Genomic DNA, 57,671 nt, shown 5'->3' with positions numbered 1-57,671 from the left:
GCGGTCCGCCACTACGATCCGGCGTTCTCCTACGAAATCGCCCACATTGTCCGCCACGGTTTGGATGTGATGTACGGCGACCACGACGGGGATCCGCTGGACCGTGATGTGCTCTTCTATCTGACCGTCTATAACGAGCCGATCGTGCACCCCGAAGAGCCCGAAGACCTCGACGTCGAGTCGTTGCTGAAGGGTATCTACCGTTACTCGGTGTCGGAGCACGGTGGCCCGAAGGTCAACCTCTTCGGCTCGGGTGTCTCCCTGCCCTGGGTCATTGAAGCCGCCGAGTTGCTGGCTGATGACTGGGGGGTCTCCGCAGATGTGTGGTCGGTGCCGTCCTGGACGGAGCTACGTCGCGAGGCCGTGGCCACCGAGCACTACAACTTTATGCATCCCGATGAGCAGGACCAGGTGCCATATATCAGCCAGGTGCTCCAGGACGTCGACGGTCCGATCGTGGCCACCACCGACTACGTCACCCTGTTGCCCGACCAGCTACGCCCCTACATCCCCAACCGGTTCGCCGTGTTGGGCGCTGACGGCTTCGGCTTTGCCGACACTCGGGCCGCGGCACGTCGGTACTTCACGAATGACGCTCATTCAACCGTGGTGCGCGCTCTGAAGGAACTCGAAGCCACTGGCGAGGTGCCCGAGGGCACGACCGCCCAGGCTTTCGCCCAGTACCGGATTGATGATGTCACTGCCGGCACCACCGGTACCGCCGGAGGAGACGCCTAACGACCCCCTGCCCTGCGCGAACTTCCCCGGCGTTGTGCCCCGGAACTGCCGTGGTGGCCACCGAGCTGTCGTGCGCAGACCGGGGCACGCCCGTCTGGGAAGACGCAGATCCGCCGTTGGCACCGATTTATTCGGTTCCGGCACCCGTCCCGATCAGCAACCGCACAGACATAGCAGAGACACCACATCACCTAACTCAAACTCATGCGTGAGAACACCAACGAGACCGACCACCAATCGTCTGCGAGACGACCACCGACGCTGTCGGAGGAAGCCCTCAAAGAGCTCTCCAGCCAGGTCGGCGTGTTGAAAACCAGCATCTTGCGGCAGCTGGAAACCGATTTGAGCTGGTATCGCGAGTTGGAAGCCGAACAACGTGCCTCGTTGGGAGCTATCGCCCAACAAGGCTTGCAGGCCTTCATCGACTGGTTCGCCACCGACCAGCCCCGCCCGGCTAATCAGATGAACCGGGTGCTCGCATCGGTGTTCGCCAATGCACCGGTGGAACTGTCTCGTACCGTGAATTTGCGACGAGCCTCCCAGCTCTTGCGATCCATCCTGGACACGGTAGAAACTCACCTGCCCACCGCGGTCGCCGAATCCGACCGGAGCACCATCCGAGAAGCGGTCTTGCGTTACTCCCGAGAGATCGCCTTCGCCTTGGCTGACGTCTACGCCAGGGCTGCCGAGAAGCGCGGAGCCTGGGACACCCGTCTGGAAGCACTACTACTCGACTCGGTGCTGCGCGGTGAGAACCCCGAAGAAATCCAATCACGAGCTGCCGCCCTGGGCTGGCGGGCCACCAGTGGCATCCTGGTAATCGCCGGTAATACCCCGTCGGAAAACCAACCGGCGGTCCTACCGCAGCTACGCCAAACCGCCACCCGGGCCCGCGTGGAGGCCTTGGTGGGTGTTTTCTCCGAACAAATGCTCCTCGTGCTGGGCTCGGCAGAAGGACGTCACGACCTCATCGAACGGTTCACGCCCTTCTTTGGAGACGGTCCCGTGATTTACTCCTCCCCGGTTGATTCACTCCGCGAGGTCCACCACGCCGCCCACGAAGCGATCGCCGGACTCCACGCGGCTCCGGCCTACCCGGGGGCCCAGCGCCCGATTGCGGCCTCTGAGCTGTTAGCAGAACGCGTGTTGAACCGTGACGCCAGAGCCCAACGACTGCTCGTGCGGTTCTACTACCAGCCGCTGAAGACTGCCGGCGAGGCCATAATCTCAACATTGGACAGCTATTTACGGCTGGGTCACTCCTTGGAAGCCACCGCCCGCGATATGTTCATTCACGTCAATACCGTTCGGTACCGCTTGCGTCGGATCGCGAGGTTAACTGGCAAAGATCCCCTGAACCCTCGAGATGCATATGTCCTACAAATTGCGCTGGCAACCGGTAGACTCATGGAGGCGAATACATCGCGTGAATACTGATCACCGCGCACTCGGCCGACATTGATACCTCGACCGTGGTTTGTAGGTTTCCTACAATAGTGTGGTGTGAGCTTCGTGCTGTGTCTCGCCTGTGAATCGTCGTCGAGTTTGGGAGAGTTGAATCTATGCTTGCAATTGTGTGCCCCGGACAAGGTTCTCAAACCCCAGGATTCCTGACAGACTGGCTGGAACTGGGGGATACCCGCGAACGTCTGGGCACCTACTCTGAGGCAACCGGCATTGATCTGCTCGCCCACGGAACGGTCTCAGATGAACAGACCATCAAAGACACCGCCGTGGCCCAACCCCTGATTGTTGCTGCCGGACTGATTACCGCACGCGCCCTGAACCTCAGCTGTCTGGATCCCTCCGGCTGGATCACCGCCGGACACTCCGTGGGTGAAGTGACCGCCAGTGCCCTGGCCGGGGTGCTGACCGAATCCGACGCCCTGAATTTCATCAAGGTCCGCGCCGCTGGTATGGCTACAGCTGCTGCGACGACCCCGACCGGCATGGCCGCGGTGATTGGCGGTGACCCGGAGGAGGTCAGCGCCCATATCCGCGCCCACGACCTCACCCCGGCCAATGTCAACGGTGGTGGCCAGATCGTGGCCGCCGGTGCCGAAGCAAATCTCCAGGCCCTGGCCGATGACCCGCTCGATAAAACCCGGGTCATCCCGCTGAAGGTCGCCGGAGCGTTCCACACCGATTACATGAAACCAGCCGTGGCCGGATTGCATGACTTCGCCGACACCTTGTCTCCCGCCGATCCCACCGTGCGCCTGTTGTCCAACCGCGATGGCCAAGAAGTCACGGATGGCACAGAGGTACTGGACCGACTGGTGTCCCAGCTGATCCGCCCGGTGCGGTGGGATCTGTGCCAGGAGAGCTTGCGAAATGCCGGCGTCACCGGACTGATCGAGCTGTTGCCCGCCGGTACCCTCACCGGCCTCGCCAAGCGCGGGCTGAAGGGCGTCAAGACCCTGGCTATTAAGACACCCGAGGACCTCGAACCCGCCCAAGAATTTATCGCCGAGCACCTCGGTGCTGCAGTTGAAGGATGATCAGATGAGTACAGTGACCCTGAAGCAATCGGCTCTTCGAGCAGGTAGCCGGATTCTCTCAGTCGGCGCCTACCGTCCCACTTTGGTGGTCCCCAACGACGATATCGTTGAGCCTATCGACTCCTCGGACGAATGGATTCGGCAACGCACCGGGATCATCACCCGCCACCGCGCTGATGCTGAGACCTCCGTGGTTGATATGGCCACCGCCGCAGCCGAAGACGCCTTGACATCGGCCGGAATGACCGGCGACCAAATCGATGTGGTCATCATCTCCACAGTGACTTTCCCCTTCGCGACCCCCTCAGCGGCAGCCAAGGTCGCCGACAACATCGGCGCCAACCCGGCTCCGGCCTACGACATTTCAGCCGCCTGTGCTGGCTACTGCTACGGTGTGGCCCAGGCAGATGCCCTGATCCGGTCCGGAGCAGCCGACCATGTGATGGTCATTGGTGCCGAAAAACTCTCTGACATTATCGATGAGACCGACCGGTCGATCTCCTTTATTCTCGGTGACGGCGCCGGCGCTGTGATCGTGGGCCCGAGCGAGGAACCGGGCATCGGTCGGTCTGTGTGGGGCGCTGATGGTTCCCGATGGGACACCATTCACATGACCCACTCGATGCTGGATGTTCGCGACGCCCTGGAAAAGGCTCAGAAGCACGCTGATGCCTCCGAGATCGTTGATCGAGACGATAAGCTCTGGCCGACACTGCGCCAGAACGGCCCCTCGGTCTTCCGGTGGGCTGTGTGGTCGATGTCCGATGCTGCTCACGATGCCTTGACCGCAGCTGGGGTGACCGTTGATGACTTGGCGGCGTTCATCCCCCATCAAGCCAATATGCGTATCATTGACGAGTTCGCGAAACAATTGGATCTGCCCGACACCGTGGCTATCGCCCGAGACATTGCCGATGCGGGCAACACCTCGGCAGCCTCGATCCCGCTGGCCATGCACCGGTTGCTAACAGAACAGCCCGAGCTGTCCGGAGGCTTGGCCCTACAGATAGGTTTTGGCGCCGGTTTGGTCTACGGCGCCCAGGTGGTTCGACTGCCCTAAGGCTTTGAGCCGTCGGGTTGTCTTCCCATCTGACGACAGACCACCGCTGACAAACACGCCAACGTTGTGAAAAGGAGTATTGCTCATGGCTAACAAGGAAGAAGTTCTGGCTGGACTGGCTGAGATCGTCAACGAAGAGACCGGCTTGGAGACTGAAGAGATCCAGCTGGACAAGTCCTTCACCGATGACCTGGACATCGACTCCATCTCGATGATGACCATCGTGGTCAACGCTGAAGAGAAGTTCGACGTGAAGATCCCAGACGAGGAAGTCAAGAACCTCAAGACCGTCCAGGATGCCGTCGACTACATCGTTCAAGCTCAGAGCTAAGACTCACCAGGACACACTCTCGCGGTCGCTGATCGCACCCATGAGCATTCTGGAGCGGTCCTAAGACATGCCCCTGTCACGTCTGTTTCACGACATGGCACGTCTTAGGGCCGCACCCGGAGGCTGTCGCAGAGGTGCCCCTTGTGGCCGCCCACACACCTACACCGACCGATTTAGTGGCCGAAGGCTGTGGTCTTCGGCCCTGCAGAAGATAAAAGGCTGAAAGCATGACTCGCAAAGCTGTGATCACCGGTCTCGGTGCCACCACGCCTATTGGTGGCGACGTTCCGACGTTCTGGGCCAACGCTCTGGCCGGAACCTCAGGCGCCCGCACCATCGAAGAAGATTGGGTCGAAGAATATAATCTCCCGGTGCACTTCGCCTGCACCCTGTCCGATGATCCCGCAGACAAGCTCTCCCGTGTCGAGCTCAAGCGCATGGATCCCACCACGCAGTACGCCATGGTTGCTACCCGCGAGGCCTGGGCTGACGCCGGGTTGACTGATGTTGAGCTAGATCCGCAACGACTGGCGGTTGCCTACGGTACCGGAATTGGCGGGGTCTGGACACTGCTGTCGAGCTGGGACGCCTTGCGGGAGCGTGGGCCACGTCGGGTGATGCCGATGACTGTGCCAATGTTGATGCCCAACGCCGCCGCGGCCATGATCTCGCTGGAGCTCAACGCAGAAGCTGGAGCTCGCACCACCGTGTCTGCGTGCGCTTCCGGCACCGAAGCGCTCGACCAGGCTCTACACCTGATCCGTTCTGGGGCCGCCGATGTGGTGGTCTGCGGCGGTTCTGAAGCCGCGATCCACCCGTTGCCGGTGGCCGGCTTCGCTGCCATGCAGGCGCTATCCAAGCGCAATGACAACCCCCAGATTGCTTCTCGCCCGTACGACGTTGACCGTGACGGCTTTGTCCTGGGTGAGGGAGCCGGCACTCTGGTGATCGAATCCGAAGACCACGCTACCTCTCGTGGGGCACGCGTCTATGCCGAGCTGGCCGGTACCGGTGTGACCTCCGATTCGCACCACATCACCGCACCCGAGCCCGAAGGTCTGGGAGCCTCCCGCGCGGTCTGGGAGGCTCTGGAGTCCGCTCAGGCTTCACCGCATGACGTTGTCCACATCAACGCCCACGCCACCTCAACGCCTGTTGGCGACAAGCCCGAGTACTTGGCCTTAGCCTCGGTATTCGGTGACCGCATCTCCGAGATTCCCGTCTCGGCCACCAAGTCTCAGACCGGTCACCTGTTGGGTGCTTCGGGTGCCATCGAATCGGTACTGACGGTGAAAGCTTTGGCCGATCGTCAGGCACCGGTCACTATCAATTTGGAAAACCAGGACCCGGACATCCCGTTCCATGTGGTCACGGACGAAACGACCCTTCCTGAAGGCCAGCACTTGGCCATTTCGAACTCCTTCGGATTCGGTGGCCACAATGCTGTCGTGGCCTTCCGCAGTGTCTAAGGCCCCACGACAAAGACCGACGAACAGTTCAGCCCGGGTCCATCATGGACCCGGGCTGAACTGTATGGAGGAGGGTAGAAGGCTGGCTTAGCCGACTTCGTGCAACCAGCGGACATTGGCCCCGTCGGTTGCTTGACGGAACGGCTCGAGTTCTTCGTCCCACGCCTCCCCGAGAGCCAGGCTGAGCTCGTGATAGACCGCGGATGGTTCTCCTGCCGCCTGCTCGTAGGCAAAACGAATTCGGTCTTCGGACACCATGATGTTGCCCGTCACGTCGGTGGTGGCGTGGAAAATGCCCAGTTCGGGCGTGTGAGACCACCGGGAACCGTCAGAACCTTCTGAAGCCTCTTCAGTAATTTCATAGCGCAGATGAGCCCACCCGCGCAGTGATGAGGCAAGCTTTGCGCCACTACCCTGCTCCGCGCGCCAGTTGATTTCGGTGCGGTAGGTTCCCGGCGCGGCCGGTTGTGGCACCCAATCCATTTTTTCTTGGGCACCAAGAACGGCGCCGACTGCCCACTCGATATGCGGGCAGAGCGCTGCTGGTGCGGAATGGACGTACAACACGCCATGAGCCATTGGTAAAGACATAACCACCCTCCATATTTTCTGGTACGTCTTCCCCTACGACCGGAAAATATTTTCTGAGGTTGTTATGCCACGTTAAATGACATTCCTCTTCCATTATGCACTATTGGCTGAAAGGACTCCAGCTCGGCGTTCGCCACGATTATTTAGGCCCGAGGGTGAGCTTGACGATATCCATCGCGTAGCCGTTCGATGGAGATATGTGTGTAGAGCTGAGTCGTCTGTAATGATGAATGTCCCAGCAATTCTTGAACGGAACGAAGGTCAGCACCACCATCGAGCAGGTGTGTGGCCACGGAGTGTCGCAAAACGTGTGGCCCTGACGCCGAGGTCGATCCAAGGGCTCGTAAATGACGATCGACCATCTCTCGAACCTGGCGGACACCGATACGACCACCGCGAGCGCCCAGAAAAAGGGCCTCGACCGGTGTCGAGGCTTTCACGAGGTGGGGTCGGCCCTGTTCACGCCAGCGGGCAGTTGCGTCTAGCGCAGACTGGGTCAGTGGAACGACGCGTTGTTTGCGCCCTTTCCCCGTGACCCGTACGGTGTTCTGAGCGGTGTCGAGATCGGCAACGTTCAGGTCGGCGAGTTCGGCCACGCGCATGCCGGTCGCATACAGTAGTTCCATCATGGCGATATCTCGCAATTCAACAGCCTGTTGGGTGGGGGTGCAAGGGTGGGATGCTGCTAAGTGTTCTCCCGTTTCTTCTGTAGCGGGTGCTCCCATCTGGTCCAACAGTTGGCTGGTTTGAGTTTGGGTGAGAGCCGCAGGCAAATGTTGTTGCTTCTTGGGGGTCCGTAGACGTAACGCTGGGTCGTGCTCAATGAGGCCCTGCCGTTTGGCCCAACCGAAGAACCGGCGGACTGATGCTGTTTTGCGCGCGATACTCGCTCGAGAATGATGCTGGCGGTGCAGGTGAGCTAACCACCCTCGCAGGTCTGAGAGCTCCATATCCGGTAACACGGCGGACTGTGACGTCGTGGTCTGTGTTGCCCGCTGGGTCGAACAATACTCCGCTAGAGCGTATAAATCACTGCGGTAAGCCGTGACAGTATTTGGCGACCGATTGAGTTCAAAGTGTAGATAGTCACAGAACTCCTCGATCCACTGTTCATCAGTGATGTGGAGTGTGGACTGCCCGGAACCGCTCATGCCTCTACTCTGCCACGTTGGCGCGTTCACTGTGACGAGGACATGGCCACCCGTTGCGCTCGATATTGCCCGTGCCGTTCATGAACTAAACCGGCGCGAGACAGTTTCGGAAGGTTCCGGGCAACCTCGCGGGCACTGAGCCCGCTGGCTGCACAGATTTCGTCCATTGCGGCATAGCGTCGCAGTGGTAGCGCGTCATAAAGGATGAGTTGTTCGTAAGACAGCTGCTGATCTAAAACGTCACTGTACCGGCAATGAGATTTCTGATCTGCTGGTACGACTGGTGTGACCGGCCCGATATCGTCCAGCATCTCAGCGAGCGAGTCGTGATCAAAGACGATCATGGCTGGAGTTTCGGATAATAGCCGGTGGCAACCTGCCGAGGCTGCCGAATGAATAGATCCAGGAACGACGGCCACAGCAATACCCATCTCCAGCGCATGGTGAGCGGTGTTTTGGGCTCCGGATCTCCAGCGGGATTCCGGTATCAACACCAGGGAGCTCAGCGCAGCGATCAGTCGGTTTCGATTCAAGAATCGGTACCGGTTGGGTCTGGCACCAGGAGGGAGCTCGCTGATCAGCACTCCGGTGCGCGCGATATCGGCCAGCAACTCCTGGTTTCCAGATGGATAATACTGATCTAATCCTCCGGCCATGACGGCCATGGTCGAGATGGGAGCCTTCTGGCCACTGTCTGTTGCCAAGGCTGTTCGATGCGCTAGGGCGTCCACACCGTAGGCGCCTCCGGAGATAATAGTGCGCTGTTTGTGCCGCAGCAGGCTCACGAACTCCTCGGTCACCCTCCGTCCGTACGGGGAGATTTCTCTACTGCCGACAACGGCGACCGAGTGTGAGTGAGAAGGGATCTGCCCCGGTCCTCGTGTCCACAGCGCCACCGGGGTGGTGTGATCCAGACGGTTGAGCGCGACCGGCCAGCGGTGGTCCTCCGGAATGAGGAAACCACCCCCGTTGCGCCGAAAGTCTGGCAATATGGCTGCCGGACGATAATGATCCCGTTTGTCTTTCCAGCGAGACAGGATCTCGCGAAGCTTTCTCGTGCTCTTTCCTCTCAGCCCGAGGTCGTCGAAGCCTTCCACCAGATGCGCCCATTCCTGGTGAGTCGGGGCGGACCCTTGCACGAATTCCGCTGCACGCAGGGGACCGACCACAGTGATGATCTGTGTGGCGAGTGCATCTGCTGGTTCAATGATTTGGGTCAGTCCAGCCCGAGCGAAGGCGATCTGCTCGAACTCTTCCTCGCTGAAGGTCCCCTGGCTACCGGTCATGTTCGCTCCCCCACAGTTTAAGATGGAAGGCCATGTCGATTTCGTCGACTCCGGGATGGGTTTGTTCTGCTAGGTCGGCCAAGGTCCAGGCGACTTTGAGGATACGTGAATACCCACGTGCGGTGATCTCGCCGCGGTCCAGGCTCCTGTCGAGTATCGCCCGAGCCGAGGGGCTAACGCTCAGCGACGGGTGATGGAGTAAGCGTTGGTTCATCTCAGCATTGACGCGGACGCCCGTGCCTTTTAGTCGCTCGGCTTGGCGAGCGCGGGCTGCCAAAACTCGTTGGCGAATCGTGGCGGATGACTCCGGCTGCATCCCGCGACGGTTTAGGTCGCGGGATGTCACCGGGTGCAACCCGACGAGGATGTCAATGCGGTCCAAAAGAGGTCCCGACAGTCGCGCGTTGTACCGTCGTCTGACAGCGGATGTGCAGGAGCATCGGCGTGATCCGGCATATCCCCACCCACACGGACACGGGTTGGCTGCCAGAAGCAACTGGAATGAGGCGGGATAGGTGACGTTATGACGCAGCCGGGATAATTCGATGTGACGGTTTTCCAGTGGCTCACGCAAAGCTTCGAGGACGCGTCGGTCAAATTCAGGTGCTTCGTCGAGAAAAAGCACCCCGCCGTGAGCTAACGAGATAGCGCCTGGTTGGGCCTGCCGGGTTCCGCCCCCAATCACGGACGCTAGTGAAGCAGTGTGGTGAGGGGCCTGAAAAGGTGGTGTCGTGATGCTATCGATCACCTTGGCCTGTGAGGAGGCCAGCGAGTGAATCGCGGTTGTTTCCAGTGATACCTTTTCGTCCAGGTGTGGCAGGATCGTCGGTAATCGTTGGGCGAGCATGGTTTTGCCTGATCCCGGAGGCCCTTGGAACAGCAGATGGTGCCCGCCAGCAGCGGCGACTTCCAGTGCCCAGCGTGCGTGGTGTTGCCCGGCAACTTCTGCGAAGTCCAGTCCATCCTGCCGCTCAGGTTCCGGCATTGTTGCCTCCGGGGCCGATGCGGTGAACACATCGAAATTCTCACTTCGGACAGCTGCACCGAAATCCTCCAGGACCGCGCTGAGATGACGATACGACAACACGGTCACCCCGGACACTAGTTCGGCCTCTTTCTTCGAGGCCTCGGCCACGACAACTGTGTCAAACCCGGCCTTTTGTGCAGCGAGTACCGCTGCCAGCAGTCCAGGAACGTGCTGCAAGGTTCCATCGAGACCTAAAGCCGCCAGAAACACCGGCCCGGTTTCATCGTTGACCCGATACTCGGCGCCATAGGCTGCCATGACGATGGCCAAATCGAACAATGGTCCGCTCTTGTGTAGTCCAGCGGGAGTGAGATTCACCGTCAGATGCCGTCGGGTGATCGGCATTCCCGAATTTCGCGCTGCTGCACGAATACGATCTTTCGCTTCGTTCAGTGACTGATCGGGTAGGCCCACCAGAGTAAATCCGGGCAACGCTCCCCCGATATCTGCTTCAACAGTGACCGGTTCCCCGTGCAGGCCACTGAGCGCCATCGCGTAGGTACGCCCGATGCGTACTGGTTCAGTCACATTCAACACCATGGAGTCCAGGACCGCGTCCGCGGTAGCCGATGCAGGGTTGTTGTCGTATTCGGGGTTCATAGCATCACGTCCTGGAACAACCGCGCCTCGTGCTGACGTTGCGTGCCCACAGTGATGGCAAGCAGATCAACTCGTACCGGAGTGTGCCCAAGCTGGGGATGTTGGGCCCGGTAACTCAGCAAGCCTCGCTGAATGCGACGAAGTTGGTGTGGAGTGAGCGCCTGCTCGGCGGTACCGAAACCGATCCCACCACGGGTTTTGACTTCCACGGCCACCAGGTCGCCACCGGCCACGGCGATAATATCGATTTCGCCCTCACGTGACCGCCACTGTCTTTCCAGGATGGTGTAACCACGTTTTACCAGAAGCTGTGTTGCTAGTTCTTCACCGTGTGTACCAAAGCACCGGCGATCGCGGTGACGTCTTGGGTTGCGTTGTGTCTGCGATGTTTGAGAGTTTCTCACTGATTGCACCTCCACAACCAGTGTGAAATCCCCGCAGAATCAGCTCAGTACCTGGTGAATTTCTGTGGACAATCACAACACGACCCACCACCTGTGGACAACAACCACGCCCCCAGAAGACCACCAGGAACACACCACGAGATTAGGCATACGGTTCGGGGCCCAGTCCGGCCTGCGTACTCACGTCGAGATCCTGATGTGGCAACTCTTCGATATTGACGTCTTTGAACGAGACCACGCGGGCGTTATGAATAAACCTGTTAGGACGGAACACATCCCAGACCCACCCATCCTCGATGTAGACCTCGAAGTAAGTTTGCCCCTTGTCCTCCACTGTAGTGAGCTCCACGTGATTCGTTAGATAGAACCGCCGTTCGGTTTCAACGATGTGTGTAAACAGGTGCAGAACGTCTCGGTATTCTTTGTAGAGGTTGAGCTCCTGAGTGGCATGGTATTCTTCAAGATCGTCCTCGGAGTCGTGCATATCTCCATCATAGGTAATCCTGGCTACCCCGGGGCGAGGCGTAGCGGATACGACACCGGCGAGGCTCCGATTACGCTCGACGGCCGAATACTTTCTGCGCGACTCCTCCAATCTTACAGCAGTGTGTCTTGACGATGTGGTGCCGGAATCAGATGCCAGCTCCGCCGATGATATGGGGAGATGCCCTGATCGCGCAGTGCTTGGCGATGCTGTGCCGAGCCATATCCTTTGTTATGAGACCAGCCGTAGTCGGGGTAGAACGCGTCAGCCTCGGTCATCAGTCGGTCGCGACAGACTTTGGCCACTATGGAGGCGGCAGCCACACTCGCACAGTCCCGGTCGGCCTTGACCTGTAGATGTAGTCGAAGCTCATCCGGGAGATGCCGCTGGTCCTCAGCGACCTCGACCGGCAGGCTTAACAGCCAGTTGAATTTTCCGTCCAGGATTAGCACATCGGGCACTCGGTGATGTCGCCTCACCAGGTCATACCAGGCCCGGTGCCCGGCGACCGCCAGCGCGGCGTTGATTCCCCACCGGTCAATTTCTGCAGGCTCGGCGTGGCCGATGCCCACCATCCACGATGTGTGAATCGTGTCTGAGAGAGTTTCTCGACGTCGGGCAGACAGCATCTTGGAATCCCGCAGCCCCGGGATGAGGAGCGTGGTGAATGGCGAAACAGCACTGATCCCCACCGTTACTGGTCCAGCCAGCGCACCGCGTCCGACTTCGTCCATGCCGGCCACCAGGATGGTGTCTTTGGGATAGTGGTCGGGCCGGTGGGTACATTCGTCGGCGGCGAGCTGACGTTCTGTCGCGAAGCTAGCGTCGGCAACCATTAGGGTTCAGGCACGTCGTTGAAAGGTTCATCATTCGACCCGGCCGGGCCCCACCGGTCAATGGGCCAGGCAATGACCTCAGCACGTCCGACCACATCATCGACGTTAACGAATCCGTCGTTGGGCCCTTCCTGGTGGGCCCGGGAGTCTCCCGAGGCATTGCGGTGATCGCCCATCACCCAGAGCTTGCCTTCAGGCACCGTGACGTCGAAGTCTTGGTCGGATCCCGAGGCACCCGGATACACGTAGGGCTCGTCAATGATCTCCCCGTTGACTTGAATCTTGCGGGTCTGCTCATCGACGGTGACGTGATCGCCAGGCATGCCGATGATGCGTTTCACCAGGTGCTGTTCTGAGGAATTTGGGAGGAGGCCGACGCCTTCGAACACAGTCTCAAAGACGTTGCTGTCGCCGTCGACCGGCGGGAGCCAGCCCTGCGTATCTTCGAACACGACGATATCACCGCGTTTCAGGTCGGCCACCCCGGGAACCATGAGGTTGACGAAGATCCGGTCATTGACTTGCAGAGTGTTCTCCATTGATCCGGAGGGAATCACGAAGGCCCGGAAGAAGAAAGTTTTGATGATAAAAGACAGGACGAGAGCAGCGACGACAATAATGAGGATTTCTCGCACATTGACCCAGATACGACGTCCCAGGCTCGGTGCGCCTTGGCGGTCATCACCCTGGTATGCAACATCATCGGACTGCTCGTTCAGATCAACGTCCTTGTCTAATTTGCTCATCGTGGATTTACTCTACTCTCTGGAAGTTCGAACAGGTCCTAGCACGCGTTCATTGTGCACCATGCCGCCACCGGGGGCACCCAGCAAATCCCGAGAATCGAGGGAGGATTCCCGGTTGTCCCCCAGGAGAAAGACTCTGTCTTCGGGCACCGTGACGTCAAACGCTGTGCTTGAGGCAGGCCGGTCAGGCTCAGCAAGATAGTGCTCTTCGTGGAGCTGGCGGCCGTTGATTTCGATGCGACCGTTCGCGGTGCAGCAGGTGACCCGGTCTCCGCTGATGCCAATCACTCTTTTGACCACGTTGTCACGGCTCGGGGCGATGCCGATCCATGCTCCCACGCTTTCGAGCACGTCCTGGAACGGTTGTTCCGGTTGATAGGGGGTAAATGAGCCTTGAGCATCGATGACCACCACATCTCCGCGCTCTACCGGGTGGTGCTCGTAGTAATCCGGATCGATCCAAATACGCTCTCCGACGTGTAGCCCGGGTTCCATGGACTCAGAAGGAATCACGTACGAGTCGCTAAACCACCAGCGCAAGGTGAACACGATCGCCAGCACCACCACCAGCACGAAAATCAGCCCCCACATCAGGGCTTTGGCTTTCCCCGACACAGCAACGGACCGCGAGCCATCATCAGGGCTCACGGTCCGTTGCTGGTTCTGCTGTGTCACCGTCAGGACAGGCTACTGATCAGCGCTGACTAGGAGTCAACGCGCTTCTCGGGAATACGAGCAGCCTTACCGTGACGATCGCGCATGTAGTACAGCTTGGCACGACGCACGTCACCGCGCTTCTTGACCTCGATCTTGTCGATCACGGGAGAGTGCAACGGGAACTTACGTTCAATACCGACGCCGAAGGACGTCTTGCGCACGGTGAAGGTTTCGCGCAGGCCCGAGCCCTGACGGCCCAGAACGTAGCCTTCGAAAACCTGAACACGCTGCGTCTTACCCTCGATAATGTTCACGTGCACAGCGACGGTGTCGCCGGCCTGGAAATCAGGAATGTCGTTGCGCTTCGACTTTGCATCGAGCTGATCTAAGATGTTCATGGATCTCTCCTGGTGGGACGCCGCAGGTCACCCACGTCATACAGCAAGCTCTTGACGTCTTGCGATGGAAATATCGAGACACCCTTGTTGAGGGTTGTCCCGGTGCACACAGGCGGTACGCTATCCCCCGCGGCAGACAGCGGACCCAGCGGGCACGAGTATCTATTATGCCAGATCCTTGCGGATTTTCCATAAATCAGGTCTGCGGGTCTTGGTTCGTTCCTCAGCTTGTGCTAAACGCCACGCGTCGACTTTGCCATGATCTCCGGAAAGAAGTACCTCGGGGACCTCTCGTCCCCGCCACGTCGCGGGTTTGGTGTAGACCGGATATTCCAAGAGCCCATCTGAATGGGATTCTTCCACCAGCGACGCAGGGTTTCCTACCACTCCAGGAATCAATCGCCCGATAGCTTCGATCATGGCCAAGGTCGCAACTTCTCCCCCGTTGAGCACATAGTCGCCCAAGGACACAAGGTGCACCTCGAAGAGTTCTTCAGCCCATGCAAAGACGCGCTCATCGATGCCCTCGTAGCGTCCGCAGGCAAAAACCAGATGTTCGCAGTCCGCTAGGGTCGCGGCGGTGGGTTGAGCGAAAACCTCCCCGGACGGAGTCGGGATCACTAAATGCGGTGTGCCATAGCCCAGGTGTTTGCCGTGGGATGCCACTTCTTCCAGAGCACGTGCCCACGGCTCCGGTTTCATGACCATTCCAGCCCCACCACCGTAGGGTGTATCGTCCACGGTGCGATGCCGGTCGGTGGTCTGGTCCCTGAGATCATGGACATGAATCTCCAGCAGACCCTTGTGGCGGGCTTTACCGATCAGCGAGACGTCCAGAACATCGAAAAACTCGGGAAAGATGCTAATAATGTCGATGCGCATCGAGATTAGTCCTGTCCCAGTTCCAATAAGCCCGTAGGCGGGGTGAGGATCACCAGTTGTTGGTCCACGTCGATCTCCGGAACGATTTCGACCACGAAGGGTACGAGGCTTGTCGTGCCGTTGGTGCGTGTGACTTCGAGCAAGTCCTGGGCCTCCCCAGGGAGCAGAGCTGAGATCGTACCGATCGTCTCACCCTCGGCGGAGTCGAGCTTGACCGTAAAATCGACCAGGTCCTCGGCGTACCACGCCTCGTCATCGTCTTCCAGGTCTTCCGGTTCAGCATAGAGCTGGCAATTACGGTACTGCTCGGCCTGGTTCCGGTCGCTGAACTCTTCGAAGGACAGAAGCAAAATATGCTTATTCCAGCGGGCGTTGTTGACCGTCAGGCTACCAGCTAGTGGCGAGTCTTTTTTTCCATGGTCCACGGTGAGCACCGCGCCGGGAACAAAACGAGTTTCCGGGGTGTCTGTGAAGATCTGAACGGTGACGTCGCCTTTAATGCCGTGGGGTTTGCCGATCCGGGCCACTCTCACGAGCCCGTCTAGCTTTTCCTGGGCCATGCCGATTCTTGCTCCTTAGTACCTGCTGGTGCTGGGTGGTTGTCATGTTAAAACACCGAGGGTTCCTAGAACAATGTCATCGGTGTTCTAGGAACCCTCGAGGTCATCTCTGCTTTTAGTGACGACGGTCCGTGTCAACCACGTCTACTCGCACCGAGTATCCGGCCAGCCCGTCAATGACAGCGCGCAGGGCATTGGCGGTCCGACCTTTTCGGCCAATGACACGGCCGAGATCGTCGGGATTTACTCGCACTTCGAGAAGCTCGCCACGGCGGTTTTCACGGAGGTCAACCTGTACGTCCTCGGGATAATCAACGATCCCTCGGACCAGGTGTTCCAACGCTTCTTGCAACATGATTATTCAGACTTTTCTTTGCTGTCTGCGTTCTCTTCAGTCGCAGACTCAGCGGTGCTCTCTTCAGCCTGGTCTTCTTCCTTGTCATCACCCTTCGGGGTAATGGCCTCAGGAATAATCACCGACCCCTTCTGCGGAGCAACAAACTCCTCTTTAGCTTCCGGCTGCTTCAAGGTGGACTCGTCGTAGGACTCGCCCTTGAACTTCTGCCAGTCGCCGGTCAGCTTCAGCAAAGCCTGGACCTGTTCGGTCGGCTGAGCGCCGACCGACAACCAGTACTGAGCACGCTCAGAGTCAATCTTGATGAAAGAAGGGTTCTGCGTCGGGTGGTAGAGACCGATCTCTTCGATGGCACGACCATCACGCTTGGTGCGGGAATCCATCACCACAACACGGTAGTGCGGCGAACGAATTTTACCCAGACGCTTCAGACGAATTTTTACAGCCACTGTTGTGGTTACTCCTCTTTCTCACATTGAGTGCACGTCAACGTTTTCACTGGGGATCAAAGCTGAAACGTAGCGTGCGAACGGAAACGCAGAGGAAAGGATAGAGGGTCGTTTCCTCCGCGAATCAGTACCGGACCATTATGCCAGACAACGCACTCTTATTTCCACTCGACGCCCCGTGGTGGATAACCCCTATTTCAGGAACTTCTCGAAGCCTTTCGGCAAGTTGAGCTGACTGGGATCCATTCCCTGAGAGTTTTGAGCACCACCAAAAGAGCTGCCTTTCAAGGGATTTGGCTTGGGACGGTTAGCGGCTTTCTGCGCTTGCTCCCGCGCTGCAGCCTCCGCTTTAGCGGGATTGCCGTAGCGCTGTTTCTTGGCGTTCTTTTTGCCACCTTTACCTTTTTTCTTGCCCCCGTGGCCGCTCGCTGGCATACCGGGAATATTGGGCATGCCAGGAATACTCGGCATGCCTCCACCCGAGGCCATCTTCTTCATGACTTTCTGAAGCTGGCCAAACTGTTCGACCAAAGTATTGACGTCAGAGACTTTAACCCCAGAACCTTTTGCGATGCGAGCGCGTCGCGATCCGTTCAGGATCTTCGGCGCGTTCCGTTCATGCGGGGTCATCGACCGAATAATAGCTTCAATACGGTTAATGTGGGAATCGTCGAATTGGTCAAGTTGCTGGCGCATACTCTGGGCGCCGGGCATCCGCATCAACAGCTTCTTCATTGACCCCATGTTCTTGAGTTGCTGCATCTGCGACAAGAAGTCGTCAAAGGTGAAGTCTTCTTGCCCGGCGAACTTCTTCGCCATCTTTTCGGCTTCGGCCTTGTCCCAGTTACGTTCGGCCTGCTCGATCAGGCTCATCACGTCACCCATGTCGAGGATACGTGATGCCATGCGATCGGGGTGGAAGACTTCGAAGTCTTTGATGCTCTCCCCGGTGGAGGCGAACATGATGAGTTTGCCCGTGATGTGTTTGACCGACAGTGCGGCGCCACCGCGAGCGTCGCCGTCCATCTTCGACAGGACGACACCGGTAAAACCGACACCTTCGTTAAACGCCTGAGCGGTGGCCACCGCGTCCTGACCGATCATCGCGTCGAGGACGAACAGCACTTCCTGCGGGTTAGTCGCAGCTCGGATATCAGAGGCCTGCTGCATGAGCTCTTGGTCGACACCGAGGCGACCAGCGGTATCGATAATCACCACGTCGTGTTGCCGTTTCTTCGCTTCATTAACCCCGTCCAGGGCAACTTGGACCGGGTCACCAGTGGGATCTTCGAACTCCGAGGAGACGCCTGGGTGGGGGGCAAAAACAGGAACTCCGGCCCGTTCACCGTTGATCTCCAACTGACGAACAGCGTTCGGACGTTGCAAGTCAGCTGCGATCAACATCGGGGTATGCCCGTCTTCTTTAAGATGACGGGACAGCTTGCCGGCAAGGGTTGTTTTACCCGCGCCTTGCAGACCCACCAACATGATCACGGTGGGCGGGGTTTTCGCGAACTGGATGCGACGGGTCTCGCCTCCAAGGATCTCTTCCAGTTCAGCGTTGACGATTTTGACAACCTGCTGGCCTGGGTTGAGCGCCTGGGAGACTTCTTCACCCAAAGCACGTTCCTTCACGCGCTTGATGAACTCACGCACCGCGGGAACAGCAACGTCAGCATCGAGCAATGCACGGCGAATTTCCCGAGCAGTTGCATCAATATCCGCCTCGGTCAGGCGACCTTTACCCTTCAGATTCTTGAAGGTCGACGTCAGACGGTCTGTCAGAGATGTGAACACTGGAAAGAAACTTCCTTCGGAAACGGTTATTAGCTCCTACCCAGGGTAGCAAGACTTACGTCGGTCTTCAGAAATAGTCAAGTCTGCCTGAGGAATACCAGCGTGACCCCTCAGTCAGAGCGAAACTCACATCACTGTGAACCGTAGCTCGACTAGCCTTGATGCCGAGTAGGGGTTAGGGCTTGGGAGGTTTATCGCTCAGCACCCGGGAAGGAACCCAACCAGTACCCACCGTGGCAACCACCTGGGTCCACGAACCCTTCGTACCCAACACATGGACACGCTCACCAGCCGGAACCGTCCCAATCCGACGAGTCTTCGACGACGTACCAGCACGCATCGGACCAGACGAGGTCACATACTGATATGTCTTCACAGAGGATTCAAATTTGGAAACTTTGGAAGACGCATTCGACCGGATGCTGGGCAGTAGCGCATTCAGGCGAGCCCCGGGGCATGCAGTAGCGTTGGTACGGCGGTGGCCAAGAATGACGGGCGACGAAACGCGAGTGCCGCTCTTATAACGCGCGGTCGAGCCCGGAGAAGCGCGCGAGACAAGTGTTGTTTTACCTTGCGGGTTGAGATCGTACTGGTGCGCCTTCCACGCCAGAACCCGTGTCAGCGAGTTCACCATAGCTGTCGGCGGAGTAGCTGCCTCGAAGTTCCCGATGGCACTGACACCAATAGTGTCTGTGTTGAATCCTCCGGCCTGTGCTCCTATCGGCAAAGAATCCATCGACCCCTTGCGGCCTTCGTAGATCGTTCCATACCGATCGACGAGGAAGTGATATCCAATATCTCCCCAGTCCAGCGTCCGGGCATGGTAGCTATAGATACCGCGAACTTGCGCATAAGCTTGTGACCGCGAATAGTTGTTGGTCCCTGCTGTGTGGTGGACGTACATCGCTTTGAGCGTGCTGGATTGCTTGCTGGGAGACACCCAGGATTCGTTGGCACCCCACTGCGACCTTCGGACGATCGTTGGTCGACCTACGCTAGGGTTCTTCTTGCTGGTGGAAACATGGCTGGCGGTGTTGGCAACCACAGCGCCATCATTATCCGAAACACCGGGGTCGATCAGCGTAATCTCCAGGCCCGACGGAACCTCACCTGATTCGGTGTTGACGCGAACCTGCACGGCGTCTGCTTCCGTGGTCGCAAGCGGCTCTGTACCGATAACATCGCCCTCGGCCATTGCGTCATCAATGATCTCCAGTGATTCCCACTGAGACCAACCATCTTGCTCACGAACGCGGATCGAAACATTAGTGACGATTTCAGAAGTGGATCGATGCCAGGTCACACCGGCAATCACGAAATCAATGGATTCCAGAGGAACAGTCAGCGCAGACAGCTCGCCTTCGTCGCTCTCCCCATCCAGAGCAGACTTGCTCAGATGGTCTTCTTCACGATCAGTCGCCGGTTCCGACCCTTCCGCTGCATCGGTAACCGTTTGCCTGTTTTCTTGGTCTGCTACAGTCTCATCGTCCTCAACAGCGTTCTCGCTCGGGTCAGCATCGACCGGTTCGGGTTCCGCCAGTTCAGACTCGGTGGATTCCGAGTCGGTGGGTGCAGACTCACTCAGGGCAGACTCAGTTGGATCCTCCGAAACCTCGTTCGTCGCCGGGCTGTCCCCCTCTTCATGGGCTTCTGCGTTCAGGGGCTCGGGCGAGGTCTCGGCTTCGATCTCTTCGCCCTCGGGAAGGGCTTCCCGAGAGACACCATCGATAGAAAATACCTGGCTATCTTCACTGCGCACCTCCGCCTCAGGAAGGTCAGCCTCTGCAGGTCCTTCGGCGGTTTCGGCAGGCTCGTCGACTGTAGCATTTTGGCTGTGAACCGCAACAGAAACGGTGTCGGCTACTGCTGGACTGACGGTGGAGACACCGAGAGCAAGAAGAACGAATGAAACGGTGAGCTTTTGTCGCAAAGTGAAGCCAGGCATAAGGGGCCTATCCAAGGGGTGTGAGAGAAATGTGAAGACAGTGAGACAGAAGTGTCTAATTAGACAACCGTCATGCTACCGCAGTGAGACAATCTCAAAGCCGATCGCCTTGCATTAAGAGCGATGCGACCCCCGGACAACTGAAGCCCTCCACCGAGACAGAAGCGAGCCGGTTCACCAATCGCTCCTGGCCGGGAAGAGGGCTTCAATCGTTGCCATGTCACTGAATCAACTCACAGGACTGGGGCACGTCGATAAGACGCCACCTGTCCGGATGGTCTGAGTCAGTGCCACGGAGGTTACTCTGCTATCAGCGCGTCAACGAAACCGTGTGTGTCGAACGGGGCCAAGTCGTCGGCACCCTCGCCCAGGCCAATCAGCTTGACGGGAACACCCAGCTGACGCTGGATTGCGACCACGATGCCTCCCTTAGCAGATCCGTCGAGCTTGGTCAGCACAATACCTGTAACGTTGACAGCTTCGGTAAAGACCTTTGCCTGGGTCAGGCCATTCTGTCCGGTTGTGGCGTCGATGACGAGAAGTACTTCTCGTACTGGCGCTTGTTTCTCAGAAACACGCTTAATCTTGCCGAGCTCGTCCATGAGGTTACCCTTGTTCTGCAGACGTCCGGCGGTATCGACGATCACGGTATCGACTTCAGATTCGATGCCCTTCTGCACGGCGTCGAAAGCGACTGAGGCTGGGTCGGTTCCTTCTGCCTCGGAACGTACCGTCTCAACCCCAACGCGGGACCCCCACGTCGCCAGCTGTTCGGCGGCAGCTGCACGGAATGTATCAGCTGCACCAAAGAGCACCGAATGATCTTCAGCCACGAGAACGCGACCAATTTTACCGACAGTGGTGGTCTTGCCCACTCCGTTAACGCCCACCACCATCACAACGGAGGGAAGGCCTTCTTGACGCGATACGGCCAGACGACGATCCATCGTCGGGTCTACCAAGTTAATGAGTTCTTCGCGGAGCATCTCACGGACTTGCTCGGTGTCTTTCGTGCCCTCAACGGTGACTCGTTCACGGAGCTTATCGACAAGTTCCAGTGCGGGACCGGAACCAAGGTCTGCGGTCAACAGAGTCTCTTCGATTTCATCCCACACATCGTCATCAATGTCGTCCTGGGACAGAAGGGCTAGCAACCCTTTGGAAAAGATGTTGTTGGATTTCACGAGACGCGCACGCAGGCGCCCCAAACGGGTCTTGGCTGCTTCTGGTTTCTCCAGCTCGGGAGCAATCGGCTCCTCGATGACAGTCTCAAGCTCGTCGACTTCGGTCTCAGCCTGAGCTTCCTCCGATGGAGGCAGAACCGGTGTCTCATCTGGGACGGCAGTTTCTGCAACATCCTCCGGAGATGGAGCAACTTCCTCCGGAGTTGCGGTGGTTGTGTACACCACCTTCGTTTCATCAGGTCGATCCGAGACAAACGTCGACACCAGACCGACTAAGACGGGCAGAACAACGGCGCTGATAATAAGGATTTCCACCTCTTCAGTCTTTCATATTCTCCGGGTTCTTGCCGAGCCAGTTTCAGCCCGTTGCTAAGACCACACTGAGGACAACCGAATCAATCCGGGCTTCGTGATTGAATCGACTATATGCCCCAAGATCGCGATGTCCCGAAAATTCCAGCAGAGCTAAAAGTCCTCATTACGGCGACCTTCCTCATCGCGATCGGGTTCGGTATCGTTGCCCCGATTCTTCCTTTGTATGCAGAGTCGTTTGGTGTCGGGGCATTTGCGGTCTCAGCCGTGGTGTCTTCCTTTGGTTTGGCACGCCTCCTCTTCGCTCCGGTCTCCGGAAAAGTAACCAGTAGATTTGGTGAACCCTATGTCTACACCACCGGCGTCACCATTGTGGCGCTGTCGATGTTTTTGGTGGCCCTTGCTCAGACCTACCCACAACTTCTCATCTTCCGTGGTTTGGGAGGCATTGGCTCCACCCTCTTTACCGTTTCCGCGATGTCGTATCTGGCCCGTAAGTCTCCCCCAACAATCCGCGGGCGGATCTCTGGCGCATATGCTTCTTCTTTCTTGCTAGGCAATATTTTTGGTCCCATCGTCGGCGGTGCTCTTGCAGGGTTGGGGCCTCGCGCTCCTTTTATCATTTATGGTTGCTCCCTTGTAGTCGCCGCATCGGTCGTCTTCTTCACCCTCACCGGGGTCGGTCGCAGTAAAACGCATCGACCGGCACCAGACGACCGACCGGCGATGAAGCTCAGGCAGGCACTGAACAACAGTTCTTATCGGGCAACGCTGACATCATTTTTTGCTAATGGCTGGTCTGCGTTCGGAGTGCGAAACTCCGTGACTCCCCTCTTTGCCGCCTCGGCCTTCGCGGGAATGACCTTCTTCCTCGACGGTCCGCAAACCGCGGCGGTCGGGTTGTCCTTATTCGCCGTGGGCAACGTGATTGCTGTGACCTTCTCGTCGAGACTCTCCGATCGGATTGGGCGTAAGCCGCTCATTGTCTGCGGATTATTCATCGCTGGCGTGACAACTGGCGTGCTCGGCGTGTTCGTTAACCCTTGGTTATTCTTAGCCCTCAATACCATCGCCGGTGCCGGAACGGGTTTGCTCAACGCTCCACAACAAGCTGCGATTATTGACATTGTGGGTCAAGACAAGAAGGCAGGAACTGTGATGGCGACAGCCCAAATGGCATCCGATGTCGGCGGCATTGCCGGACCGTTATTGGTCGGATTCATTGTCGATGTCGCTGGCTACGCCTGGGGATTTGGCCTCACCGGGGTGATCTTGGTCACCGCGGCACTGGTCTGGACGTTTTCCCCTGAGACAAACGTCCCGATCACTCCGGGAGGCCCCCGGACCGGGTCCTTACCGAAGGTTGATCCGACTCAGTCAGAAGCCACTGTTACGTTTCGTCATGACTCAGACGCTGGCTGATGACCTGGGATACCCCATCTCCACGCATTGACACACCGTAAAGAGCATCGGCGATGTTCATCGTGCGCTGTTGGTGGGTGATAATAATCAGCTGCGAGTCCCGTTGGAGTTCTTTAAAGATCGTCAGCAACCGGGAAAGATTAGCGTCATCCAGCGCAGCTTCTACCTCATCCATCACATAAAAGGGTGAAGGCCGGGCTTTAAAAATCGACACCAGTAGCGCAACGGCGGCTAGCGACCGCTCGCCTCCAGAGAGTAACGATAGCCTCGTGACTTTTTTACCGGCCGGACGGGCATGGACTTCAATGCCCGTTTCCAACATGTTCTCCGGATCGGTCAGGACGAGCGCTCCTTCACCTCCGGGAAAAAGCGTGGAGAAAACATGCTCAAACTGAGCGGAGGTATCCTCGAAGGCTTCTCGAAAGACCCTGAGCACCGTCGCATCGACATCCTCAATAATCTGCAACAGGTCCCTGCGAGAATTCTCTAGGTCCTCCAACTGTTCACTGAGGTATTGGTGTCGTTCCTGCACCGCCGAGTACTCTTCCAAAGCCAGCGGATTGACTTTGCCGAGCGCGCGCAATTCACGCTCGGCCTTCTTCAAGCGTTTCTCCTGTTCGTCTCGACGGTAAGCAGTCGACGATACAGCCTCGTCCTGATCTTGCTGGCCCTCGTTAAATTCGGGGATTGGTTGGTCGGTCCCAAAATTCGCGACCAGATAGTCGTGGGTGTACCCCAAAGTGTCCAGACTTTTTTGTTTGAGTTGCTCGAGCTTAATTTCTTGCTCCTGGCGGGCAAGCTGACGAGCGTGGGTACGTTCTTTGAGTTTCTCGAGATCAGATTGAGCCTGCTGGCGTCGGTGAACCAGAGCTTCCCGACGTTGCTGAGTTTTTTCACGAGTGGCCGCGAACTCTTGCTCATCAACCTCAGCACGACGAACCGAACTACCGATCTTTTCCAGAACTGTATTTACGGCCACGTGGACCTGTTCGAGGTGAGAGACTCGGTGTCGTTGCTGGTGTAGCGCGCGGGAATACTCTTGTTCTGCCAGGTGAGCAGCAGATAGCCTCCGCCGGGCTTGTTCCACGCGTTGTTGTGCCTGTTGTTCAGTCGACTCCTGAGTTCGCAACGCCAGCCGCGCATCCGTTTCAGCCCGTCGAGCTTCGACGGCGCGAGCCTCTGCACGCTCGGCTTCTTGTTCGCTCGGCGAATCTTCTGAGGTGTGCTGTTGCGCTGCTACCTGCTCTGCAGCAACGGCCGTGTCATAGGCCTCCTGATAACCGGTGAGCCGGTCCTGAGCAGTCTGGATTCTATCGGCCAGTTCCTCCAGTTGTTGCTCAGAACGCTTACTATTCTGAACGGTTTGAGCCAAACTAGTCTTGGTTGCAGCCATCCGTTCCCGGTACGTCGTCTCGCCACGCCGAGCTTCATCTGTTCTCTCGCGGATCTCGTTGCGAGCCTGCTCACAGGCACGCACTGCTTCGCGTAGTTGCTCAACCCGTTGCTGTTGTGTCGAAATTTCTGCTTTGAGCCGATTGGCGGTCTTTTCAGCATCGTCGAGGGAACCGCGTGCTTCCACGTGGCTGGTTCCGCCGGCACCGTGGACCTGCACCCACAGGCTCGTCACCAGGTGGCCGGCGCGGGTGGCGATCAGAAAATCGCCACTATTCAAACCCGCCTCGTCTAACCGTTGCATGGCGCGTGCAGCGTCCTCGAGGTCTTCGCACAGCACAACGTGTCCAAAGAGTTCGTGCAGTGTCGCGGTCACGGCGGAACCAACACGCGACTCACGTACGGAGACATGATCCACCGCAGCGCTCAGCCCCTCAGGGAGTTGATGGCCCGTTGAGTCACTTTCCCGGTGGGCGGAGGGAGAGTAAATCCGTGTGGTTTCCACCTCGGCCTGTTGTAATAGTTCCACGGCCACCTTCACAGTTTGCGGGTCGTCGGCCCAGAGCTGTTCGACCGACATCGGTAGCACCGCCGCTATGGCGCGTTCCCACCCGGTTGACACCACAAATTGAGTACTCAGCTCAGTAACGGCCACATTCTTCAAGGACGCCCGAGCCGACCCCTTCTCCGGCTCCAACGAATCCTTCAGGACCTCGATCCGAGCCTGGATAGCACTATACTCACGATTCTGTACGGTCAGGTGCCCCGTCAGCTCGTCGAACTCTGCCCGCTTCTGAGACAACTTCTGGTCAGCTTCTTGGAGCTGGCCTTCCATCTCTGCACGCTGCTGGCCTGCTTCCTCGGCCTGCGTGTGGTATCCAGAAAGTTTGTTTTCCAGCTCTTGAATAGTGTTCTGGCGGTATCCTGTTTCGTCGCTCACGTGCGTCCACTGAGCTTTCAGTGCTTCCAACTCAGCGGTGGCCGTGGCCAGCTTAGCCTCTGCGGAGGCGATAGCGCGGTGGCGTTGGGCTTCTTCCTGGAGTGCATCCGTATATGCTTGCGCGACGATTCGTGCCGCGCGCTCGGCCTCGTCTTTCTCCTGGGTGGCACGCGTCAGGGCCTGCTCGGTTTCTGCTTTCGTCTCACAAATTTGCTGATACTCTTCGGTGGCCTGGTCAAGCTGGGTTTGGGCCTGCTCGGTCGTGGCAGTTGAGGTTTTCATAATCGGTGCCGACGCGGTCCGCAGCCGTTCGTCGGTCACCGACAGCAACGACCGATACCGTTCCTGCAGTCCGTTGAGCCCGTACCGGTGTTCACGAGCCACGGTGGCCGCTTGCATGATGTCGTCGAGTTCTTGGTCCAGCGAAGCGATTTGTTCAGAGACCAGCGCAATGTTCTGTTTGGCGACGGAGAGCTCTTCGTCATGGCCACGATCTTGTTCCACAAGATCTGCCACTACACGAAGTTGCTGTTCAACGTCGTCAGCCAACAGGCGGGCTCGGGCATCACGCACGTCGTACTGGATGCGCTGGGCTTTGCGTGCCGTGTCGGCTTGACGCGAGAGTGGTCCTAGCTGGCGACGGACTTCTTCAGTGAGGTCTCTGACTCGGTCCAGGTTCCCACGCATCGCATCGAGTTTGCGAACCGACCGTTCTTTCCGGCGACGATGCTTCAGAATTCCGGCGGCTTCTTCAATGAACCCCCGTCGCTCCTCCGGTGTGGCATGGAAAATGCGGTCGAGTTGCCCCTGACCGACGATGACATGCATTTCTCGACCGAGCCCCGAGTCACTGAGAAGCTCCTGGATATCGAGCAGTCGGGCCGGTGACCCATTGATTTGGTACTCGGATCCGCCGGCTCGAAACAGGGTGCGGGAAATGGCCACTTCGGAGTATTCAATCGGGAGGGCACCATCAGAATTATCGATGGTCAGGGTCACCTGTGCCCGCCCCAAAGCCTGGCGACCTGAGGTGCCTGCGAAGATGACGTCCTCCATCTTGCCACCGCGCAGGTTCTTCACACCCTGCTCGCCCATCACCCAGGCCAGTGCATCGACAACATTTGATTTCCCCGACCCATTGGGGCCGACGACGGCGGTGATCCCAGGTTCAAATTCGAAAGTAGTTTTGGAAGCGAAGGACTTAAACCCTCGAACCTCGAGCTTTTTCAGATACATTTACACGTCACACCGGACGGCAAATAAGCCCTTATTCACCGAGTCCGTCGTCAAATTGTGGTAAACGAGAGCCCACGCCGAGTAGCTCTGCAATCGCCGAGACAGAACGCGGTGCGGCCCGGCCGTCACCATAGGGGTTTACCGCATTGGCCATCTTGGCGTATGCCTCGTCATTTGTGAGCAACTCGGAGACTTCCTCGACAACGCGCTCTTCGGCGGTACCAATCAGTCGGACGGTTCCGGCGGTCACCGCTTCGGGACGCTCGGTGTTCTCGCGCATCACGAGCACCGGTTTGCCAAGACCTGGTGCTTCTTCCTGAACGCCACCGGAGTCGGTGAGGACGACGGTGCTGAGGTTCATCAAGTGGGTAAATTCCCCGTATGCCAACGGCTCGGTGACGATGACATTTTCTTTGCCTTCCAGGAACGGCAGAATTGCCTCACGCACTACAGGGTTCTTATGGGCTGGCAAAACAATGGTCGCGTCCGGGTGTGAGTCCGACAGTCGTGCCAATGCTCGGCCGACACCGCGCATCGCATCACCCTGGTTCTCACGGCGGTGAGTCGTGACGAGGACGACCTTTCGTCCCTGGTCTACCTGCTCGATCAGTTCTTGCAAAGCAGGTTCACTGAACGGAACACGCTGGTCCACCACTTCAAGCAGGGCATCGATGACCGTGTTACCGGTGACGTAGATATCGTGCGCGTTGACGGCCTCACGGAGGAGGTTATCGCGACTGACCGAGGTCGGTGCTAAGTGAAGAGAAGAAATCTGGGAGGTAATCTTCCGGTTCGCTTCTTCCGGGAACGGGGAAAAGATATTGAAGCTACGGAGCCCGGCTTCGGCATGAACCACTGGCACACCACGGTTGAAGGCGGCAATGGCGCCAGCTGTGGAAGTCGACGTGTCACCTTGGACCACCACGGCATCGGGTTTCTCTTCATCCATGATCGCGTCGAGACCATTGATGGTTTTCGCCATCACCATGTTCAGGGTCTGGCGGGGCTGGATGATATTGAGGTCGTGGTCGGGAGTGATTCCGAAAAGCTCATTCACCTGGTCCAACATTTCCCGGTGTTGTCCAGTGACGGTCACCACACACTCGAATTGATCCGACTCCTGAAGAGCTTTCACAATCGGGGCCATCTTAATCGCTTCGGGGCGGGTGCCGTAGACCGGCATGATTTTCATTATGTCTCTACTCCTACATCACTACGACACAACGACCTCACGCGGCAGTGAGCCGGTGATTTCATTTTAGTATGCCGAGACAACCCTACACAGCTACCACCCTAATCAGCACATTTTCGTTGGGAGGGCCGAGATAAACATATGACCTTTCTCGATATCCTTTCCTTAGTACCCGCATGACTGCACTGTGATCACTGTGATCGCCGACATTCCCCGGGCTAGATACTGATCGCGCTGGTGCTCGGTACCTTTATCACGTTTTGCGGGCTGTCCTTTCTTCTGATGAACGTGAGAACTGTATATCTCCCCGATTCCTCAACGCCAGTAAAAGCGTACCGAGGAGTGTCTTGGTACCAAACTTCGGAGATTTCTGTCCCATCGCGATACAGGTAGAAAGCCCATTCATACTCACTCGGTTCGACACTGGCGAAATCGTTAGCCACAAGTATTCGCCCATGGATACGTTGCACGGTTGTCACTGAACTAGTGGGATCAGGATAAGACAGTGCGGCCGATGATTCACGCAGATCTGTAATCAGCCGAACCTTGGTTCGTGGAGCGGTTTCGTCCGCAGAAAGTCCTGGAACCGATAGGGTCTTCAGTGAGGCGATCTCGGGTGGGGGTGGCGTCACGACATCCAAGGCCGAGGCGACTTTTCCGAGAATGGTTGATCTGTTCAGTATACCCTGCTCCATCGTCCTTAATACTGCTTCATGTTGTTGTTGCAGAGGCTCTTGAAACTGCTCTGGAGCGTGTCCAACGATCGTCGCGAACCCTTCACGGATGAAGAGATCTCCAGCTCGCTGAGCGTTGAATGTGAAGCGCTGCGCGTCTGCCTCATCGCGTCGAATCTGTACGGTTTTGCCACTATCCGCTACATCATACGATTCGCGCCATGAGTCGTCGTCCGGCACCTTTTTCAGCTCTGCAGTGGTGAGACGGCTTGTCCACTGATCACTGTCGAAAGGGTACTTCAGCAACTGGGGCGCCGAAGCCTGGAATATGTCTTTGACCAGCTTGCCTTGGGTTCTTTCGTGGAATTCAGCGAGTCGCGACGCTTGCAAAAAGTAAGGATTAGCCAGTGGAAACAAGGGGACTTCGCGCTTGTCTAAAGCCTGTCGCGTGATACCGAAATGGTACCTATTCCTAGTCCGAAAGTAGTATCCGTCGAGGCGTTGGAACAGGTCGGATCCCCTAGAGCGTTTAAAGGTTCTTTCGAAATGCTCAGCAACTAATGGTTTGAAGTGCTTATTCGCAAGCCGGGGGTAGCTGTGCGCTTGGAGAAAAAAGTTGAAGACCCGCGGGTCCGACATCGATACGCCCTTTCCAAGTTCCCGGAAAACACGGTTAGCCAGACCTTCAGCAGACCCCGGGACGCGAAGTAGCTCTCCTCCACCTCCGCGGATCGTCATCTGGGGAATGGCGTATTCTCCTGAAAAATCGGACAGAAACATCTCGTAGTTGCGATTCGAATCGCGTATTTGATGGGTGAAGACACGCTCACTGAACAATAAGGATAAACCGCACTGTTCAGTAGGGCCCCACCACTCCATGCCGTGATCAGCGCGAATCGCATTGGCGAGCTGAATATCTCGCCCGTAAACCTTACGTTTCTTACCCTCATATCTTCGTGGGTCAAACGTCAAGACCTTGAAGTCTTGATGAGCACCAGTCAGTGTCAGGAGCGCTAGAGCGAGCCGGGAGTCAACGCCTCCGGAAAGGGTGATAACTTTCCGAGCGGACAACGAATTCACTGCAGTCGTCAAGGACTCTCTGGCTAGCTCTATGCCTAACGACACGGCGTCGGTGTAGTCATTGATTGTCTCAGAGCCCCCCAGTGTAACCCGCGGACGGATGGTCGCTTGGCGACCGGTAATCTCGAGGACGCAATCTGGCTCGAGAATATGTATTTGTTCTGCCATGGTCGTCGAGTCACTCATCCCCTCGGCAGTCCGGCCACGACTAGTTAGAGCGGCAACGTATGTACTGAGATTCAGATGAACCGAAACACCGGACTCTCGAAGAGCAACCGCAACGGCGATAAAGCTATCCGACAAGACCACCCCACGCCTAGGGATAATTGCATAAAAGACTGGTCCAAATCCGAAGCGATCGGCAAAAACAAGGTGTTTCACTCCTGACAACAGGTGTCGAGAACTAGCTATGGCTAGCCATTCCCCAGGAGCATCACGCAAGTCGGCAATCGTGAGATTCTCGGGGTGAGCGAACCCAAATTCTCCCCGGCAAAGCTGTTTGCCTGTCAAAGCAAGTCCACCGAACTCCGCAACCTTCGTATTTGGCTTCCACTTACCCGGGACCGCACTTTCTTCGATGGTCCGAGCTCGGGTATCAATCAGCACAGCGCGAACGACGGATGAGGACTGAGAATTCATGGTTGCCTTCTGAACGACAGCTCGGGGGTATATCGACTGGGCACAACCATCTGTGGCCGTAGCTTCACTCAATGGCTGGTTTGACCCGGCATCCCTACAAAACTATCAGCTTCGGCGAATACCTCAGCTTATCTGCACGGGTGATCCTCGTTCTGCCATTTACCTCCCAGTTCGGACGACCCTCCTAGCATCTGGCAAGATCGTTTCGCCGTGGCGATACAATGTAGTCTCAATGTGAAGGTGCAGATTCCCTGCAACGGCACAAAGAAGACCTCTTGATGCCGTTGTATGTGGAGGAGCAGGAAAGGCTGTAGCGAGAAGTATGGCGTCTACCAACGACAAGGAAGCGGGTCATCCACAAACCGCTGAGTTCGTTTCGGCCGTAAAAGATTCGTATCCAGGTGTAGACAAGCTCACTCCCATCGGAGGGCGTCCTGGAATCGGAAAGTATATTCGTCAGCTATGGCAACGGCGTCACTTCATTTGGCGTCAGTCGCGAGGCCGCGTTGTTACGGGCAACGACGACGCCAAGCTGGGGCCACTTTGGTTGGTTCTTCGCCCAACTCTCGACGCAGCTTTCTACTGGATTATCTTCGGGCTGTTGTTGCAATTCGATCGGGGCATGGACAACTTTGTGGCCTTTGTCATTATTGGTGTCTTCATGTTCCAGATGACCGGTAGTGCCTTGGGAACCGGTAGCAAGGTGATCGCGTCGTCTCGCTCACTGATACGGGCTTTCAAGTTCCCGCGGATGGCGCTGCCTTTAGGAGAGGCTCTCTACGATTTGTTGCAAAGAGGCCCGGCCTTTTTGATGATGTTCTTGATCATCATGGCTATCCCTCCCCACGAACTTCCAGAGTGGAGTTGGCTCCTCTTCCCCATCATTCTGCTCATTCACGTCGTCCTAAATTTTGGCATCACGCTACTTGTTGCTCGGCTGGCGGTCGTTTTCCCTGACCTGAGTAAGGTGATTCCTTTTCTAACTCGCCTGCTCATGTACGGCTCTGGAGTGATCTTTCCGATCACCCGGTTTACGACTAGATATCCAACGTTGGAAGCCATAATCGAGCTGAATCCGATCTACACCGTCTTACTGATGTACCGCGAAATACTCATTGATGGCACGGTGCCAGCAGTCGAGCATTGGTTGGTTCTCTGCGGTTGGGCCGTTGTGTTGTTTGTCGCTGGGTTTCTAGTGTTTTGGCAAGGAGAGGAATCTTATGGTCGCGAACGAAACGTCTAAGCCTAAGAACTCTCCCACCCCGGAACCGGACGAGAGCGAGGACACCATTTCACCAACCACGACAGAGCTCGGAGAGCTCACGATGCTCGCCACAGACATTGAGCTCACTTACCGCGTGCGGATTTTAGATGAAGGCAAAGAGCGCGGATTAATTCAGTCACGCGGCAAGAAGACATCGTTTCAGGCGCTGAAAGGGATCTCGCTGGCAGCGCGCGAAGGTGAATTCATTGGGCTCGTAGGGCGAAACGGGTCGGGTAAAAGTACCTTGCTCAGGGTTCTCGCCGGTGTCGAGACTCCGAACTCAGGCCAGGTCGTGGCACGCTCCACACCGCAGCTACTGGGTGTTGGCGCCGCACTCTTGCCGAACCTCACCGGTATCGACAATATTCGTATCGGACTATTGGCCATGGGACTCACACCGGCACAGGTCGAAGAGAAAGTGCCCGAGGTTGTCGAACTGGCAGACATTGGTGACTTCGTACGGATGCCGATGCGTACCTACTCGTCCGGTATGGGAGCTCGGCTCCGTTTCTCGATCTCTGTGTCGGCAGACCCGGATATCTTGATGATCGATGAGGCCCTTTCCACCGGTGACGATGCCTTCCGACAACGCTCGAATCAGGCCATGAAGGACTTGATCGCCCGCTCCGGTACGGGATTCCTCGTTAACCACTCGCCCTCTGCAATTCGTGAAATGTGTACTCGAGTCATCTGGCTCGATAAGGGTGCAGTTGTCGAAGATGGCGAACCTGACGAGGTGATGAAGCACTACAGCTATTTCATGAATGCGTTGCGGCGCCACGGCGAAAATGTCGCCCAGGGTGTGAAGGAAAAGCACATGCAGACATTCCAGGATCGGATTGACGACATTGTGGAAGACGGCCAGCCATCATAACGAGGCCATACCTCATGGCGTCCTGTCATCTTTAGCCTAAACGCACTTCTGCCCCTCCCAACGATGTACTGGGAGGGGCAGAGATATGCGGGACCTTACGGGTTTTAGCTCTCAATCAACCGCAAGATTTTTCCTGAGATGACTCCTGGACGGAAATGCTTATGCATATAGTCACGAACTGCATATGACTCGTCGAGCAGAGCCTGGGGATCTGCGGCCAGCGACCGAATTCGCTGGACAGCGCTGTCGATATCGTCAACAAGCCACCGTGTTCCATATACTTGCTCTGCTCCAGCCCAAGGTAGGATCACCGGAACACAGCCCGCAGCCCCTCCTTCAGCAACCACCTGATGAGTTCCTTCATGATCACTCGTCGACAGAATGAAACCGGGGACGGTGGTATACCATTCTGCAAGGTCAGGACTGTGGCCATCAAATACTACAGCGTCTTTTAACACCGGTGAGGATTCGATCCGCTCATAAACCCTCTGGAAGTACTCCTGTTCTGCGGGTCTATCCTGCAACCAGGGATACTCCGTATATTCTTTCCCTTTGACGATCAGCTTATACTCTTGGTCCTTAGATGCGAGTTGCTCGATGATGTCCAAAGCTCGATCGAACCGTTTGGACTGCGGAACAGACCCGACAAAGCCGATATTCTTCGGGTTAATCTCGCTTCTATAGGTGAGAAATCGGCCCATATCGAACGTATTGCCGATGACGAAGCTCTTAGACGTCGGAATACCATAGCGAACCTGCGCCCTGCGCATCCCTACCGGCGAGACGAAAATAAACGCATCAACATTTTTGAGGATTGCTTGGTCTAGAAACTTCGTTCTCAGTTCCTGGGCATGCACCCTCGTGATGAGTTTTTGTCCCGGAAGCTTATTCTGGCTGTACCACACCAGATTGCCCAGCGACCACTCACAAAAGATCACGTCAGCGCCATCGAGAAGACGTCGACTTTGTTGTTCATCATGGATGCTATGGCCACCCCATCGGTCAATTCGGACACGGTGGCCCGCCTTTTGGATACCATTCATGATCTCGATAAAGAACTTAAAATCGTGTCCAGCGATAAGGACGGTTTGCGAGCTCTCATCAGGACCAGCGAGGGAAACGTTCCTAGCAGAACTAGTAGTAACTGCTGTTTTCGTTGAGTCTACTTGCTCTTTTTTGTCTCTGACAATCTGCCATGCGAAAACGTCCTCGTCGTCGAGAGTAGGAGTTTCACCCTCTAAAATTTGCGCGTAAGTGTCGCGTTCGAAGAGAACAAGCCTACTGTTGATGGCTGCCGAACACGTGGCAACGGGGACAAATAGGTTTCCCGGCGACCAAGACACAGCCTGCTTTCCGACGGCCTTCCAATCGCCGAAGGTTAGGCCGTTGAGAAGGTCTTCCACATCGTTTCGGCTCAAGGTCCCGATGGAATTGGCCGCCTTAACGACATGTCGAATGTCGTACTCGCGCAATGCGTCCATCTTCGACTGTGCCGTGGGCGCTACAACGACTTGGCCAGCGACTTCTTGACCGTCGAATTCTTCGTCAAGCAAATACATGTCAGGACGTACTGACTGCTTCTCGAACTCGGGGATATCACTCGCCGAGCACTCCACGGCAAAGGGATGCAGCTTGGGAGCTCTTACGAGGAACCCAGCGACGCGCATCATGTACACCAAACGATGGGCGCACGTGTGGGCCTCGTAAACATGTCGCAAGGCCTTCCACAAATCCTTGTGCCGGGCTTCCTCGGACGATTTCCAGCGTTTCAAGACACTATTGGCTTCGTCGGGATTTTCAACGGTGGGGACTGTACCCGCGAAAGTTTCATCGACACCACGACCAGGCGAGCTAAGAACGCTTGACCCGGATGCAGTAATCTCCACAACTCGGCGCGAAAACATCGAGGGAGAATCCACAACAGAGTTCCCGTTGAGATGGATCGGGTGTGCTTTATAGGCCTGGCACATCTCGGGGTAGCTCAAACTCTGTCGAGCGTAGCGACGGAAGCGATCTGGAAGCCGATAGGGCGAATTCGGGTCGTTATGCACCCGCTCATAGATAGCCAGCCCGTACGGAGCTGATTCGTAGAAGAGAAAGTCAAGGCCCTGCTTTCGTGTGGCATATTTGTCGCCATAATACGTGCCACCGTAGGCAATGGTGTCTTCGCGTTCACGAGTGCTCGGCAACGGATTGTGCAGTATTGGTTGAGCTGCGAAAGGCGCCGACGCGACGGCCGAAATGCGGTTATCTGGTTCAGCGTTATAGTCGACAATCGTGCGCGCATCAGTAGTAAACACGTAGTCACACCGAGCAGCCGTACGCTTAAAGCGGTTGTAATGAACTGGATCTTCCTTATTCCAGAACATCACGGGAATGCCGTGTTCTTGGGCATGATCAATCAGGTTAGCAATTGGCGCGTGACTCGTGTCGTCGTAGTATCCGATGATGCCTTCCCACGCTTTGTCGTTACCCTGCCAGGCAGACTCAATGAAGACAGCATCAATGTCGTTGTGAGCGAACTGTTCCCGCCAGTCATCGGGCGTGACCCGAATCGCTGTCAGCTCGGGTAGGAACGTCTCGGAGGTAAACGTATCACCAATGAAGGCAACGGTGTAGGAATCCAACGGCCGTTCAGAAGAGCTCTTCGCTAGTTGCGATTGACTTCTCAAAAGCTCTTGGAGCGCAGACCAGTAGATCTCACCTGTCTGCTTCCACGTGCGGTTTTCTCTTACCCAGCGACGAGCGCGTACACCGAGCTGGTCTCTAAGTTCCGGGTTTCGGATGAGCCGGTGCAACTGTTCCTTCAGTTCAGGGACACTATCCTTCGCGAAGCTCAAAGCCCGTGATTTATCTTCGTCTGTACCGTAGAAAGCTCTGTGTGGCGAGACATCAGACAACACCACCGAACGCCCCACGGCCATAGCTTCCAAAGGCTTGAGCGGAGAAACAAGCTCAGTGACTGGCAACGATTTCCGGGCTAGCGGGAAAATGTCGATGCTCGACAGATAAGTCGGCATGTTGGCATTCGGTATGCCCTCGAGGTACCTGGTGCGAGGTTCTAAACCAGCCTCGGATACACGTTTCTTGAGTTCGGGCAGATAAGATCCACCACCAATGACCAAGAAGTTGAATTCATCTCCCTCTTCTTGAATAGCGGAGAGTGCGTCAACCACCAGATCAAGCCCTTCGTACTCGGTGACGCTACCGGCGAAGCCAACAACAGGCAGTTCAGGCTGGGAGAATCCGAGCTTCTTGAGCAGTTGGAGATCTTTACCTTGAGGAAAGAACTTATCGATATCCACCGAGTTTGCAGCAACGGAAATGTTGTCCCCGTTGACTCCACGTTCGACAAGATCGTCTTTCATTTCTTCTGTGATGACCACGACGTGGTCAGCCTCGCTGGCAACTTGAAACTCAAGCCGGCGGTCAAGTGCGTACTTTTCAGATCCGGCCCACGCTGGGTTCTTAGACGCCGCTGTGACTTCCCAGAAGCCTCTCATTTCGTAGACAAAGGGCACCCCGAGTCGGCGTGCAGCCATCAGGGCCGGAAGCGCAGTGAGGTAATTTGACGCTGACACAATCACCTCAGGCTTGTCGATCATGGCCTCGCGTACGTAAGCGTCTGCGCTGACTTGCAAGAAAACGCCAATGTCGCCTTCCCAGCTTTTGAGTCCGGGGTTGTGAACATAATGGACACCATTGATCTGTTGCTGATAGCGACGCTTTTCTTGAGGAACTTTAAAGCCTGTCGACGGGCGCCTATCCCACGGTTTACCAGGCAGTGGGGCGACAATGACGTCAGCGCCTTGCAACTGGAGCCCCTGTGCAATCCCCTGGGTTCTGGTCGTGTAGCCATTGCTATTGGACACGGGCGAAATGCCAACCGCATAGAGAATCCGATTCTGAACCGGCAAATAATTGCACGTATAGTGCTTCTGAGGTAGCTCGACAGGCTTGTCAAGTAACTTATGCAAGGACCGAACACGCTGAACAAATTTTTTCTCTCCATCGCCCAGCACGGCGCTTTCTGGAACACTGTCGAGGATACTGTTCGCTTCAGAGATGTTCCCTTGGACGTTCAAGACCTTATTTGCATAGGGCAATGCGTTCTTCACCGTAGGCTTTTTCTGAAACCGGTCTCTCAGGCTTTCCAGGGATTCTTTCGAGGAGAGATTGCTGGCTGCTGTCGGCAATACCCTTCCTCGGACATCACCTGCGCGCCGAACAGAGTTTCTCGTCAAGCGCACGACCTTTGCATTAAGGCGCCGGAGGAACATAACCATCACGAATGCCAAGAGCGCCAATAGCCAGAATAGAGCAACAACCAAGATTGCCAGGTCTATAAAAAATGCCAAGACAGTTGCAGCAACCGCCACCAAACCAAAGAAACCAACAACAAGCTGTTGCTTACGACTAAACCGTCTGAACAAACCAAGCATAATAACTTTTCAGCTCTCCACAATTATTTAGTACAGGTATATATCAGTCGTTACTTCGCGAGTCGCTGCGGAAAATTCCACTTGAAGGACGTCCGCTGGTTTATGAACACCATTCTTGGGAAAATACCAGCCCTGAATATCAGGGGTCTCTTCGCCTCGGCGTTGAACAATTTTGAGATCGCCTTCCGAACGTAATCTCAGGTGCCCAAGATTTTCGTTCGACGCGTTCTGGATGACCACGGTATCGCCCGATGGCCTGGCTCTGACATCGGGTCCGAAATGCCATAGCAACGTGTACTGATGGAGATCAGCAGACTCAATCGTATCGATAATCCGTACGTGGCGTTTGGCATCATTCGGCTGATCGTCTTGTGGTTGAACGGTCACTCTGCGACTATGCTTGACGCCCTCGTAGCGGTGGTTGAAGCCTTTGACGTCGAACATCCCCTGTTGCTCGACTTGCTGTAGCCCTACCTTGTCCATTTTTGTGGGGTCGATACGAGGTAGTCCTTCGCCATCCACGATAAGCGTATTGTGAGCGAAACTAGAGAAAGCATAAATAGTATACGGATCAGACATCTCGTACCCATTAGGGCCTGCTTCCCTGAGAATCTCGAGCCCTTTGTAGACGAGGTATACGCTCAGCTCATCGCTGTGTTTGTGGTAGTCGGAGTTATAAGCGGCTACGAAATGCAGATACAAAGAATCAAGATCTCGCCAGTCTTCACGAAATATTGCCACACCAGCTTCATCGGCAATGAACCGGTCGAAATCGGGCGGAGTGCCAAGTGCACCTTGGGTCAACGCATACCTATATGAGTCCGAGTTATAGACCCGACCATATCCTCTACCAAGAACCGGCCCAGGCGGGGTGTCGCTGACAGGCGCAAAGGAGCCCAAGGGGCTGATGGTTGCGATTGCGTATCTTTCAGAGGCTTTGAAGACTTCTCGTAAGGATTGTTCCGTCGTCGACGCTTGCTGGCCTTGTAATTGGTTGTATTCTTTCAGATGGCGACTCACGATGACGTGGTAGTCGGGGGACTGTTCCTTATGCACTCCTTCGGCCGTGTAACTGCTCTTGAAGTAGGCAGTCAATCGCCCGAACGCTAAATCATATAAACCTTCGTTGTCGTCAATGTAGCTACTGGCGAGCATCAAGGCGAGGTCCTGGAACATCCCGTGGTTCGTTCCGGCGCTATGGAATTCGTCTTGTACCAAAAGATCAACGCCTTCGCGAATAATGTCCTTCACGAAAGTCTGATCCGAGGCGCTGAGCAAAGGACCGTAGTCGTCCAGCAGACAGCACAACGCGATAGTTCGTTGAGCAGTGGACTCATCGTGGTACGACATTGGAATCCGGGAAGGAGGTAACCCCACTACGTCACGCCAGGTATGGAGTAGCCATATTAACTTTTCCGCAATAGCATCGTCTAAATCGATATGAAACGGGCGAAGATAATAATAAAAAAGCCAACCGTGCATTTGCCGAGCCAGACTACGGGTACGTCGGTGACGCCACACCTGACCATCCTCAAGTCGCAAGGTCTGTCGTGGTTGGATAGTCATCAGGTCACGGTCAACAAAACGCGAGCGCGCGTCGCGCATGGCGAGCATGTTGCGTTTCGGAAATAAATAGTCCAGTGTCATCTGTCACCCTTCTGTCGGTTCGGTCGCCAACGGAGGGTGCTTAACAACGGACTCAACGATGTCTTCGACCCCGTAAGATGCTTTCCAACCCAGTTCTTCGCGAATTTTATCGACGTTGGCAGTTACTGTCGCCGCGTCCCCATCGCGTGGAGGCGCGATCTGATACTCCAGGTCAACCCCTGGAACTCTCTGGAATGCATGGACGATATCCAGAACACTACTTCCGATACCTGTGCCTACGTTATATGTATAGACCCCTGTCGCATTCGGCTGGCCAAGTGCGTCAAGGGCGACAATATGTGCATCGACAAGATCTTCTATATGCACATAATCCCGAATGCAGGTGCCGTCAGGAGTGGGATAGGCATCTCCGTAGACTGAAACCACACCGTGGCTCGTCAGCATATTGCGGATAGCAGGCATGAGGTTCGTGGTGGTGGTGTCAGCAAGTTCTGAACTCGTCGCGCCAGCGACGTTGAAATAGCGTAAAGCCACGGCGGACAGCCCCCACGCCCGTTCCGCGTTGTGGAGAGATTGCTCGTTGATGAGCTTGGTCTGGCCATAGGAGTTGATGGGATGACAGGCAGTGTTTTCGAACACTTCCGACTCGCATGGTTGTCCATACACCGAAGCGGACGAAGAGAAAACGATCTTCTGAACGGCTGAGTCTCTCATAGCACTCAACAGATTGACGAGCCCACCGATATTATTTCGAAAATACATCTCGGGTTGCTCGACGGACTCGTTGACAGCCTTCTTCGCCGCAAAATGCACCACGGCGTCAATTTGATGGTCCGAAAGAATCTTGCTGAGCTGCTCAACAGCCTTATCGGCCGACAGATCGAGTTGATATAACGGCACATCCGAGGGCACGCGCCTCTGAAGCCCCGTGGAGAGGTCATCGACCACGGCAATATCGTAAGCTCCCAGCTCGAGAGCCCGGGAGACGAAATGGCCACCGATGTAGCCGGCCCCGCCCGTCACTAAAAGTCGCATTTCCCTCTCCTCGACTCCTTGTCCTCCATGCGGTCAAATATGGCTGTCTCTGCTGACGACATCTTATTCGCCAAAAACTTCGAGGAGGGCAACCGTCAACCTCTCTGGTTGCCCTCCCGCGTCCAAGGACGACATGCAGTTATTTATCGCGCCACTGCCCACGAGTATCAATCACATGCTTGCCCGACACGCGGTCACGCAGATCGGCGAAGACAGCGTGGTCAACAAGCAACAGGACAATATCGGCTGCTTCAACAGCGGCATCCACGCTTGCGAAGTCGACGTTGGGCAAACCCTGCAATTTCGCGGGAAGCTCGTTCACGTGGGGTTCTACCGCGAGGATCTTGGAGCTGGAAAGCTCGCGTGCCATTTGCTCAGTGATTCGCATGGCCGGCGACTCTCGCAGGTCATCGATATTGGGCTTAAAGGCAAGACCCAGCGCCGCAATGACAGGAGCTCGGCCAGTTTCTTTCTCAACGTCATAGGCTTCTGCCTTGACCTGCTTGATGACCCAATCTGGCTTCGCGTCATTAATTTCGCGAGCGTTGCGGATCAACTTCGCCGAATCCGGTGCAGCGGCGACAATGAACCAGGGGTCCACAGCAATGCAGTGCCCACCAACGCCAGGGCCGGGCTGAAGGATGTTAACCCGCGGGTGGTGGTTGGCCAGTTCAATGACTTCCCAGACGTTGATCCCCAGCTCGTCACAAATCACAGACAGCTCATTCGCGAAGGCAATGTTGACGTCACGGAAGGAGTTTTCGACCAGTTTGGACATCTCGGCCGTGCGCAAATCGGTCAAAAGTAGTTCTGCCTTGCAGAAGCTACGGTAAAGGTCGCGTGCGCGCTCAGCAGCGTGCGGTGTCGAGCCACCAACGATCCGGTCATTGGTCACCAGCTCGACCATGACCTTACCGGGCAGCACTCGTTCTGGGCAGTGAGCGAATTCCAGTGTGCCCTTGTCTTGAAGATCTGGACGGGCTTGATGAATCACATCCGCCAAGTGTTCGGTGGCCCCGGGAGGTGAGGTTGATTCCAGAATCACCAGCTCATCGCCCTGTAGCTGAGGAGCTATATTGCGACCTGCTACTTCAATATAGGAAAGGTCCGGGGTTTTGTCATCGTGGAACGGGGTGGGTACGGCCACGATGTAGGCATCAGCTTGCGGAGTCTCTGCCGAAGCTGACAGCAGGCCCTGATCAACGGCTCGCTTGACGTAGTCCTCGAGGTCTGGCTCAACGAACGGTACAGTTCCCGAGTTAATCGCCTGAATCGTTCTTTCATTGACGTCAACGCCAAAGACTTTCACACCGTTCTCGGCCAGAATTGCAGCCGTTGGAAGGCCAATGTAGCCAAGCCCCACGACGGCCACGGTCGAAATATTCGACATAGAATTATCCCTCGATTTCTTTCGGCACTTGGTTCAGTACAGCACCGCGGTCCGTGCGGGGGCACTGTACACCCCGGGGAAGTATACCCCAGGATTTTCAATGAGGTGACAACGCAACACCTACGGTACGTACCCCGTGAGCTTCTGATACAGCTCAGTGTAGCGACTTTCGTTGGACTTCCAGGTTCTTTCCTGCAACGCCCACGACCGTCCGGCATGACCGATAGTTTGTCGTAGCGTGGGGTTATCCAAGAGATCCGTCAGGACGCGCGCCCACTCAATGTCATGCTCTGGCGGGACCAACATACCGGTCACCCCGTGATGGACCAGTTCCGACAGAGCCGGAAGATCCGAGGCGACAACGGGCTTGCCACTGGCGGAAGCCTCAACCGATTTCATCGGAGTGACGGTCCTGGTGACGGACGAATCAATACGGGGCACGACGAACACGTCTAAGGCCTGGTGATACAGTATCGACTCTTCTCGTTGCACCCGGCCGGGTGCAATCAGTCGATCACTTAGTCCCAGCTCTTCGGCCAGACGGAGCAAGCTGGGGCGGGCGGTACCATCTCCGACAAGGAGCATCCGTAGCCGAGGCCTGCTCGGGGCCAGGTGAGCAACGGCACGCACGACAGTATCGAGTCCTTCGTACGGAACCAATGAACTGACCGTCCCCACAAGTTCCAGGTCACGCGGCAGCCCCAAGGCCTCGCGCGCTTCCTGAGTGGACCGGGGTTCCTTGAGGAACTCGCCCCCGATTGCATTTGGTGTCAGGACGATGTCTGCACTATCGCGATCGAATTCTTCGAGTTTGGCTCGCATTTGCTTCCCGAGTGTCACCACGCCGTCAGCGGCCAGCACAGATTCCTGTTCCCGCTGTGTAAACAACCGGTAATACTCAGACCGGTAGGCTTCCGCACCACGTGTTGACGCCCACGTATCGGCAAGTAACCCTCGGACTTCATACACCCATGGAATATCCAAAGCTTCTGCAACGGCACGCACGGCGTTAGCGTTATTCCAATGTGAGGTGGTGTGCAACAAAGCCGGCTTAACCTTGAGGGCATGAGTGAGCAACATCTCAGCATACTGTTGCTCACGTTTTTCAGCATCAGTGTGCAGGCGCCTTGGAATCAGCCGGTGGTAGTCGATGCCATCAAGATGATTGACGGCCGGGGCTGTCAGCCCTCCGGTCACCACAGGCCATCCCATGCGAGTTGCGGCGCTCACGTTCCATCCCCGAGATTGCAAGGCTCGCAAGATGGAGTGTGATCGTTGTGCATATCCCGAACCGGTATATGGCAACGAATTAGTCAGCACGTGGAGAATGGCACCTTGTTCGGGGTGATAGTCCGGCACCCTTGCTAGTTGGGGACGCTCTCCTTGGAAGGTTCTCAACTGTGACCGGTACCCTTTGCGCTTCCAGCCTTCTTTCCCCGAGGTTTTCAGCCCTTCGACAGCAGCGGTCATGTTGCCTTTATTCCACTGGATCCGTGACCGTGCGAGGCGGTAGCCCTTGCCTCCGGGGCGCACTCTGGCCAACCCCCATTCGGCCGCCTCGGTGTCTCCACTGCTGGTGAGCAGGTTGACCAGCTCGAGAACTTCACGGGAGCCTGCACGTGCTTCCACGGCTCTACACAATTCTTCTCGTAAGCTTTCGGAGTTCCCACGTATGGCTGCCCCCAGAGCCCCGACAACATCAAGTGGTCCGCCGTGGATCTTGGACGCAACGCTGGCGACAGGCTCAGAAATCGACGTCGGCAACCGTCGCGCTACTTGCAAGGCAAATAACGCAGGGTCTTGTCCGATATGGTCTCTTGCGGTTTGGGCCGCAAGCTGGAAATTGCGAAGAAGCTGAGGGGTTCTGTTCCATGATGGTGACGCATTGGCCGTGTTCGTTGCTAAAGAGCCCTTTCGTGCCTGGAGCAGGTGACCTAGCAGCGCAGAGAGCCGGGAGGCCTCGACATCGAGAGAAATGTTGTCGGCAGCCCACCGGTGGGATGCAATATTCTGAGCAGTAGAATCTGGGTTCTTCGCAAGCTCCAGCCAATAGGAGGCCAATTGGTCGGCAGTAAGCTCGCCGAGTGGCTGATGTCCGGCAACGCGCAGTGTCTGCGCTGCCTCTCCTTGTACCAAACCGGTGATATGTTTTCCCGTTGCCAGTAATTCGTAGAGTTTGGAAGGAACAGTGTGTCTGAAGCTCTGCCAATCTGGTCGAAGACTCACAACACATGTATCGGCCCATTGATAATGTTCGGTAGCGCGGTGCGACGGCACGGCGTCGTAAAGCTCCGCCGGTGACCCTAACGACCGGTTGGTTTTAATCAGAAGGTGTTTTTGAGTGCCCTGACCAACAAATCGCAACTGGATCCGGGAATTCTGGCGTTGTGCTAACGCGACTGCCTGCAACACTAGGGCAAGATTCTGCGATTCTCCATGATTTCCCAAATACAGGACGTGTAGCTCCCCTGGTTCGCGTGACCTCGACGGTAGCAGAGCCTCAGCTGAAACACTCACGCCATTTCGAATAGTGGCAACGTTTGTCATTCCGCGCTCTCGCAATGTCTGAGCAAATCCTTGAGTAACGGTGATGAGCAGGTCTGCCGATCGCTGAAGCCAGGTCACGACCTGTGACGCAGATTCGGAAACCACTTTTCCGCCAACATTCGCTTCGGTGAGAAGATCGGGCCATGCATCGCGCATCTCGACGACGAACGGTTTTTTCAGCAGTTTGGAGATAACGCGACCAGATACTAAATTCGGCAAGGCAGGTACGGTGGCAATCACGATGTCGACGTCGGAAAATCTTCGGGCCAAAGGAATAAACTCCGCGGCGTGTATCGTGCTCTCCAGCAGACGAGCCCACCGAGAGTGCTTCGTGCGGTGGGTCACCCCAGTTCGAATAATGCGTTCTCCTGCTGGTCCCAGTTCTTCACTCGGGTGATCAGCAACTCCCTGAGTCAGAACAGCTACCTCGCACCCAAAACCTCGTAAGAACTTGATGAAGTTCTGCCACCGTCGCTGTGGTGGAGTTTGCTCAGGCCAATACGAATGCGTGACGAGGAGAATTTTCACCGGCTCGGGATTGCTAGCAGTCATCAAACACATTCCATAGAGCATCGAATAGTTGCGGCGTGCGCGGGAACCAGGCGTCGAGTCACACTATCCCTGTACCCCGGATTCCACAGCAGACGGTTCTGGCGGGTTCGCTGGGGAAGTCGATTCTGGTTGGTTGCTACCGTCGGGATTTTGTTCTGCGTCGTATTCTTCTAAGAACTCATCCATGGTGCCAGAGCGTAACGCCTCTCGCATGCGATCAGTGGCGGCCTCGTCTTGTCGCACAATCGCTGCCCCGCCTGAGGTGATATCGGCGCCAGCATTCGGAATTGTGAACATCTTAATATCGGAGGAGCGAATGTTAGACATCGACAGCCCGTAGTTCAGCATAGTTTCGGCATCAAGGCCGTCGTCTACCGACAGATACGGGCTCAGGGTCGTAATGACATCGCTGAGTGTTCCTGGATTTGTCAAAACATCGCGTGCCAAGAGTTGATCCACCAGACCTTCGAGGAACAGCTGTTGGTTTTTTACACGCTGGTAATCACCATCGTTGAACGCGTGGCGTTCCCGTACAAACCGCAACGCATCGGTGCCGGAAACTTTGATTTTGCCCTCGGGGAAGAACGAGGGGTTTCGGATACCCGATGAAAATGCCTGTTCGTTGTCGACTTCCACACCGCCAAGCGCTTCGGTGACATCACGGAATCCTTCAAAGTCGATAATGGCAATGTGATCGATGTCCGAGCCGACGAGTCCTTCCACAGTGTCAACGACCAGAGGGAACCCCCCTTCTTCATATGCACCGTTGATCTTGCCCATGCCATACCCTGGGATCTCGACCCATAAGTCGCGCATGATGGACATCACATACACTTCTTCGTGACCATCCGGTATGTGCACAAACATGATCGTGTCTGTGCGCGCGCCATCTTCGCCGGCTTCTTTATCTTCCGGTCGTTGGTCACTACCCAGCAAGAGCAAATTCAGTTCGCCATCATCCATTACCGGTCGAGTGGTATCAATACCACTATCGATGGTCTGAGTTCGCTCATTGACGTTCGAAATAAGTGTACGCGCGTACACCGAAGTACTGGCGACGACGGAAACCACAATCAAAACCACAGCGACGATGACGGAGAAGATAATGCCATGAGGGCGGGTGGCGACTCGACTAACGCGCCGGGGCGCATAGATCCGAGAGGACTCAGCCATACGGCGTCCTTCCTTTCATCTCTGCTGTGGTAGTGCAACAGGTAAGCGTTAACAACAAGCCAGCAACGAGCCCGTGAAGTCTACGTGGAGTCTTCGCGATACCGTACGCTGATAACGTCATAGTGGGTAACAATCTACTCCGAGTATCGTATATCAGAAATCCGAATCTACCCATTTCCAAGTTACCGTTGCGTTGTGCGTGGCTTTCGTTGACACCTCGGACAGTAATACGAGGACCGATTCATGAACTTATCACGGCGAATAAGAGTGTCGTACCCTTCGGCTAGGCAACGACGACAATACGTGCCCTCCTGATGGTAGGCGTTTAACGAGCGATCAAAATACCCAGATTCGCCGTTGACGTTGACATAAAGAGCGTCGAAACTCGTTCCGCCTTCTTTCAGGGCCTGTTCCATAACCTTCTGTACACACTGATAAAGCGTTCGCACTTGTTTGCGGCTCAACCGGTTACATGGCCGGTTATAGTGTATTTTTGCCCGCCACAGCGCTTCATCCGCATAGATATTTCCGATACCGGAAACCAGGTTCTGATCCAGAAGCGCCCGTTTAATTGCGGTCTGCTTCTTGCTCAGCACCTGATAGATGTGGTCTACGTCAAAATGGTTATCCAAAGGGTCTCGTCCGATATGAGTCACCGTCGTCGGGATCAGCTCATCGGGCTCATCCGCGGTGGGAGCAAGTCGATCAAGATAGAGACCTCCGAAGATCCGTTGATCCACGAACCGTAACTCAGTCGGTGCCTGTCCGTGACCGGATGCACTGTCCAAGCGCAATCTGATGCGCAGATGGTGAGGAGCCGGTGCGCTGTGATGACTCAACAAGATCTGCCCGCTCATCCCCAGATGGACGACTAGCGCTGTCGGAGATTTCTGCTCGGTTGGGGAATGGTGTAACGGAATCCACAGATACTTGCCTCGCCGTTGAGGTTGCTCGAGCTCCGCCTGACGCAACGAGGTCACGAAGTCAATCGGACCTTGCCGGTGCCGTCGAACTGACCTTGGATCAAGCACCTCAACGTCAAGGACCTGTTGGTTCGTGATCCAGCGCGATAGCCCCCGCCGCACCACTTCAACTTCCGGAAGTTCAGGCATTCTGGGCAATGTCTTTCTGCAGGGCGTCGTATCCGTCCCACGCAGCCAGCCGTTCGGCCTCCTTTTTGCTACCGGCTTGGCCTACACCGTATTTTTTCTCGGCAACATAGAGTTCTGCGGTGAACTCTCGTGCGTGGTCGGGACCTCGCGAGCTGAGTCGATACTCGACGGGCGCCAAACTTGCCGAGTCGGCCTCCATCTGGACCAGAGTCTTCCAGTCGCGACCGATGCCCATCACGTAGTCGTCATCAAGAAGAGGAATGACATAACGGTGAACCAAACCTCGGGCAGCCTGGTGTCCTTCTTCCAGGTAAGTTGCTCCAATCAAGGCTTCCATGGTGTCCGCAAGGATGGAGTCCTTATCTGCGCCCCCGGTGCGAGTTTCACCTTCACCGAGCAAAATGTGTTGCCCAACCCCAATGCTTCGCCCAACTCGTGCTAAGGCCACCGTGGAGACAATCGATGATCTCTTTTTGGCAAGTTGTGACTCATCCTCATCAGGGAATGCACGGTAAAGATGATCGGTCACAATAATCTGCAGGACTGCGTCGCCGAGAAATTCTAGACGTTCGTTCGTCGGCAACCCACCCTTCTCAAAGGCATAAGAACGGTGGGTTAATGCAAGACGAAGCATCTCGGAGCCTAGGTGGACTCCGAGATGCTTCGTAAGATCTTCAGTCATCAAAGACTAAATATCGGCGACTTTGCGGCCCTTGTACTCGTAGAAGAGCGGGGTACCAGCAGAGTCGGTCACAACGTTAGCCTGGTGTGGCATACGGTAGGTTACTTTGCCGTTTTCAACGGTCTTAACAAGCTCAGGCGCCTGGGCCTTCCACTGCGAACGACGCATGCGGGTGTTGGCGCGAGACTTTTTTCCCTTAGGAACAGCCATGGTTATCTCTCTTCTGGTTCTTGGGTCTGGGTCTGGTTATCTATTGTAGCGTCAGCATCAGTTTGTTCCGCTGATGATAACGCCGCGAGTGCAGCCCACCGTGGGTCAAGCTGCTCATGGTGGTGATCCTCATCGACTTCGTCAAGACGTACGCCACATTGATCGCACAGGCCCTGACAGTCAGGTTTGCATACCGGTTTGAAAGGAAAAGCAGACAACACTGCGTCAATGACTGGTAGCTCAATATCAATCGCATCATTGACGATCAGACGTTGCTCTTCCGGATCAAGTTCCGGATCTGGCACGTACTGGTACAGCTCGCTAATGCTCACGTTCAGGTCCTGCGACAAAGGGTCCAGGCAACGTGAGCACTCACCACGAAGTTCCGCGTTGACGTCCCCGGAAACCAAAATTCCTTCGTGCAAGGAATCCATCCTGAGATCCAACTCGATCACAGAGCCCGGCTCTACTCGGGCTATAGGCGTTTCCATTCCCTCGGGTGCCACGACCTGTCGTTGAACCGGTTCAGAAGATCCAGCAACACCGTTGAGGTTCTTAACGTTCAAAACCCACGCAGAGTCAGAGGGCACGAAAGCACCAGCCACAGAATTCTTTTCTGGGTTCGCCATGCTTATCGGACCTCCTATCACCGTCTCATGGGTAAATCAGGACCCTCGTTACTGAGGACATCTCTTATTGGTAGCCATCTCAGAGCGATTCTTCCCCTGAAGAACAACCACCGAGCCAAACCTACAGAATACACCGTGAAATCTCGATACCAAAATTAGGCCATAAGCTTTAGAGCGGAGGAAAGCATCTGGTACGGCTTGGGTTCACGCAATAGACGGTGTCCTATGGCTTTTGCCGCTATTATGCCTTTCTTCTCTATTTTCCGTATGGCTTCCCGTCACATTGAAGGTACAATCGCTCATGCTCACCGAGTGAAACACACACCTTGAAGAAATACCGAATGAAACGGACCGCAAAATGAACTCCACGACCCAGCGCAACGCAATCTTATCTCGGGGGATGCCAGAACGCCGGTACCTCCCGGAACTACACGGCATCAGAGGTCTCGCTCTCGCTGGTGTGGTCCTCTTTCATCTCTTTGGGGCCGGCAGGATTTCCGGGGGCATTGATATCTTCCTTGCTGTTTCGGGGTTCCTCTCCACCGGAATGCTTTTGCGAGAAGCCACCGCCAAGGTGGGCGCATCAATCTCTGGAACTACTTCGGACGCTTATTCCGACGCATTTTCGTCCCTGCCGCATTGGTCGCCTTGATCACCCTTGGTGTGGGATTGTTGGTGATGCCGGCAACCGGTCATCGCCAATTGTGGGCTGAAGCTCGAGCCTCGCTACTTTATTTCGAAAATTTCGAGCTGATCAACTCCCAGCTGGCGTACGGAGCCGCCGGGCCCGAGACCTCCCCGTTTCAGCATTTCTGGTCGTTAGCCGTCCAAGGTCAGTTCTATCTCATCTGGCCTCTCATCACGGTCATCGCAGTCTTGGTAGCGCGAGCAATCAGGAGCTCGGCCCCACTCGTTCTCGCCATTATCTCGACGCTTATCTTCCTCGCATCGTTTACCTACGCCATCTACGTTGGGAGTTACAACCAAGCCGAGGCCTACCTGATGACTGAGACCAGAGCCTGGCAACTAGCCTTCGGGGCTCTCCTGGCCTTGTTCATCAGCACGTTGCGTTTGCCCCGCATGCTTCGGCCCGTTGGGAGTTGGGTGGGTGTCGCCCTGATCGTCTCCTGTGGGTTCGTCCTTGACGGTGCGCAACTGTTTCCTGGTCCGTGGGCTCTTTGGCCACTACTCGGGCTCGTTCTCGTTCTGATCTCCGCCGGACCTGACGGAGGCAACCACGACCCTTCGTACACGGCAACTCGACTATTGTCGTCCCGTCCCTTTGGCTGGGTCGCCGACCACGCCTATGCCCTCTACCTCTGGCACTGGCCACTACTGTTCTACTACCTGCAGATACGAGATCGCGAAGCTGTTGGGATACGAGGTGCCACCCTCATTCTCCTCGCGTCCTTATTCCTGGCAATGCTCACGCACCGGTTCGTGGAACGGCCCCTACAGCATCACGGCGGAAAACCACAGTCCCACGGCCTGTTGCGTAATAAGCCCACAGTGCTTACCGGTGCTGCCAGTCTCGTCACGCTGGCCGTATTGACCACCCAACTTGCACCATCCCGCGCCGACCTAGACCAAGCCTTCGGTGACCTCGACCCAGCTGTCTACCCCGGTGCCGCGGTCGTGTTTCAAGATGAGGAACCTCCCGAAGCAGACGTGTTTCCACAGCCCGAAGAGGCCGCGGACTACCGAGCCGCGTACCACTTCAGAAATTGCACGCAAAAAATGGGAGATAACCCAGGAACAGACGAGGTCCTTGTCTGCGACGACGAGGAAGCACCTGAGTCGCCGACTGCGACCGTGGTGCTGGCCGGAGGATCACACGCCGGGCACCTGGAAGACGCCTTTAAAGCCTTGGCCCGCAAATATGACTGGGAAGTTCTCATCGTCCTAAAACCAGCCTGCGTATTCAGCGGGTCTGCGAATCAACCGGGAGATATGTGCACCGCATGGAACAACAACTTCATCGGCTGGCTCACCAACAACGACGTTGACCTTGTCGTCGCCCCCGGAACCCGCCACGAGGCCGAGGAAGATCGGGAAAACATCCCTGACCGAGCTGAGGAGTGGTGGGAGCGAATGAGCGCAACGGATACGGAGCTTCTTTTGATTCGGGGGACACCACGTTCTGAACACGATATTCCATCTTGTTTGGCCGAAGGCGGAAGCTCTCATGAGTGTGGGCCCTCAGCCCTAGCACTGCGCCAACCGAACCCCCTGAACAGCATCGAACTACCTGACGGCGTTCAGCACATCGACCTCACAGATGCGGTGTGCCCCGCCATTCACGATGAATCGGCATCACGGTGCGACGCTGTTGTCGGGAATATTCTTGTGACTTTCGATGGCAGCCACCTCACTCGCCCTTTCTCCCAATCACTCGCACCCGTCATCGAAGAACGAATGCAAGACACCTTCCCTCACTTGCTCCGATAAAACGCTGAGCAGCGACGCTGATGAGGTTAGAATACTGGGTGGCTTTAAACCACCTTGCAGTACCAGTTCCGGAGCCGTATCGGCGATCTATACGAGGGCCTGCGGATCTACAAAACCCCAGCACGGCCATGTCCGATATCAATCAGCATCTCAATGGAGGGATGAGTTGAGCGAGAGCTACCAGAGTGTCAAAAACTTTATCCGAGCTCAGATTCTCGAACCGGGACTTTCTGTGAACACGCTGGAGAAAATCAATCCGGCACCGGACCAGATTGAAAATGAATTCATCTCATTGGGCTGGCGCTTCGAAGACATTCCCGGGGAAACCTCAAAGTTTCCCAAACGCCGCATTATGTCACCCAACGACCGCCTCAGGCTTCTGATGCGCAAATCGCTGGTGTACCGGCACCCCGAGAGTGTTAACGCCATCTGTCGCAGTAAAGATCTCACCCGACAGTATCTGGAGAATAACGGCGTTCAGGTCCCTCGCGGTCAAGCCTTCGATCATGACGAAATGCCTCGGGCCTGTGAGTTAATCCAGAGCGCATCTGGTCCCTTTGTGGTCAAACCCTCGGATGCCGCCGGCTCACATGGTGTGACCCTTGGAGTTGAGACACTGGAGCAACTCGAAAAAGCCTGGAATGAGGCTCTAACCCACGCACGTGAAGGCTCAAAGATCCTCGTCGAAGAATTCGTTGCAGGTATGGATGTGCGCGCCTACGTGACCGGAGATACTGTGGTGGCCGCCGCAGCACGGCTTCAGCCGTTCGTGGTCGGCGACGGGAAGTCCAACCTCGTCGAGCTCATAAAGGCGTCTCGACAGCGCTTGAAGAACCACGCCTATTGGAAGAGAAACCCTGCCACGGCACGGTGGAAATTCCTCGAGGCTCGTGGCTATCGCAAGACTTCCGTCCCGGCCCGAGACGAGATTGTCATCATCAATCCGTATATCGTGCTACGGTACGGGTCGAGCATTGTTGACATTACCGACATCATCCATCCAGGGATCAAGGAGATCGCTGTCAAAGCAGCACACAGCATTCCGGAGTTAGAGGTCGCCGGCATTGATCTCCTCGTGACAGACATCAACGACCCCACCACTGCCCGGGTACTCGAGGTCAACACCGCCCCGGGGCCCAGCATGCACAAGTTTGCGACTTACGGGAAGACTCGCGATGTCGAACTAGATGTCGTGGCCTACTTTCATTCCCAATTTCTGGACACCTTGGATCCCAAGGAACGGCGTCAGTTCGAGTCAAAATTGGCACGCAAGAAGCGCTATGCCTCGTTGAAGAAAAAGATCAGGGGCGGGGTCTCGCGTCTGCGTCGCGGACGTGACTCGCATTCGAAGCGCGGTCGCTAGGCAGTGGACTTATCAACTGCTTCGGTCGCGTCTTAGCGACCGAATTGTTCGGAGAGCCCCTGGGCGACAGCCTGGGGAACAAATTCGGAGATGTCTCCACCCAAACTGGCGATTTCCTTCACCAGCGTGGACGAGACATGCTGGTACCGGGCATCGGCAGGCAGGAACACAGTTTCCACCCCGGAAAGGTGACGGTTGAAGGTCGCCATCGGAGTTTCGTACTCCACATCCGTAGGGTTACGAATGCCCTTGACCAACGCATTCGCCCCTTGCTGGCGGCAGAACTCGGCGATCAGTCCGGTCTCCATCGGCACCACCGAGACACCGCTGAGTGATGAGACGGTTTGCTCAATCATGTCCAGACGTTGCTCGAGACTGAACAGGTACTTCTTCTGCGGGTTGGTGGATACCGCAATGACAACCTCGTCGAAGATGAAGGTTGCGCGCGCAATGATCTCGATATGGCCTTTATGGACTGGGTCAAAGGAGCCGGGGCATACTGCACGTTGCATATCTCGAACTTACTATGGATCTATGGACAACGCACAAGACCCAGCAGTCATCCCGCAATCCAGCGTCACCGAATTTCCTCCCGGCCCCTGGCAAGCCGTAGCTACCGGTGCCGGCTTACTCACCGACGGTGTACCGGCTCCCACGATCTTTGAGGAGATGACCACGGCCGCACGTGAGTATGAGGCGGTCAATCTGGGGCAAGGGTTCCCTGATCAAGACGGACCAGAATTTATCCGCGCCCGTGCCGGGGAGATCATCGCCGCAGGTAGCGCCACCTACCCCGGGGCTAACCAGTACGCTGCCGGTACCGGGTTCGAGTCATTACGGCAAGCGCTAGCTAACTATTACCGTCGCAGCACCGAGGTGGAGTGGGATCCTGCCTCAAATATTCTGGTGACCACCGGAGCGACGGAAGCTCTGGCCGCTAGCATTCTGGCCTTCGTGAACCCCGGAGACGAAGTCATCACCTTTGAGCCCTCCTATGACTCCTACGGCGCCATCATCGGTCTGGCGGGAGCCCGCGATGTTCCGGTTCCCCTGCACGCCCCCGATTTTCAGCCCAGCCCAGAGGCATTAAAACAGGCCATCACCGATGCGACACGGATGGTCATCCTCAATACGCCGCATAACCCGTCAGGTCGCTCAGTCGATGCCGACACGCTGGCGCAGATCGTGGCGATCTGTGCCCGGCACAATGTGTGGTTGCTCTCCGATGAGGTCTACGAAACGCTGATGTACACCGGTGAACACCGCTCGGCTGCTATCTACGCCCACGGTGCCCAGGGATACTCCAAAATCATCACCGTGTCGTCTGCAGGAAAAATGCTCTCGCTGACCGGCTGGAAGGTCGGGTGGCTGTTGGCCGATGCACCGGTGGTCTCCGCTATTCGTGCAGTCAAACAGTTTTTGACCTACTCCTCCGGTCCGGCATACCAAATGGCCGTTGCGGAGGCCCTGGATGCTCCGGACCGACTGGATCCCTTCCTCGCATCCCAACGCGCCGAATTTGGTGCCCAACGCGACCGATTGGTGACCGCGCTCCGCTCAGCTGGACTCGATCCGGTCGTACCGGATGCCGGCTATTTTGTGGTGGTCGATCTGGCTCCGCTGGGCGTCACCGATGCAGCCACCGCGGCCCGCGAGCTGGTCAAGGACCCGGGTATTGCTGGCATCCCGGTGTCGTCATTCTGTTCCACCGACAACGCGCTCAAGCGGTTCGGATCCTGGATGCGGCTGGCCTTCTGCAAGTCTCCAACGGTGATGGACCAGGCGCTACAGCGGCTCGAACGCCTGCCTGATGGCCGGTGACGTGGCGATAGTCTGATGGTCGATCGCTAGTCCCGGGGTACTTTTCGCACGTAAAACACCGCCGATTCTCCGTAGGTTCTGGTGTCGATGATCTCGGTGCCGGCCGGAAAGCGCGGGGTCTGCGAGCGCGCCGACCGTTCCAAGACCAGCAGTCCGTCGACCACCAGGGCCGGAAAAATCAGAGCCAGCACCTGATCGAGCTTCTCGCCTTCCATCGGGTACGGCGGGTCGGCTAGCGCCAGGTCAAAATCCCCGTGCGCATTCTTCTCCCCCGCCAGCCGGGTGGCTAGCGAGGGCAAGACTTTTTCCACGGTGGCCTGACGCACCGTGATGACCTTCCGGGACCCACCCAAGGCCCGGTTAACGGCTTGGGCATTGTCTCGTGCCACGGCGACAGCCTGGCGGTGGTTGTCAACCGAGATGACCTGTTGGGCTCCCCGGGAGGCAGCTTCCGCACCCAAGGCGCCTGAGCCAGCAAATAGGTCCAAGACCCGGGTGTTGTCCAACCAACCTTTGGTCTCCAACCAGGAGAACATCGCTTCTTTGGTCCGGGCGGCGCTGGGGCGGGTGTGGTCACCGGCCAGGGTTTTCAGACGCAACCCGCCGGCGGCCCCGGCAATAATTCGGTTCACAGGTGGCTCCTCCCCGGTGACGGTGGCTAGTTCTTGACCAGGTACGCCGATCCCTCGGCGTGCTCATCATCCCAGACGTCTACCGCGTGTGCCAAGGCCGGGTGGTGTTGCAGAGTGGGGTCACGCTCCAGGGTGGGGGCAATCCAGTTGTTAGCGGCCACGATCAAGTCCTCGTCACGGATCACCCGCAACACGCGCAGGCGAGAGGAGTAGCCGTGTTGGGTGGCTCCGAGCACATCGCCTTCGCCACGTTGTTCGACATCGGCCCGAGCGATCTCGAAACCGTCTTGGGTTGCGGCCAGCACCGCGAGCCGGTCCAGGGAGGGATGGTGATCCGGCAATCGGGTTGCCAAAAAACACCGGGCGGCAGCGCGACCGCGTCCCACCCGTCCGCGGAGTTGGTGCAGGGTGGAGAGTCCGAAGGACTCGGCATCAAGGATGGCCATGACCGTGGCGTTGGGAATGTCAACCCCGACTTCAATCACGGTAGTCGAGACCAGCACGTCAATCTCCCCGGCGACCAGCTGTTGCATCACCGCTCGCTGGGTGTCGGCGTCCTGTCGGCCGTGCACCATACCGAAGCGCACCTGCTGGCGGTCAAAGACCGAGACCTGCGGAAGCTTGTGCGCCATCTCGGTCACACTGGCCGCATATGCGGGGTCGGCCAGTTCCGTACTGGCTGGTTGCTCGGCGGGGTCCGGCGGATCGATTTTGGGGCAGACGATAAAGGCTTGATGTCCGGCAGCGACCTCTTCGGCGATAATTTCCCAGACTCTGCCAATAATCTGAGGGCCGTGGGCCATCCGTGCCACATGAGTTTCAACCGGTTGCCGGCCCGAGGGTAATCCGTGGAGCAACGTGATGTTCAGATCGCCGAAGACGGTCATCGCCACCGAGCGTGGGATGGGCGTGGCGGTCATGACCAGCATGTGGGCCCCGGGGTGGTCTTCACGCAGTGTCTCGCGCTGGTCTACTCCGAAGCGGTGTTGCTCATCGATGACAATCAGTCCCAGCTCAGCAAAGGAGACCTGGTCAGAAAACAGTGCGTGGGTGCCAATCACGATGCCGGCTTGGCCGGAGGCGATCTTGAGCAACGCCTGTTTTCTCTGCGCCGTCGTCATCGACCCGGTCAACAGGACAACTTCGGTAGCTGGGCCGGTGTAGGAGCTCAATTGCCCGGCGGTGGCCAGCGGGCCCAGCGTCGTCGTGATGGATTGATAGTGCTGGGTGGCCAACACCTCGGTTGGGGCCACCAGCACAGCTTGGGCTCCGGAGTCCACCACCTGGGCCATAGCCCGCAGAGCCACCAGGGTTTTACCCGAGCCGACTTCGCCTTGGAGCAGACGCGACATGGCGGTGGTGGAGTTCAGCTCGGCGGCTAGCTGGTCGCCGGCTTCGCGCTGTCCGGCAGTGAGGCTAAACGGCAGGTGCTCATCCAATGCGGTCCGGATTCCGTGCTCACGCACCGGGTAGGCGGTTGCCGTCCGGTCGGTGCCCAGCGCGGTCCGACGTTGGGCCAGCAGGGTTTGGAGGATGACCGCTTCTTGGAGCGCAAACCGGCGACGGGCGCGGTGAGCCTCGTCGATGGTCTCGGGCCGATGAATCATGGTGTAGGCCTCCCCCAGGTGGGGCAGGTTGCCTTGGGTCACCAGCAACTCGGCGGGAACGGGATCTTCGATGACATCCCAATTGATGGCGTCCAACACCATCTCGATGCAGGTGCGAATCGTCCAGGTCGGTAGCTTGGCCGTGGCGGGATAGACCGGCACCGGGGCTAAATCGGCGGCGGTGGGGGTCGCGTTGGCGGTGTCCGCATCCTCGTAGTCGGTCGACAGGATTGAGAATTCCGGGTTATTCAGGGTCAGCTGGTGGCGGTATAGGCTGGTTTTGCCGTGGAAGATAGCGTGCGCTCCAGCGCTGAGGCGTTTCAGAGCGTCCCAGCCATTGAAAAATGCCATCGACATCATCGAATCATCGGCTTGGTCGGTGACCACCACCTCGACAATGAAGCCTTTGCGCGAGCGCATGTGGCGTTTGGTCACCGACAGGACTTTGGCCACGACGGTGACGTGTTCCCCGACCGGCAACGAGGAAATGGGGGTCAGTTCACCACGTTCGATCCAGCGGCGCGGAAAGTAATCCAGCAGGGCCCCGGTGGTGGTAATGTTCAGTTCGGTCGCGATCCGGCCGGCGGTCTGGGGGCCCAGCAGTCGATCCAGTCCCAGGTGGAGCGGGTGGTTAATGCTGGTGGTCGTCATGGGTGTGACAGTGTTCGTCGTCGATCTCGTGCAGTGCGGTGATGGTGAGGTTTTCGGGCTCTCCCACTCTCCGGATGAGGTCCAGGGCCTGTTCCGATTCTGGGACGTGGACGTGTAGCCGCCAGCGCACGGTGCCGGCTTGGTCTTCGGACATGGTCATCGGCGACATGATCACCGAGTCGCCGATCTCATCCAGACCAAAGCGCAAGGTCGCTGCATCCAGGGGGGTTAGCTCCAGCGAGCACATCACTTCGAAGCCTTCCTCGACGTCCATGTCTTGGTGCACGTGTGGGTATTGCGGGTGGAAACCATTGAGCGAGTCTAAGATATCGGGGTCGAGGCGCTGGCCTCGCACGGAGGCGCGTAACGCGTCCAGGACCAGTAGCAGTCCCATTCCTCCGGCATCTACCACGTGAGCTTTGGTGAGTTCATGGAGCTGGTGCTCGGTCTCCACGGCCGATCGCCAGGCTGCCTCAACCACGCTGTTGACCACGACTTCCAGGGTTTTGCGAGAATGCCGGCGGTCCTCTTCGGCATAGTTCAGTTCCTGCAGACCGGTCTGTGCGGCCTGGGTGGCGGCCTCGAGGACCGAGAGCATGGTGCCTTCTTGAGGGTCCGATAACGCGGCCCACGCAGCGGTGCGGGCTCGTTGGAGGCCGGCAAGGAATAACGGTGCGCTCAGTCGGCTGGCACCGTCCAGAGGTGGGGCCATCGCATTGATAATCACCGCAATCAGCGTGCCAGAATTGCCGTGGGCATGATCCAAGGCGGCCCGTCCGGCCACGCCCAGACAGTCACCGACGGTCATGGTGGCTTGCTGGTCGTCGCTGAGGCTTTCCACATGGGCCATCAACGCTACCCGGGAGGCGGAGATGGTGGCATACATATTGGAGCCGGTATCCCCATCGGCGACGGGAAAAATATTAATGGCGTTCAGCCGATCACTGGCGTTACCCAGGGCTGATTCAGAGAGTTTGAGCCAGCGCAATACGTCACGGATGGCATGAGACGTCGTCTGCACCTGCGTGGTGAAACTCTCTGTGCTCATACCCTGATTCCGTTCGTGGTGACAACATCGCTGCTCAGCGCTGGTCATCGGCCCGGTCTTTCTCCGGCGATTCCATGCGTCTTTACCCTATCGATTCATGGGCCTAATTGCTATGCGACGACGTACCTTATTGATATTGAGCGCGTAGCTCAGGTCGTGCCTCACGTATCGTGAGCGCGAAGCCATAGTGTGAACGCATGGATAAGGACATTGTCTCGATGAGTGCTCGGATTGAAGTCACCAAG

At 56.8% G+C, this 57,671-nt stretch carries 47 protein-coding genes (1 of these 47 running past the window's edge); 13 read left to right on the top strand and 34 right to left on the bottom strand.

Features of this window, described 5'->3' with window-relative positions; all coding sequences use genetic code 11:
* The 6 genes from aceE to fabF form a co-directional block, all read left to right on the top strand.
* Window positions 1-738, top strand: partial view of a pyruvate dehydrogenase (acetyl-transferring), homodimeric type gene (gene aceE / locus DCC24_RS08485; RefSeq protein ID WP_110099497.1) — the final stretch only. 2,013 nt of this gene lie to the left of the window's left edge; the window shows 738 of its 2,751 coding nt (coding positions 2,014-2,751); the start codon falls outside the window, past its left edge; its stop codon occupies window positions 736-738.
* A gap of 204 nt (window positions 739-942) precedes the next feature.
* Window positions 943-2,175: a CdaR family transcriptional regulator gene (locus DCC24_RS08480; RefSeq protein ID WP_110099496.1), complete on the top strand. Its 1,233-nt coding sequence runs from the start codon at window positions 943-945 to the stop codon at window positions 2,173-2,175.
* A gap of 125 nt (window positions 2,176-2,300) precedes the next feature.
* The gene (locus DCC24_RS08475) at window positions 2,301-3,239 is read left to right on the top strand and encodes an ACP S-malonyltransferase (protein WP_110099495.1); all 939 of its coding nucleotides are present in this window, start codon (window positions 2,301-2,303) and stop codon (window positions 3,237-3,239) included.
* 4 nt (window positions 3,240-3,243) lie between these two features.
* The gene (locus DCC24_RS08470; protein WP_110099526.1) at window positions 3,244-4,299 is read left to right on the top strand and encodes a beta-ketoacyl-ACP synthase III; all 1,056 of its coding nucleotides are present in this window, start codon (window positions 3,244-3,246) and stop codon (window positions 4,297-4,299) included.
* An 85-nt stretch (window positions 4,300-4,384) separates the two neighbouring features.
* Window positions 4,385-4,630 (top strand): acyl carrier protein, encoded by a 246-nt coding sequence (locus tag DCC24_RS08465; RefSeq protein ID WP_110099494.1) that lies wholly within the window; start codon window positions 4,385-4,387, stop codon window positions 4,628-4,630.
* A 227-nt stretch (window positions 4,631-4,857) separates the two neighbouring features.
* The gene (gene fabF / locus DCC24_RS08460; RefSeq protein WP_110099493.1) at window positions 4,858-6,099 is read left to right on the top strand and encodes a beta-ketoacyl-ACP synthase II; all 1,242 of its coding nucleotides are present in this window, start codon (window positions 4,858-4,860) and stop codon (window positions 6,097-6,099) included.
* 87 nt (window positions 6,100-6,186) lie between these two features.
* Here fabF and DCC24_RS08455 read toward each other — a convergent pair whose 3' ends face one another.
* The 17 genes from DCC24_RS08455 to ftsY form a co-directional block, all read right to left on the bottom strand.
* Window positions 6,187-6,690: a DUF3145 domain-containing protein gene (locus DCC24_RS08455; protein WP_110099492.1), complete on the bottom strand. Its 504-nt coding sequence runs from the start codon at window positions 6,688-6,690 to the stop codon at window positions 6,187-6,189.
* Between the two features lie 143 nt (window positions 6,691-6,833).
* The gene (locus DCC24_RS08450; protein ID WP_110099491.1) at window positions 6,834-7,841 is read right to left on the bottom strand and encodes a tyrosine recombinase XerC; all 1,008 of its coding nucleotides are present in this window, start codon (window positions 7,839-7,841) and stop codon (window positions 6,834-6,836) included.
* A gap of 26 nt (window positions 7,842-7,867) precedes the next feature.
* Entirely contained in the window at window positions 7,868-9,127 is a 1,260-nt protein-coding gene (gene dprA / locus DCC24_RS08445; protein ID WP_110099490.1) for a DNA-processing protein DprA, read from the bottom strand.
* Window positions 9,117-10,754 (bottom strand): YifB family Mg chelatase-like AAA ATPase, encoded by a 1,638-nt coding sequence (locus DCC24_RS08440; RefSeq protein WP_233492037.1) that lies wholly within the window; start codon window positions 10,752-10,754, stop codon window positions 9,117-9,119. Before DCC24_RS08440 ends, dprA begins: the two co-directional genes overlap by 11 nt.
* Window positions 10,751-11,158, bottom strand: a complete 408-nt coding sequence (locus tag DCC24_RS08435) for a YraN family protein (RefSeq protein WP_158524641.1) — start codon at window positions 11,156-11,158, stop codon at window positions 10,751-10,753. The genes DCC24_RS08440 and DCC24_RS08435 overlap by 4 nt, the downstream gene beginning before the upstream one ends.
* A 142-nt stretch (window positions 11,159-11,300) precedes the next feature.
* Window positions 11,301-11,642 (bottom strand): DUF2469 family protein, encoded by a 342-nt coding sequence (locus DCC24_RS08430; protein WP_110099488.1) that lies wholly within the window; start codon window positions 11,640-11,642, stop codon window positions 11,301-11,303.
* 113 nt (window positions 11,643-11,755) lie between these two features.
* Complete coding sequence (locus tag DCC24_RS08425) at window positions 11,756-12,478, bottom strand: ribonuclease HII (RefSeq protein ID WP_110099487.1); 723 nt, start codon at window positions 12,476-12,478, stop codon at window positions 11,756-11,758.
* Complete coding sequence (lepB, locus tag DCC24_RS08420) at window positions 12,478-13,224, bottom strand: signal peptidase I (RefSeq protein ID WP_110099486.1); 747 nt, start codon at window positions 13,222-13,224, stop codon at window positions 12,478-12,480. Before lepB (DCC24_RS08420) ends, DCC24_RS08425 begins: the two co-directional genes overlap by 1 nt.
* A gap of 12 nt (window positions 13,225-13,236) precedes the next feature.
* Entirely contained in the window at window positions 13,237-13,899 is a 663-nt protein-coding gene (gene lepB, locus DCC24_RS08415) for a signal peptidase I (RefSeq protein ID WP_110099485.1), read from the bottom strand.
* Between the two features lie 29 nt (window positions 13,900-13,928).
* Window positions 13,929-14,279 (bottom strand): 50S ribosomal protein L19, encoded by a 351-nt coding sequence (gene rplS, locus DCC24_RS08410; protein ID WP_110099484.1) that lies wholly within the window; start codon window positions 14,277-14,279, stop codon window positions 13,929-13,931.
* A 165-nt stretch (window positions 14,280-14,444) separates the two neighbouring features.
* A complete protein-coding gene (gene trmD / locus DCC24_RS08405) occupies window positions 14,445-15,161 on the bottom strand; it encodes a tRNA (guanosine(37)-N1)-methyltransferase TrmD (RefSeq protein ID WP_110099483.1) in 717 nt (238 codons plus the stop codon).
* Window positions 15,162-15,166: 5 nt separating this feature from the next.
* The gene (gene rimM, locus DCC24_RS08400) at window positions 15,167-15,721 is read right to left on the bottom strand and encodes a ribosome maturation factor RimM (protein ID WP_110099482.1); all 555 of its coding nucleotides are present in this window, start codon (window positions 15,719-15,721) and stop codon (window positions 15,167-15,169) included.
* A gap of 115 nt (window positions 15,722-15,836) precedes the next feature.
* Window positions 15,837-16,076, bottom strand: coding sequence for an RNA-binding protein (locus tag DCC24_RS08395; RefSeq protein WP_110099481.1), 240 nt, complete (start codon window positions 16,074-16,076; stop codon window positions 15,837-15,839).
* A gap of 2 nt (window positions 16,077-16,078) precedes the next feature.
* Window positions 16,079-16,525, bottom strand: a complete 447-nt coding sequence (rpsP, locus tag DCC24_RS08390) for a 30S ribosomal protein S16 (protein WP_110099480.1) — start codon at window positions 16,523-16,525, stop codon at window positions 16,079-16,081.
* 192 nt (window positions 16,526-16,717) lie between these two features.
* Window positions 16,718-18,322: a signal recognition particle protein gene (ffh, locus tag DCC24_RS08385; RefSeq protein ID WP_110099479.1), complete on the bottom strand. Its 1,605-nt coding sequence runs from the start codon at window positions 18,320-18,322 to the stop codon at window positions 16,718-16,720.
* Between the two features lie 175 nt (window positions 18,323-18,497).
* Window positions 18,498-20,267 (bottom strand): N-acetylmuramoyl-L-alanine amidase, encoded by a 1,770-nt coding sequence (locus tag DCC24_RS08380; RefSeq protein WP_110099478.1) that lies wholly within the window; start codon window positions 20,265-20,267, stop codon window positions 18,498-18,500.
* A 299-nt stretch (window positions 20,268-20,566) separates the two neighbouring features.
* Window positions 20,567-21,766: a signal recognition particle-docking protein FtsY gene (gene ftsY, locus DCC24_RS08375; protein ID WP_233487817.1), complete on the bottom strand. Its 1,200-nt coding sequence runs from the start codon at window positions 21,764-21,766 to the stop codon at window positions 20,567-20,569.
* A gap of 111 nt (window positions 21,767-21,877) precedes the next feature.
* On the opposite strand from ftsY, the gene DCC24_RS08370 reads away from it, so the two are divergent.
* Window positions 21,878-23,185 (top strand): MFS transporter, encoded by a 1,308-nt coding sequence (locus DCC24_RS08370; protein WP_110099477.1) that lies wholly within the window; start codon window positions 21,878-21,880, stop codon window positions 23,183-23,185.
* On the opposite strand, the gene smc is transcribed toward DCC24_RS08370, so the two are convergent.
* The 3 genes from smc to DCC24_RS08355 all read right to left on the bottom strand — a co-directional run bounded on the left by smc (window position 23,154) and on the right by DCC24_RS08355 (window position 29,591).
* The gene (smc, locus tag DCC24_RS08365) at window positions 23,154-26,753 is read right to left on the bottom strand and encodes a chromosome segregation protein SMC (RefSeq protein ID WP_110099476.1); all 3,600 of its coding nucleotides are present in this window, start codon (window positions 26,751-26,753) and stop codon (window positions 23,154-23,156) included. The genes DCC24_RS08370 and smc overlap by 32 nt on opposite strands.
* Window positions 26,754-26,784: 31 nt before the next feature.
* The gene (gene wecB / locus DCC24_RS08360; RefSeq protein WP_110099475.1) at window positions 26,785-27,948 is read right to left on the bottom strand and encodes a non-hydrolyzing UDP-N-acetylglucosamine 2-epimerase; all 1,164 of its coding nucleotides are present in this window, start codon (window positions 27,946-27,948) and stop codon (window positions 26,785-26,787) included.
* Between the two features lie 215 nt (window positions 27,949-28,163).
* Entirely contained in the window at window positions 28,164-29,591 is a 1,428-nt protein-coding gene (locus tag DCC24_RS08355; protein WP_146206307.1) for a hypothetical protein, read from the bottom strand.
* Window positions 29,592-30,660: 1,069 nt separating this feature from the next.
* On the opposite strand from DCC24_RS08355, the gene DCC24_RS08350 reads away from it, so the two are divergent.
* Window positions 30,661-31,581, top strand: a complete 921-nt coding sequence (locus DCC24_RS08350) for an ABC transporter permease (RefSeq protein WP_110099473.1) — start codon at window positions 30,661-30,663, stop codon at window positions 31,579-31,581.
* Window positions 31,559-32,476 (top strand): ABC transporter ATP-binding protein, encoded by a 918-nt coding sequence (locus DCC24_RS08345; protein WP_110099472.1) that lies wholly within the window; start codon window positions 31,559-31,561, stop codon window positions 32,474-32,476. Before DCC24_RS08350 ends, DCC24_RS08345 begins: the two co-directional genes overlap by 23 nt.
* Window positions 32,477-32,580: 104 nt before the next feature.
* On the opposite strand, the gene DCC24_RS08340 is transcribed toward DCC24_RS08345, so the two are convergent.
* From DCC24_RS08340 to DCC24_RS08295, 10 genes are all read right to left on the bottom strand, one after another.
* Window positions 32,581-36,918 carry a glycosyltransferase gene (locus tag DCC24_RS08340; RefSeq protein ID WP_110099471.1) on the bottom strand — a complete coding sequence of 1,446 codons (4,338 nt, stop codon included), beginning with the start codon at window positions 36,916-36,918 and terminating at the stop codon, window positions 32,581-32,583.
* Between the two features lie 27 nt (window positions 36,919-36,945).
* Window positions 36,946-38,565 (bottom strand): heparinase II/III family protein, encoded by a 1,620-nt coding sequence (locus DCC24_RS08335; RefSeq protein ID WP_110099470.1) that lies wholly within the window; start codon window positions 38,563-38,565, stop codon window positions 36,946-36,948.
* A 3-nt stretch (window positions 38,566-38,568) separates the two neighbouring features.
* The gene (galE, locus tag DCC24_RS08330; RefSeq protein ID WP_110099469.1) at window positions 38,569-39,561 is read right to left on the bottom strand and encodes a UDP-glucose 4-epimerase GalE; all 993 of its coding nucleotides are present in this window, start codon (window positions 39,559-39,561) and stop codon (window positions 38,569-38,571) included.
* Window positions 39,562-39,700: 139 nt separating this feature from the next.
* A complete protein-coding gene (wecC, locus tag DCC24_RS08325; RefSeq protein ID WP_110099468.1) occupies window positions 39,701-40,951 on the bottom strand; it encodes a UDP-N-acetyl-D-mannosamine dehydrogenase in 1,251 nt (416 codons plus the stop codon).
* 120 nt (window positions 40,952-41,071) lie between these two features.
* Window positions 41,072-44,050, bottom strand: coding sequence for a glycosyltransferase (locus DCC24_RS08320; protein WP_158524640.1), 2,979 nt, complete (start codon window positions 44,048-44,050; stop codon window positions 41,072-41,074).
* Between the two features lie 63 nt (window positions 44,051-44,113).
* A complete protein-coding gene (locus tag DCC24_RS08315; RefSeq protein WP_110099466.1) occupies window positions 44,114-45,223 on the bottom strand; it encodes an LCP family protein in 1,110 nt (369 codons plus the stop codon).
* A 182-nt stretch (window positions 45,224-45,405) separates the two neighbouring features.
* Window positions 45,406-46,335 carry a bifunctional DNA-formamidopyrimidine glycosylase/DNA-(apurinic or apyrimidinic site) lyase gene (mutM, locus tag DCC24_RS08310; protein WP_110099465.1) on the bottom strand — a complete coding sequence of 310 codons (930 nt, stop codon included), beginning with the start codon at window positions 46,333-46,335 and terminating at the stop codon, window positions 45,406-45,408.
* Window positions 46,328-47,017 carry a ribonuclease III gene (gene rnc, locus DCC24_RS08305; protein ID WP_110099464.1) on the bottom strand — a complete coding sequence of 230 codons (690 nt, stop codon included), beginning with the start codon at window positions 47,015-47,017 and terminating at the stop codon, window positions 46,328-46,330. Before rnc ends, mutM begins: the two co-directional genes overlap by 8 nt.
* Window positions 47,018-47,023: 6 nt before the next feature.
* Window positions 47,024-47,227, bottom strand: coding sequence for a 50S ribosomal protein L32 (gene rpmF / locus DCC24_RS08300; RefSeq protein WP_110099463.1), 204 nt, complete (start codon window positions 47,225-47,227; stop codon window positions 47,024-47,026).
* Between the two features lie 2 nt (window positions 47,228-47,229).
* A complete protein-coding gene (locus tag DCC24_RS08295) occupies window positions 47,230-47,856 on the bottom strand; it encodes a DUF177 domain-containing protein (RefSeq protein WP_110099462.1) in 627 nt (208 codons plus the stop codon).
* Between the two features lie 358 nt (window positions 47,857-48,214).
* On the opposite strand from DCC24_RS08295, the gene DCC24_RS08290 reads away from it, so the two are divergent.
* The 3 genes from DCC24_RS08290 to DCC24_RS08280 all read left to right on the top strand — a co-directional run bounded on the left by DCC24_RS08290 (window position 48,215) and on the right by DCC24_RS08280 (window position 51,667).
* Window positions 48,215-48,508 (top strand): hypothetical protein, encoded by a 294-nt coding sequence (locus DCC24_RS08290; RefSeq protein ID WP_110099461.1) that lies wholly within the window; start codon window positions 48,215-48,217, stop codon window positions 48,506-48,508.
* On the top strand, window positions 48,439-50,304 hold the full coding sequence (locus DCC24_RS08285; protein WP_110099460.1) for an acyltransferase family protein: 1,866 nt from the start codon (window positions 48,439-48,441) through the stop codon (window positions 50,302-50,304). Before DCC24_RS08290 ends, DCC24_RS08285 begins: the two co-directional genes overlap by 70 nt.
* 166 nt (window positions 50,305-50,470) lie before the next feature.
* Window positions 50,471-51,667 (top strand): hypothetical protein, encoded by a 1,197-nt coding sequence (locus tag DCC24_RS08280; RefSeq protein ID WP_158524639.1) that lies wholly within the window; start codon window positions 50,471-50,473, stop codon window positions 51,665-51,667.
* A gap of 32 nt (window positions 51,668-51,699) precedes the next feature.
* On the opposite strand, the gene coaD is transcribed toward DCC24_RS08280, so the two are convergent.
* Window positions 51,700-52,179 carry a pantetheine-phosphate adenylyltransferase gene (gene coaD / locus DCC24_RS08275; protein ID WP_110099458.1) on the bottom strand — a complete coding sequence of 160 codons (480 nt, stop codon included), beginning with the start codon at window positions 52,177-52,179 and terminating at the stop codon, window positions 51,700-51,702.
* Between the two features lie 22 nt (window positions 52,180-52,201).
* Here coaD and DCC24_RS08270 point away from each other — a divergent pair, with 22 nt between their 5' ends.
* Window positions 52,202-53,488, top strand: coding sequence for an aminotransferase class I/II-fold pyridoxal phosphate-dependent enzyme (locus DCC24_RS08270; RefSeq protein WP_110099457.1), 1,287 nt, complete (start codon window positions 52,202-52,204; stop codon window positions 53,486-53,488).
* A 26-nt stretch (window positions 53,489-53,514) separates the two neighbouring features.
* Here the strand turns inward: DCC24_RS08270 and DCC24_RS08265 are convergent, their stop codons facing one another.
* Genes DCC24_RS08265 through DCC24_RS08255 form a run of 3 tightly spaced genes read right to left on the bottom strand, consistent with a single transcriptional unit; the run spans window position 53,515 to window position 57,426 of the window.
* Window positions 53,515-54,120, bottom strand: coding sequence for an RsmD family RNA methyltransferase (locus DCC24_RS08265; protein ID WP_110099456.1), 606 nt, complete (start codon window positions 54,118-54,120; stop codon window positions 53,515-53,517).
* A 26-nt stretch (window positions 54,121-54,146) separates the two neighbouring features.
* Window positions 54,147-56,378 (bottom strand): ATP-dependent DNA helicase RecG, encoded by a 2,232-nt coding sequence (locus DCC24_RS08260; protein WP_233492036.1) that lies wholly within the window; start codon window positions 56,376-56,378, stop codon window positions 54,147-54,149.
* Complete coding sequence (locus DCC24_RS08255; RefSeq protein ID WP_110099455.1) at window positions 56,359-57,426, bottom strand: DAK2 domain-containing protein; 1,068 nt, start codon at window positions 57,424-57,426, stop codon at window positions 56,359-56,361. Before DCC24_RS08255 ends, DCC24_RS08260 begins: the two co-directional genes overlap by 20 nt.
* Window positions 57,427-57,671 lie beyond the last annotated feature (245 nt).

Source organism: Auritidibacter sp. NML100628 (assembly GCF_003185985.1).
Taxonomy (GTDB): domain Bacteria; phylum Actinomycetota; class Actinomycetes; order Actinomycetales; family Micrococcaceae; genus Auritidibacter; species Auritidibacter ignavus.
This window is presented reverse-complemented; position numbering and strand designations above follow the sequence as displayed.

What these genes read in the sequence shown, in the direction of transcription:
- DCC24_RS08350 (WP_110099473.1), top strand. Translation starts at nt 30,661, where the DNA reads ATGGCGTCTACCAACGACAAGGAAGCGGGTCATCCACAAACCGCTGAG.
- DCC24_RS08295 (WP_110099462.1), bottom strand. Translation starts at nt 47,856, where the DNA reads ATGGCGAACCCAGAAAAGAATTCTGTGGCTGGTGCTTTCGTGCCCTCT.
- DCC24_RS08345 (WP_110099472.1), top strand. Translation starts at nt 31,559, where the DNA reads ATGGTCGCGAACGAAACGTCTAAGCCTAAGAACTCTCCCACCCCGGAA.
- DCC24_RS08260 (WP_233492036.1), bottom strand. Translation starts at nt 56,378, where the DNA reads ATGACGACCACCAGCATTAACCACCCGCTCCACCTGGGACTGGATCGA.
- DCC24_RS08455 (WP_110099492.1), bottom strand. Translation starts at nt 6,690, where the DNA reads ATGTCTTTACCAATGGCTCATGGCGTGTTGTACGTCCATTCCGCACCA.
- DCC24_RS08470 (WP_110099526.1), top strand. Translation starts at nt 3,244, where the DNA reads ATGAGTACAGTGACCCTGAAGCAATCGGCTCTTCGAGCAGGTAGCCGG.
- rnc (WP_110099464.1), bottom strand. Translation starts at nt 47,017, where the DNA reads ATGACTGAAGATCTTACGAAGCATCTCGGAGTCCACCTAGGCTCCGAG.
- DCC24_RS08450 (WP_110099491.1), bottom strand. Translation starts at nt 7,841, where the DNA reads ATGAGCGGTTCCGGGCAGTCCACACTCCACATCACTGATGAACAGTGG.
- DCC24_RS08255 (WP_110099455.1), bottom strand. Translation starts at nt 57,426, where the DNA reads ATGAGCACAGAGAGTTTCACCACGCAGGTGCAGACGACGTCTCATGCC.
- rplS (WP_110099484.1), bottom strand. Translation starts at nt 14,279, where the DNA reads ATGAACATCTTAGATCAGCTCGATGCAAAGTCGAAGCGCAACGACATT.
- rimM (WP_110099482.1), bottom strand. Translation starts at nt 15,721, where the DNA reads ATGGCCCAGGAAAAGCTAGACGGGCTCGTGAGAGTGGCCCGGATCGGC.
- DCC24_RS08430 (WP_110099488.1), bottom strand. Translation starts at nt 11,642, where the DNA reads ATGCACGACTCCGAGGACGATCTTGAAGAATACCATGCCACTCAGGAG.
- rpmF (WP_110099463.1), bottom strand. Translation starts at nt 47,227, where the DNA reads ATGGCTGTTCCTAAGGGAAAAAAGTCTCGCGCCAACACCCGCATGCGT.
- DCC24_RS08480 (WP_110099496.1), top strand. Translation starts at nt 943, where the DNA reads ATGCGTGAGAACACCAACGAGACCGACCACCAATCGTCTGCGAGACGA.
- DCC24_RS08475 (WP_110099495.1), top strand. Translation starts at nt 2,301, where the DNA reads ATGCTTGCAATTGTGTGCCCCGGACAAGGTTCTCAAACCCCAGGATTC.
- fabF (WP_110099493.1), top strand. Translation starts at nt 4,858, where the DNA reads ATGACTCGCAAAGCTGTGATCACCGGTCTCGGTGCCACCACGCCTATT.
- DCC24_RS08465 (WP_110099494.1), top strand. Translation starts at nt 4,385, where the DNA reads ATGGCTAACAAGGAAGAAGTTCTGGCTGGACTGGCTGAGATCGTCAAC.
- dprA (WP_110099490.1), bottom strand. Translation starts at nt 9,127, where the DNA reads ATGACCGGTAGCCAGGGGACCTTCAGCGAGGAAGAGTTCGAGCAGATC.
- DCC24_RS08315 (WP_110099466.1), bottom strand. Translation starts at nt 45,223, where the DNA reads ATGGCTGAGTCCTCTCGGATCTATGCGCCCCGGCGCGTTAGTCGAGTC.
- coaD (WP_110099458.1), bottom strand. Translation starts at nt 52,179, where the DNA reads ATGCAACGTGCAGTATGCCCCGGCTCCTTTGACCCAGTCCATAAAGGC.
- wecC (WP_110099468.1), bottom strand. Translation starts at nt 40,951, where the DNA reads ATGTCGAATATTTCGACCGTGGCCGTCGTGGGGCTTGGCTACATTGGC.
- DCC24_RS08320 (WP_158524640.1), bottom strand. Translation starts at nt 44,050, where the DNA reads ATGACTGCTAGCAATCCCGAGCCGGTGAAAATTCTCCTCGTCACGCAT.
- DCC24_RS08290 (WP_110099461.1), top strand. Translation starts at nt 48,215, where the DNA reads ATGAACTCCACGACCCAGCGCAACGCAATCTTATCTCGGGGGATGCCA.
- smc (WP_110099476.1), bottom strand. Translation starts at nt 26,753, where the DNA reads ATGTATCTGAAAAAGCTCGAGGTTCGAGGGTTTAAGTCCTTCGCTTCC.
- galE (WP_110099469.1), bottom strand. Translation starts at nt 39,561, where the DNA reads ATGCGACTTTTAGTGACGGGCGGGGCCGGCTACATCGGTGGCCATTTC.
- DCC24_RS08270 (WP_110099457.1), top strand. Translation starts at nt 52,202, where the DNA reads ATGGACAACGCACAAGACCCAGCAGTCATCCCGCAATCCAGCGTCACC.
- DCC24_RS08340 (WP_110099471.1), bottom strand. Translation starts at nt 36,918, where the DNA reads ATGCTTGGTTTGTTCAGACGGTTTAGTCGTAAGCAACAGCTTGTTGTT.
- DCC24_RS08370 (WP_110099477.1), top strand. Translation starts at nt 21,878, where the DNA reads ATGCCCCAAGATCGCGATGTCCCGAAAATTCCAGCAGAGCTAAAAGTC.
- DCC24_RS08395 (WP_110099481.1), bottom strand. Translation starts at nt 16,076, where the DNA reads ATGTTGCAAGAAGCGTTGGAACACCTGGTCCGAGGGATCGTTGATTAT.
- DCC24_RS08440 (WP_233492037.1), bottom strand. Translation starts at nt 10,754, where the DNA reads ATGAACCCCGAATACGACAACAACCCTGCATCGGCTACCGCGGACGCG.
- DCC24_RS08425 (WP_110099487.1), bottom strand. Translation starts at nt 12,478, where the DNA reads ATGGTTGCCGACGCTAGCTTCGCGACAGAACGTCAGCTCGCCGCCGAC.
- DCC24_RS08335 (WP_110099470.1), bottom strand. Translation starts at nt 38,565, where the DNA reads ATGACACTGGACTATTTATTTCCGAAACGCAACATGCTCGCCATGCGC.
- trmD (WP_110099483.1), bottom strand. Translation starts at nt 15,161, where the DNA reads ATGCGCATCGACATTATTAGCATCTTTCCCGAGTTTTTCGATGTTCTG.
- mutM (WP_110099465.1), bottom strand. Translation starts at nt 46,335, where the DNA reads ATGCCTGAACTTCCGGAAGTTGAAGTGGTGCGGCGGGGGCTATCGCGC.
- DCC24_RS08380 (WP_110099478.1), bottom strand. Translation starts at nt 20,267, where the DNA reads ATGCCTGGCTTCACTTTGCGACAAAAGCTCACCGTTTCATTCGTTCTT.
- lepB (WP_110099486.1), bottom strand. Translation starts at nt 13,224, where the DNA reads ATGAGCAAATTAGACAAGGACGTTGATCTGAACGAGCAGTCCGATGAT.